Source organism: Candidatus Flexifilum breve (assembly GCF_016713355.1).
Genome location: NZ_JADJPI010000035.1, coordinates 865,072 through 922,742, shown reverse-complemented (window position 1 = coordinate 922,742; position 57,671 = coordinate 865,072). Strand labels below are relative to the sequence as shown.

Below are 57,671 nucleotides of genomic sequence, written 5' to 3'. Positions count from 1 at the left end.
GTCGCCATCGACAGACGCTGCCGACCGAGCAGCACGTTGAACACGTCGAAGACGCGCAGTGCGTCGAGTGTGCGGAAGATGAGCGCAATGCCGATCACCGGGCGGAGAAGCGGAAGGGTGATAGAGGTGAACTGCCGCCAGCGTGCCGCACCATCCACGGAAGCCGCTTCGTAGAGGTCAGCGGGGATGAGCTGCAAGCCCGCGAGCAGCAGCAGCGCCATGAACGGCGTCGTCTTCCACACATCGACCATAACAATGGCGTTCAACTGCAGGCTGCTGTTGGTCAGCCACGACTGCGACTGCGGAATCGCGCCCAGATCCAGCAAGATTTTGTTGATGATACCCGACTGGTTGTCGCGGAACATCAATTCCCATAACCGGGCAGAGATCACGGTCGGAATCGCCCACGGGACGAGCATCACGGCGCGCATCAGGCCGCGGCCCTTGAAGTTGGAATTGACCACCATCGCGATGAACAGACCCAACACAAGTTCCAGTGTGACGGAGATGACCGTGAAATAGAGCGTGTTGCCGATGCCGGTGAGAAACTCACTGTCTGTGCCGCTGAGTGCCAGCGAGCGGTCGCCACCAATGGGGATATTGGCAAATGGGCGGTAACCCGCTTGCAGCAGGTCACGCGCGATCAATTCCCAGCGTACATTACCGTCGCCGTCCAGCGCACACGTGCCGTCATCGGCGCGGCGGCATTCGACCGTGTCGATGCGGAAACTCAGGAGCTGCGTATAGTTTTGCAGCCCGACAAAACTTACTGGATCAGAACTGCCGAAACGCTTGTCGGTCAGACTGGTGATGAACGTTTTTTCCAGCGGACGCGCGGCGACAATGATCAGAATGGCGATGGTCGGAATGAGTAAATTCCACGCCATGCGCGCATTGCGACTGGTGAGCGACTGATTGCGATTGATGAGCATGGAGTTTTGCGACATCCACCAGCTCGCCGCGCCCGTAGGCAGTGCCAACAGGAGCGGGACGAGGGCGGCGCTGAGTCCGCGTCCATAGTCTGCGGGCAGCCCGGTCAGATCATTGGCCGCCGACTGCTGGAAGAACAGGAAGATCGCAAGGATGATCGCGCCGACGGTGATCCAGAAGACGATTGTTCCCGCCCAGCGCACGGCATCGGCGTTCCCGCGCAGCATCTGGATCGCCGTGACGATCAGGAACAAGCTTAGGCCAATCACCAGCAGGGGCAAAATGATGCCGACATTGTTGAGCACGGCCAGTACGAGGCTGATTTCGCCGTTCAGCCCAAGCTGAACTTCAGGTATGAGAGCGATGGACTGGACGTAAAACGCCGTCGTCCCCAGTGCAAGGACCAGCAGAAGAATGGCGATAGCCGTGACGCCGAATCCGTAGCTAGCCGGAAGATCATTAGGTCGTGCAGCTGTCCTAATCACCGCTATTTTTAACCCCCAAACAATTAAAAAAAGGGAGGTAGCCTCCCGGAAACGGTGAGACTACCTCCCTCTAAACTTTATTACTGGCCGAGGATCGTTTGCAGATCGAGTTCCAGCAGTTCCATCGCGGTCGCGCCATCCTGTTCACCCGTGAGGACGCTGTGAACGGCGGTGAAGAACGCGGTCGAGACTTCGTTGTAGCGGGCAGCGGTCACCGTCGAGGGACGGGTCACCGTGTTAGAGAGCACCGGGAACAGGTCGGCGAAGAAGGGATTCGCTTCGAGCAGTTCCGCATCGCTGTACAGCGACATCGCGGTCGGCAGGTACGATTCCAGCGCGCGATATTTCTGGACGGTCGGGCTGGCGAAGTAGATCGCCACGGCGGCGGCCGCTTCCGGATTTTCCGCATAGCGGGAGACACCCAACTGCCAACCACCCTGGGTCGCGGCGCTCAGGCCAGCGGCACCCTGCGGCAGCAGCGCGACGCCAAAGTTGCCGGCGACGGCGCTGTCTTCACCGTTGCTCAGCGCGTAGGCATACGGCCAGTTGCGCATGAACGCGGCGTTGCCCGTCTGCCACGTGGCACGAGCATCTTCTTCTTGATAGCCGGTCACGCCTTCGGGGCTGATCGTGCCAACCCACGTCGCGGCGCGGTCAAGCGCGGCTGCCACGGCAGGATCATTGACCGTGATTTCGCCTTCGGGGCTGATGACGGTGCTGCCAGCTTCCGAGTAAATCCATTCGAGCGCATCGCAAGTCAGACCTTCGTAGGCGTTGCCCTGCCACACGTAACCCCAGAATTCACTGTTGCCCTTGGCGCGTTCGCCATCCTGAATGGTCTGCGCGGCGACGGCGAGTTCTTCCCACGTGGTGGGAACGGCGACGCCGTATTCTTCGAGCAGGTCGGTGCGGTAGTACAGCATCGGCGCGTCGTTGAACCACGGGATACCCGTCAGGCTGCCGTCAACGGTGTTGTTGGCGACGATCGCCGGGAAGTAGTCCGCGAGCGCTTCTTCGCTGATGTAGTCGTACATATTGAGCATGTGCTCGGCGAGGATACCCGGCCAAATGACGTCGAACTGGAAGACGTCGATTTCCGAGCTCTGCGCTTCAAACTGCTGGAGGTAGAAACCGAGAATGTCGGTGGCCGACGAGGGGAGGGGGCGAATTTCGACGGTGATGTTCGGGCACGCCGCCATGAATTCGTCCGCGGAACGCTGCGCGAGGTCGACTTCGATCCCGACCGAACCGGTCGAGACGATGACCGTCGCTTCTTCGTCGGTGATGCAATCAATGGCTGGCGCATCCTGCGCGGCGACCGGCAGCACGCCAGCGACGAGCACCAGCAACAGTAGAACTAAAAATGCTTTCCTCATTTTGGACCTTTCACAATATTTGGGCACTGATTGAACACGCAAAGAGCCGTGTTCAGAATCAGTATGTCATGCAACTGCAACATTTGCAAAAAATTAAGGTAAAAATTCTTCCCTCAGCACCCCGTATAACCCTATTTAAACGATGAATACGAATGCATAGATATTCCCAGAATCCGGCTACCCTTAATGCTGCGCTTGTTGCGAATGACGCAACAATTTTGCGTGGCTGGCCGGTGTTTCCCCTAACACTGATTTGTGCTACCTTAGGCTCGGTTAAGTTTCGTTATTCCATCGCAAAGGACATTGCCATGCCAATTCGCGCGCGTGATTTGCAGATACCATTTCGTGGCCAGCCCGGCGCGCACAACGCCATCACCGATGTGGCGGGTGTATCCGTAGGGCACACGACGCTCATCAGCGGGGATGGGGCGCTGGTCGTTGGGCAGGGACCAGTGCGCACGGGCGTTACCGTAATCCGCCCCCGAGGCCAGCAGGACGAACCCGTGTTCGCCGCTTGGTATAGTCTGAACGGCAACGGGGAAATGACCGGCACGACGTGGATCGAGGAATCCGGGTTCCTCGAAGGCCCAATCGGCCTGACCAATACCCACAGCGTCGGCACCGTGCGCGATGCAATCATCGCGTGGCAGATCGCGCGCGATCCCAGCAAAGGTGATATGGCCTACTGGAGCCTGCCCATCGTCGCGGAGACGTATGACGGTATGCTCAACGACATCAACGGCTTTCATGTCAAGGCGGAGCATGTGGTCAGCGCACTGGAAAGCGCGGCGAGCGGCGCGGTCGCGGAAGGCGCGGTCGGCGGCGGTACCGGGATGATCTGCCACCAGTTCAAAGGTGGGATCGGGACGTCGTCGCGGTTGGTGCATACCGACCACGGCGACTATACGCTCGGCATCCTCGTGCAGGCGAACTATGGGCGGCGCGATCATCTCACGATTGCGGGCGTTCCGGTCGGGCGGCATCTGCCGGATGTGCCACTGCCCAAGCACGCCGGATCGCTGCCACCCGGCTCCGGTTCGATCATCATCGTGCTGGCGACCGACGCGCCGCTGCTGCCGCATCAGCTCAAGCGGCTCACGCGGCGCATCCCCATGGGGTTGGCGCTCCTCGGCGGGATTGCGGGACACACGTCCGGTGATATCTTCGTCGCGTTCTCGACGGCGAACCCGGAAGCGGCGCGTGGGCGCGGGGTGACTCAGCTCGCCATGCTGCCCAACGACGTGATGAATCCGCTGTTCGAAGCGACCATTGAAGCGACCGAGGAAGCGATTGTGAACGCGTTAGTCGCCGCACCGACGATGGTCGGCATCAATGGGTACACTGTCCCGGCGCTGCCCCATGAACAGGTGCGAGATGTCCTGCGACAATATGGACGTTTGGCAGAATGACAGCGGGAGCAGATTGGTATACGCTAAATGACGTATGGTAGATGAGTGGCGGATGAGTGATACTCAGTTGCCGCTGTGCGTACGTGAGTAGAATATCATGACTCGGTTGCTCCTCGTAGAAGACCATGTGCTGGTGAGACAGAGTATTCGTGCTTTCCTGGAAGGCGCGAATTTTGAAGTTGTGGGCGAAGCCAGCAGCGGCGCTGAAGCGGTCCAACTCGCGACCGATTTGCAGCCGGATCTCATCATAATGGATGTGCACCTGCCCGAAATGAGCGGTATTGAAGCGACGCGGCGCATTCGCCGGGCGCTGCCGGATGTCCGGGTCGTCGCTCTCACAGCTTATAACGAGAAAGCCTATCAACGGGCGTTCAGTGAGGCGGGCGCGGACGGATTTGTCCTCAAAACGTCCGAATTTTCCGAGCTGCTCAAGGTGATCCAAACGGTGATCGCGGCGCCGCGCGACGGGGCGATGACCGTGCCGCAGCCCGAATCGGCCTCCCCGCTGACTGAGCGCGAACTTGAAGTGCTGGTGTGCGCGGCGCGTGGCTGGACGAATAAGCAAATCGGCGTGCACCTGAACATATCAGATCGCACCGTCCAAGTGCATTTGCAGGCGATCTATCAAAAACTCGATGTGACCAACCGCACCGAAATGGTGCTGCGCGCGCTGACCCTAGGCATCATCCATCAGAATGACGAGGTAATCGAATGAGCGAAGCCCTGATGCATCTCGGACACATTATTCAGTTCGACGGCCTGCTGCATTGGTGTGTGCTGCTGGCGCTCTTTGGTTTCATCATCAGCATGGCGTGGATCGTCTGGCGCATTGTGCTGCCGCTGCGCCGCTTGGCAAAACAGGCGAACGGGATCATGCAGGGCAACATTCCGGCCTTTGATGAGCCGAGCAGCGGTATGCGCGAAGTTGAACAGCTTCGCCGTTCGCTCCAGTACATGGCCGAGCAGATCAGGCTGGCGCAGGAGCGCGAAGTCGCGTTCCGCAACGCGCTGACGGAGAGTCAGGAACACGAGCGGATGCGGATCGCCCGGGAAATCCACGACGACACGATTCAGTCGCTGGTGTTTGTCGCGCACACTTTGGAACGCGCGGCGCAGCCCGCGCCGGTCAGCGCTGCGGCGCAGCATCTTGAGACGGCGCGTCAACAGGTGATTCGCACCGTCGATAACCTCCGCCAGCTCATCGCCGATTTGCGCCCAACTGTGTTGGATGAATTGGGGTTAGCCGTCGCGATTGAAAACCTCTGCGAAGTGCATCCCGCCATCGATTTCGAAGTAGTCGGCGAGCGCTATGAGCTGGATCATGATCAGGAATTGGCCGTGTTCCGCGCCGCGCAGGAAGCGATCTACAATGCACAGCGCCACGCGCATGCCAAGCAGATCAAGGCGACGCTGACGTATGCCCCTCGTTCGGTCACGTTTGAGGTCTGGGATGATGGTCAGGGCTTCCGCATTCCGCAGCAGTTAGGCGAATTCGCCGCGCGCGGCCATTATGGTCTGCTTGGTATTCGCGAACGGATGCTGCATCTGGGCGGCCAGTTGAGCTTAATCAGCGAGTTGGCGGTCGGTACACAGCTCACGGTGACCATCCCCGCACATCATTGAAGCGGGTTGGCTGAAGGATCAGACTTACGGGCGCATCTAGGTGCGCCCGTGTGATTCCAGCCGCAAGCGAATGTCAAATGACCTTGGGGAGGTTGTCGGCGAGGAGCAGCAGCGCCAACACGACGACAAACAGCGCAAACAGCCGCCGCAGCAGGCCCGCATTCAGACGCTGACCGAGGCGCGCGCCCGTCAGCGTGCCGACGACGCCCGCCGTCACAAACACAACGATCAGCGACAGATCGAGCGAGAGGTCGCTGGCGTGGCCGAGAAACCCGGCGGCACTGTTCATGGCGATCACCACGAGCGACGTGCCGACCGCGTGGTGCATGGGCAGGCCAACCAGCATCACCAGCGCGGGCACGATCAGGAAGCCGCCGCCCACGCCGAGAATGCCGGTCAGCAGGCCGACGCCCGCGCCACCAAGCAGCACTTTCCAGATGGTCGGATCCCGCTGGTCCTGCGTGTCATCCCGCGCGGATTTGCGCGTGATCAGTAAGCCACCAATGAGCAGCATGAGCAAGGCGAAGGCGACCATCAGGAGTTCTGGCGGAAACTGCTTGGAGAAACCCGCTGCGAAATACGCGGCGATCATCCCCGAGCCGCCGAAAATCAGCGCGACATGCCAGTTGAGCGTCCCTTGTGAGCGATGAAACAACGCGCCGAGCATGCTGTTTGCGCCAACGATGGCCAGCGAGGTGGTGACGGCCATCTGCGGCGTTTGCCCGATCAGGTACACGAGGGCGGGCACGGTCAGAATGGAACCGCCGCCGCCGAGCAAACTGAGCGACAGACCGATCACAAAGCCGAGTACCGCCTCTAGTCCAAGCATCGACGCTTACTTCCCGCGCTTGACGGGGAAGCCCGCCATCTGCCAGCCCATCATGCCGCCGCGCAAGTTGATCGTGGTGTAACCCGCGCGCGCCAGCAGGTTCGCTGCGGAGCTGCTGCGCGAGCCGGAAGCGCAGACACAGAGAATCGGTTTGTCTTTGGGGAGTTGATCCATTTGCTGCTGCAGGGAGCCCAGTGGAATCAGCTTGGCGCCGTTGATGTGCCCACCCGTATATTCGCTGGGTTCGCGCACATCGAGGATAAACGGGCGGTCGTCGCCCTCAAGGAGCGCTTTGGCCTGCGCGGCCGTCATCACGGACGGACGATTGGTCTGGCCGTCATCACTCTGCCCGCCGAAGATTGATCTGAAGATATTCATGGATACCTGTGTCTCTGCGTGTAAGTTTGACGCTTACTATAGCAGGGACACAGGCGGGAAGATCTCCCGAATCGCTTATAGATGCGATTAGTGGGCGCTTATATCACGGCGCGCATTCAGGGATGGCGATCGGGCACATCCAGCGGCCATTGACGGGCGCTTCGCCCGCCCACCCGCGCGTCCCTTGCCGTTCCGTTTCGACATACCAGTACCAGATCGGCTGGCCTTCCCACGCGCCGCACACTGGCCCCGCCAGCAGCGTGAGTTGATCGCCATCATAGGCCTGCGTGATCGTGCTCGCGCCATTGTCGCCGATCCATGTCATGATGCGCAGCGCGCCCAGTTCGTTGAAATCGACGGTGATGATGTCGCCGACTTGGAAGATCGTCGGGGTGGCGCCCTCACACACGCTGTCGACCTGCTGCATCAGCGCGGTCTGATCCTGCGTGGACTGCGCGATCACGGGGGTGAGCGTGGGCGTTGGCGTGGGCGATTGCGTCGGACTCGGCGTCATGGTTGGCGTCGACGTCGGCGTGTTGGTGGGCGCGGGCGTCGCGGTGATGTAGCGCATCTGCGTTGGGGTATTAGATGGGGTGAACGGGAATGTGTTGGTTGGCGTGATCGAAGGCGTGAAGGTGAGCGTTGGCGTGGGCGGAACCGCTGTGGGCGTGCTCCTATCCGGCAGCATGGTCGCCACGATCCCGGAGGAACTCGGCGAGGTGTAGATCGTCAGGTCGAAACCGAGTGTGGTATTTCCGGATCGACTACCACCGCTGAAGCTCACATTCGTGATTCTCACCGTGGGGGCGGCCAGTTCGCGGAGCCGCGCGACAAAATTCATCAACTTTGGCAGATCGCCCGTCACGGTGAGACCCATACGCCGTTCACTGTAGGCGACGGCGGCCTGCGTGACTTCGCCCCGACCACGTGTCTGGCCACTGGAGCTGGCCTCGACGAGGCTGGCGATAGCAACTTCGGCTTCATCCGCGTAGGTGTACAGATGGGCGATGATATCGTCGATCTGGCTGTCGGTCCACAAGGTTATGGCCGCCTCGCCCAAGGCCGTCGCCACCATATCAAGCTGCCCGTTCACACTGGCAATTGAGGCGCGCGAATCGACGGCGCGCGAGGTCGCTTCTTCGAACAACTGCTCGCTCGCCTGTGTGACCTGCGCCGACAACGCCTGATTGATGCGTACTTCCGGGGCGAGCTGCGTCGCGCCGTAATAGACGATGCCGCTCAATAGCAGCCCAACCAACAGGGTCGGCACCAGCCCGACGATCCGATTCAGCAGGTCTTCAAGGTTGAAGTTGAGGTTCATGCTTATCCGAGGCCTCGAATGATGCTGATGTTGATGATGAATTCAACTACCTGCCGCTGACTGGTTTCGCCGCCGCTGGTGGCGCGCTCACTGATCGTGCGCAGAGTTAGCGACTGAATGATGACACGGGAAAACTGCGGATTGAGCCGCAGCGCGTCCACGTAGGCCATCACCGTTTCTTCGCTGTTCGCCTGTCCATTGACGACCATGCCGCCGTTCATTTCGGCGATCCCCACGATGGCGAGGGTATTTGGGTCATATTGACCGAGATAGTTCATGGTCTCGGCCCAGTTGAAGTAGCTCGGTTCGAGCGTGTTCAGCAGACTACCAAGGCTGTTGGCATTCGTGCGCACCACATCCAGCGTTGCGCGCAAATTAGTCTCTTCCTGGGCATCTGGCGGTGTTGATTGCAGCGTTTCGGCAAGTTGGGTTGCTTGTTCCTGCAGCGGGCCGTTGAGATCTTTGACCGTGGAGGTGATGATGACTAACCCGGCTAGAATCAGACACAACACCAGGATGAAAACACCAAGCAAGATGCGACCGAGATTGGGCGAACCTGAGCCATCATCCTCATCATCAAGTTCAGCCAGTGCCAGCTCGACATCGTCGCTGACGACCAGTTGACTATCAGACGCCGAAGGTTCACCAAGCAGGGGCGGCGAGTCGGCCTTGTTTTTGGGGCTTTGCTGGGATCCTTTGGGCATTGATCAGAATTCTTTCGCTAACGCAAATTCCATGTAATGGGATTGTATAGCAAAGCGATCATCGCACCAAAACATAAAAATGGGGCATAAGGAATGCGCAGCCCGCGCGCGGAGCGCCGAGTCAGCAGCAGCCAAACAGCTACCAGTGCACCGGAGCCCGCGCCGAGGAGTAACGGCCACAGAACGTGGGGAAAGCCGAACACACAACCAATCAGCGCGGCAAGTTTGACGTCCCCGCCGCCGAGTGAGCCCGGTTTGAGGCGTCGCGTGAGGGCGAAAATGCCAAAGCTCAACACCCCGCCGACCAGCGTGGGACGGAGATCGGCCTGGGTGATCAGGCTGTTACCCACGGCCAGCAGAATGACCGCGATCAGCAGGGGGTAAACGACGATATTCGGGATCAGTTGGTGCTGCAAGTCAGTCACTGCGATGAGCAGGAGCAGCGCGAACGCCGCGCTCAACCCGGCGGCGGTCAGCGGCTGCGGCGTCTGCGCCCAGATGAGGGCAAACGCCAGCGCTGTCCCCACTTCGACGAGCGCTTCCAATCGGCGCGGTGCCCGAAGGATGTAGAGGCGAAAACTGGACAGCGGATGATCCGGGTACCCCGCATAGCGGGGTAGACTGGCCGCCGCCCAATTGATCACAGCCCCAATCAGCAGTCCGACGATGGCGGCAGCCACGCTGACCATTAAGCGTTCGCTCCGGAGACGTCATTCATGCCCAATTGCGCGGCGATCTCTTTGGTCAGGGCCGCGAGTTCGTGAATATCGACTGGCTCGATGACATTGAGCAGACTCGCGCGGTCATCCGAAGCTTCTTCGTCCCCGAACACGTCCGACAGCAGCGACGACATAGCGTCCTCTTCCGGCTTCTGTTCGGTGCTCTGCTCCGGGGTGGCCGGGGCGGCGGCGTCGGGCGCGGGGGTTGGAGTCGCGGGTGCGGGACTGGGCGCTGCGGCTGGTGCCGGGGCTGCGTTGGTCGCCGCGGCTGGTGCAGCGGTGGGTGCCGCAGTTGGCTTTGGCGGGGGCGCTGCTTTCTCGACTTTGGCTGGGTCGAGCGGCGCGGTCACATTCCGCGAAATCACGACGACCGGCTGTTCTTCTTCAGACTCATCCGGGGTGATGACAGCCGCGCGCCGCGCCTGCACAATTTGCATTTGGCGTTCGCGGCGCCGGGCGCTGCGCCGCCGTGACTGGCGGACCTGCGTGAAGACGACGACGGCAAAAGCAACGAAAATCAGGGCGCCAATGGCGGCGAGAATGATGACAAGGATCGGTTGGGCGACAAGTTCTTGAAGCAGAGGCATCATGGTAAAGTTCCCATCTGGAAGCAGTACTTACTGCTTCAACATATTGGCGACCGCCGGCGGCACAAGGACGAGCGCAATGCCGGAGAGCGAAATGAGCAGCCCAGCGTACATCGCGACTTTGACTTTATAGCCGCCGCTGCAAAAGATGATCGCCGCCGCACTCACCAGCGCCAGCGCCAAAATCATGAAAACAGTAATGGAGGCGAGAAACTGCAGGTCAGAGGCCGTGAACTGCGCCATGCCGAGGCTCATGGAGGCCTGATTGGACAGGGCATCGGTGTCAGCGGGCAGCAGGGTAGCAATCAGGGCGGCAAAGTTCTGCACAATCGAGAGCACGAAGACCATCAGCCCGGCCACCACGCCTTGCATCACGGTCGTCAAGCCGGTAAACGTGCCGGACACGAGGCGCCGCTTGGCGCGCAACTGCACCGCTTTCGCCGTGAACAGGGAACACAGATAACCCACGCGTTCCGGCTCACCACCCATTTTGACTGCGCCGTAGAAGATGTCGATGACGTCCGAGATCAGCTTGCTGCCCGTCTCCTGGCCGAACTTTTGCCAGCAAATCTCGGGCTCAACCAGCGCTTGCAGGCGTTTGCTCAGGCGGTTGATGTCGTCTTCGAGCGTCGGGAAGGATGTCAGGTCGATCTTGGTCAGTGCCTGCTTGAGGGTTGTACCGCTCGACGTGGCCATACCGCCCGTAGAACGCAAGAAGGTTGCGAACTCGACATCTTTCTTCTGAATCTTGCCGTCACTGCGCGCGGCGATCAATCCGACGGGGAACAGGGCAATGCCCGCCGCAATCAGGATGTAGCCGAGATCCACACCGATCACATACAGCAGGACGGCCACCACGACAATCGCTGGTACGACCATGCGCAGCAGGTTCCATGCGCGCCGTTGTTCCACGGAGCCTTTCGTCGGGCTGCCGACCATCTGCTCTTTGGGGACAGAGCGCAAGATGATCCACGCGCCGAAACAGGCCATCACCAGCCCGGTCAGAATCAAGCCGCCCATGGTAGTCAGGTCGGTCGAATAGACCATCGACGTGATCACCTGAATGATGACGATGAGCGCGACTGAGATGACGATCGACGAGAAGGCATCCGTCCACTGCTTGAGCGATTCGATGCTGCGTTCATAACCGTTCTGGTAGTCATCCGCCTGCACACCGGCTTCCCGCGCGAGATAGTCCGGAATTGATTCGCCCGAACGCAGCGTGTCCGACAGGCGCAGCAGGAACGTCTTCATGTTTTCCGACTTGGCCTGTGAGCCGATGCGGCGGCAGGCTTCCGGATAATCGTAACGAAACTCGGTCACGAGCGTGTTGATCGCCGCGAAGTAGGTGGCCGCCGGCGATGAAGTGGTCGCCGCGACCAGGAACATACGACTGCGTGTCAGACCCGCCGAGGCCATCGCCGACATAAATGTGAGCTGGTAGTACAGTTCGAACGGCGAGACGCTCTTGAAAACGGGCTGAGCTGCCCCCTTCGTCACCGTCTTGTTGGCCTCGGATGCGGGCGTGTCGGCTGCCGGGCTAGATAAGCTTTTGCTGTCTTGCTTCGGCAAGGACTTGGAAGAATTTGTCAAAGTCCGTCACTCCCTTTTCTTTGTGCAGCTTTTCGAAGATGCGCGCGCGCCGTTTGACTTCGTCGTAGATTTCCTTGCGGCGATGCGGCGGGATACCGCGCTTGATCGCGATCACTTGCTCCAGCAGATAGCTGTTCATATAACCGGGGAACTCGAACACGTCCGTCGCCGGGTTCCAGCGGAAGGCTTCCAGATACGAGAAGCTGTCGGTGCCGGGGTCATAGCCGATGATCTCATTGACGCTGAGCACGCGGCGCGCTGACTTACCATCGGCGAGACGTACGGCGGACTGGATGACCACGAGGTTCAGGTTGTCGATATACGTCTTGGGGATGTTGATGGGATCGCCCGTAAGACGTTGAATCAGCTTTTCGACCGACGCGGCGTGGAAAGTCGACATGACGCCGTGGCCCGTTTGCATGGCTTGGAAGGCGACGACGGCTTCGATAGCACGGATTTCGCCGACGATGATGCGGTCGGGACGTTGACGGAGGGCAGCGCGCAGCAGTTCGAACATGCCGACTTCGCCGCCTTTTTTCTCGCCGCCGCCCATGCGCGTCACTTCTTGCACCCAGTTGGCATGCGGTACGTAGACTTCCGGCGTGTCTTCGATGGTGACGATTTTGGCTTCCGGCTTGATGAAGGTATTGATGGCATTGAGCAGCGTCGTTTTCCCTGACGCCGTCGCCCCGACCACGAACACGTTCATGCCTTCTTCCAGCATCAGCGAGAGGTAGGAGGCAATCGAGTAGTTGAGGCTGCCAAACTCGATCAGTTCGAGCACGCTCGTGGGCGTGCCGCTGAATTTACGAATGGTAAAGTTGCTGCCACGCTTTGAGATTTCACGACCGTACACGATGTTGATACGCGAACCATCGGGCAGCACCGCGTCGACCAGCGGATTACGCACGGTCACGGGGTTCTTGATCCACTCGCCAAGCCACACGGCGAATTCGTCGACGTCGTCGTGATCGACAAACGAGATGGACGATTCGACGCTGCGGAAGATTTTGTGTTCGATGAAGATGTGGCCGACACCGCTGCAGCTAATATCTTCAATGAAGTTGTCGAGCAGCAGGGGCTGCAGGACACCGAGACCGACTTTGTCGCGCAGCACGCGGTAGCGGATAGCTTCGCGTTCCGCAGGGGAGATCAGCACCTTGTCCTGCTTAGCCTTCGGGTTGGTCGGCTTGGACGTCGTGAAGTAGCTGTCGATCAGTTGGTAGAGCAGCTCTTTCTTCGCTTCTTTGTCTTCTGTCCGCCCAATTTCTTCCGCCCACATGACGAGTTTTTCCTCAAGCTGCGGCAAGAGGTGATCGATGGGCACGACGACGGTCGGCTCAATGGAGATGTAGTGATCGCGTCCGCCGAGAGCATCGGGGTAAATGTGGACGAACAGACCTTCCCGAATCGGGTAGATCAAGTTGCGGCGCGGGCTGTTGCCCAGACTGCGCGGCGGCTTGACATAGAATTCCGGGATACCGATTTCATTGATCGGAATGCGCTGGAGATAGCCGGTGAGAAACGTTGAGCCTTCGCAGGCTTCCCGCAGCGCGGGAGTCAGCATCGGCAGCAGCTTATCCAGCGGCAGGATCGGGGCATCGGGACCAATGTTGAAAGGAAGGATGGATTGAGCCATGTTCGTTTAACCACGCGCTTTGCTAATGGGGATGAGACGCATTCCCCAACCCGGTTCAACGTCAAAACCAACAATCGCGCCCGTCACGCTGCCCGCGCCGCGAATTTTGACGACTTCCAGCGTCTTGATCAGGCGCTGGCCGTCTTTTTCGGAGCGGAGAATGACGTGCGCGTCACACATGGAACGAAGCGCGCTGAGCAGATCTTGGTTGACCATACTGTCATGCAGTGTGACCAGCAGGGTCATGCCCGAGGCGCACAGACGCTTGCACGATTCAAAGAACTGGAGGATTTGCACGTCAGACTTCGCGTGCGAAATCGCCGACGTAAACGAGTCGATCACAATCAGATCGGGCTTCGTCAGGTACGTCCGCATGGCGTCCAGCAGTGTGACCGGGGCTGATTCCCCGAGCCGCGCCAATTCCATCGAGTGCACGCGGAGCCGACCAAGCAGCAGATAATCCATCACGTCGAGGTCGATGCTTTCCATCTGCGAGAGCAGGCTCTTCACCGAGTTTTCACTCGTGAACACGGTCGCGCGCAGACCCGATTGCAGCGCGCCCCAGAGAATCTGCTGTGACAGCACCGATTTGCCCGCGCCAGAACTGCCTTCGATCAGCAGCAGGGTGCCGGATGGCAGACCGCCGCCCATCTTGGAATCGAGTTCCGGATTGCCCGAGGACAGAATTTTGCGCTTCAGTTCGCCGGTCTGACCGGGCTTCTTGGCATCTGCTGCTTTGTCACTCATGATTGGCTCTTTCGATGCTCACGGAGACGGTGTCGGTTCAAGGATGGTGATGCCAAAGGGCAGGGCAATCGTATCCTTGCCATCGGTCACTGTGAAATTGAAGCTGTCGAGACCGGCCGCGCCGCTGCTGGTATAGGTGATCAGACCCGCGTCAATGTCGGCTTGTGTGAAGGTCACCGCATAGCTCAGGGTGCCACGCGTCGGTGAGTTGATAATGCTGTAGACCAGATCATCGCCGTCGAGATCCGTCGTGCGCAGCTCGGTGCTGCTGATCGTGACGGTTTGCCCGGTTTCCAGGGTAATGCCGCTGTGGACGACCACCTCGGGCGGGTTGTTGGCGGCGAGCATACTGGTTGTGCCGGATCCATTCGGCGTGGCGACGCGCACGACAATCCCTGTGCCGGCTTCCACCGGGGGCGAAACGCGAATGGTCAGCGTGACTTGTTCACCGGGATCGAGAATGTCGCGGTTGTAGATTTCGCTGGCGGGGGTCACGCTCTCGATATGCAGCTGCAGCGGCCCGGGCGACCATTCATTGTTCACGTTGCCCGTTCCCAACCAGTTGATGTGGTAACCGGCGAGGTCATCGCCATAGTGAACGATTACATCCCACTTGTCGAAGTCGCTGACAGCCTGCATCCCGGTGTTCGCCAGCGTGACGAGGATCGTGGCGCCGAAATCGGTGGTGTGGGCGTCCACGGTGGTGAGCTGCGTGCCGTCCTGCACATCATGGCGGTCGTACATCTCGACCACCGCGGCCTGCATCGTCTGCTGGGCGCTCATCGTGGTCTGCGCGAGGTTGAACCCGGCGAAGACCATAAGAAAGATGACGAAGATGGCAGCAATCAGCGTTTCCATGAGCTACATCCCCAGCGTCGTATCTTCAGTGATGCCATTCGGCAGCGTCAAGCGGATGTTGTAGCGGTCGGCCACGAGCTGACCCGAGAAGCTGATGGTGAGGCGCAGCGTCGCTGTCGGCACCCAGTCATCATCATTCTCAAAGCTGTAGGTCCAGTAGGGGGCGCCCCCACCGCTGCCATAGGGCAGGTGCTGGAAGTAGTTCTCTGTCCACAGGAACACATCCATCCGTTCCAGCGCGGTGATACGCGTATCGCCGACATTCTTCACCCACACGAAGATATCAAACGTGCTGTTGCTGTTGGTATCGACCCAATTGCCGGCCCCGTCGAGTTCACCGGTGGCATGGATGATGTTCACCTGAGTTCTCATCTGATCTTCAGCGCGGCTGGCCATGTCGCCGATCGCGTTGCCGCCATCGACAATGGCGGGGTAAGCGATATTGAACAGCATGACGGCCATGATGATACTGATGACGATGAGCAGGGCGGTGGCGATCGTCTTATCCATGAGGTTTCAGCCTAGACCTCGCTCTCGACCTTCTTGAGACCTTCGATGAGACGACCAATCAGCTGCTGGCGGGTCTTCTTCGGGTTCGCGTCACCGCTGATGGTGCGGGTCGGCGAGCCATCGTTCGCCGATTTGCCATTGGTGCCCCAGACCGACGGATCAAAGACGAACGGGGCGCTGCTATCATTGGTTTCGCCGTTCAGGAAGGAGAGCGGATCAACTTCGGGCGCGGCTTCCTGAATGAAATGCTGCAAGAAGCTGCTCGGCTTGTCGGGTTGGCTCGGTGATTCTTCGTCCCAGGTGGTGCTCTCAAAGGCCGCGATGAACTGAATAAGCGCATCGGCGACATCCGGTGCGAGCTTGCGTTTGCGGGCGTACTGTTCGATCAATGTGCGGGTCGACGGCGCGCCGATTTCCTCAACGCGCTGGCGCGTCCAGTCTTCAAGCTTGGTCAGGGCGGCCCAATCCGACGGCGACAGTTCATCGCTGTCGTTCTTCTTCCCACGACGGCGGGTTGGCGGCGCGGCCTGCGGTTCTTCGACGACGGGAGCAGGACGGGCAGGCGGCGGGGCCATGTAATCGGGTTCGACTAACCGGCCGGTTTGCTTCATGCGCGGTGCGGGTTCGTAGACTTCCGGTTGATACTGCGGTGCTGCGCCGTACGGGCTCTCATCCGGGAATGCCTGAGATTCGAGGTCGCGCATTGATACGACTTTGGCGTGAGCGGGCGCGGGCTGTGAGGTTGGCTGCGGCATGGGCTGTGGTACGGGCTGCTGCGGCATCGGCTGCGGTGTGACGAGGGGCGCAGTCACCATTTTCGGAGCAGGCTCGGGTTCGCGTGGCGTCTCGACCGTGACCGGCAGTGCGATCTGCACCGAGCGGAGGGTCGGGTAAGTATTGCTGAGCAGGCTTTCCTGAATGTCCAGCAGTGTCGCCTGGATCTGGTTCTTGAGGATTTGTACTTCTTCTTCGAGCGCCTGCACACGCTGTTCGAGATTCATGAGCCTTCTTCCTTCAAAACCTGGTTGCTGCGGGTGGTGCCGGAAGCAATCTTGCGCCTAACATGAGACCGGGGTGAAGACTGCGCACGTTTTCACCCCGGTACTGACTAGCACTTACACTTGCTTATGTCCACACCGCGTCAATTAGCGGAGTTCCATCACTGCTTCGAGAACGGCGGGGGTCGTGGCGTTGATGTTGAGGACCGCGCCCGTCGGAGGCTTAACCTGGAGGGTGAATTCAATGTTTTCAGCCGGGGCTGCCCACGTACCGGCGATAACATTGGTCGGCGCGGTACCCAAGGCAACCGTGATCTGGTACTGTTCGTCGGGTTCAAGGAGACCATCGTCATCGCCAACCACGCTTGTCGCCGTCCAACTGAGGTTCGACGCCGCCTGCAGTTCGTCACGATAGTCGATCACGATCACGTTGTTACCGGAGGCTCCATCGGCAATATTGACCGGGTCGCCGCCCGAGGCCAGCGCGAGGGTGAAGACGACGCTAGCAACTGCGTCACCAGCAGCATTAGAGGTGGCGATGATGGCGCCCTTGGTGCTCATCGACGACTGCACGTTCGACAGGCCTGCGTAAATCGATTCTTCACTCTGTTCGGTGGAAGCCGAGCCAGCGCTCAGAATGGTGAAGGCGAAGACGGACGCGACGACGACGAAGGCGATGAGGATGATGGCGGTTTCGAGAGCCGACGCACCACTCTGGTCATTGTGCAGACGATTGACGGACTTGCTGTTGAACATGGTGTGGTTTCCTTTTTTTCTGCTATGCCGAACGTTGATTGAAGGTGTTCAACGTCGTTTTCCTTAACTATGAATTCATTGTATGGTGAGACCTTTGGAAATTCCGTTAAGGAAAAACAAATTCATAATTGTTTCACAAATTCGTTTAATTTGCCCAATTCCGTGAAATAGGTAAACGATACGGGGAGTTTCGCCGTGGCAAAAACTGCGAATTTTGAGTGAAGACCGAAACTAGACTCGCCGACTCTTAATGTTCAGGCCAATTTGTTGATGCGGATTTTCACAAATGCAGCGAAGGAGGATGATTATTGGAGGCCAGAGCCAAGCACAATCTCAATACTGCGCAGAATTCCGGTGAGCTTGCGCGGCGTGGGGTCATCAACTAATGAAGGGGCCGCGGCGAGCGCTTGCCCGGCAGACTGTCCGCTCAAATGCCGAATTTGCGCCAGAATTGGGGCATGATGAGGGAAGCGGAGGTCAAATTGCCCCGCAATGCTATCGGCAGCGTTGAGCAAGCGGTCGATGTGCTGCGGGTTGCCTCCGGATAGGAGCGCATAGGCCAGCCAATAGAGCGCATCCGCAATAGGTTGAGGTTGCTTAATCTTCATTAAGATTGACAAGGCTTCATGAATGGTATTGAGCGCTGGCTCCCGTTCACCGAGCGCCAGCAGCGTTTCACCCTTCGTTATGAGCGCCCGCCCAAGATAAACATCACCTTGAGATTTGCGGAGGTAGCTTAAGCTTTCCTCAATAAAGACTTGTGCCACACGGGGATGCCCCTCGCGCAGCGCGAGGAGCGCCAGTCCGCGCTTAATTAAAGCGATGTGCTGTAGGTCGCCTAACTGCTGCATCAACGCGAGGCTTTCATTGAGCACTGTGCGCGCTTGATCCGTCTCGCCTTGATCAATGAGCGCGACACCTAAATTCATCAGCAGTCCCCCCGTCACCCGCTTATCGCCGAGGTCGCGGGCGAGGCTTAGGGCTTGGGAATGTACGGCGACGGCTTGATCGAGATCCCCGCGGTCAAAGTGCATGGCGCCCATGTTGTAGAGCACATGCAGCATCCCTTGCAGGTCGTTTAGCTCTTTGAAGAGCGTCCACGCCTCCTCGGCATAGCTGATCGCTTCACTATACTGGCCCTGATCCTGCATCAGCAGCGCCAAATTAGTGAGGACGGAGGCTACACCGAGCGTGTAGTTGGCTTCGCGACGCGCGGCTAAGGCTTGTTCGTAGTAGCTGCGCGCACTCTCAAAGTCACCGCGATTCCACGCGATGATCCCGAGATTGCTTAAGGATCCGCCCATGCCTGCCTTGTCGTCGATAGCGCGACGAATGCTCACACCCTCCAGATGCAGTTGTTCCGCGCGGTCGGCGTCGCCTTGAATCCACGCCCGATACCCCGCGCCTTGGGTGGCCGCACCGCGCGCCTTGCTGACTGTGCCTTGCGTTGCCGCCAGCAGCAGATCGAGCCACTGGCGCCCCTCGGCAATATGCCCGCGCATCAGCCAGAACTCCCAGATCTCTGCTCCAAGCTGCAGCGCGAGATCGAGCTGGGCGGGCGCGTTCAGCTCCAGCGCCCAACTGAGCGCCGTGCGCAGATTGTCATGCTCGCTCTCCAAACGGTCCAGCCACTGCGTCTGCATTTTGCCGTGAATGCGTGAATCCGGGTTGGAGGTCAGTGCCGTGTAGTAGGCTAAATGCGCTTGATGTGCTTCCAGCGCCGTGCCGCTCGTCAGCAGGAGTTGATCATAGGCGTACTGGCGCAGCAGTTCGTGCAGGCTGAAGTAACCGTTTTCAGCGCGCCGAATGAGCGATTTTTCGACCAGTGAGGCGAGGATGGGCAGCGCTGCCCCGGCAATCTTCGCGGCGGATTCACGGTCAAATGCGCCTTTGAAGACGGACAGCTTCATGAGCGCCGCGGCTTCGGCGGTGCTCAGCATCTTCCACGAAGTGTCGAAGACCGCTTCGGCACTGCGATGGCGTTCGGAGACGCCGCGCGCCGGGGAGGTAAGAAACTTGAGGTCGATTTGCTCGACGATGTCGCGCGCGGGCAGCACGCGCAGCCACGCCGCCGCAATTTCAATGCACAGCGGCATGCCGTCGACGCGCTGGCAGATGGTGATCACGGCGGCGCATTCCTGTTCCAGTGCGAAACTGGGATCGACGCGGCGGGCGCAGGCGGCGAACAGCTCCACGGCAGCAAACCCGACTCCGTGGTCGTCGCAGTTCGCCGGGTAAGCCATGCCGCCGATGGGCAGACCCCATTCTACCGTCAGATTGAGCCAGAGGCGTGAGGTGACCAGCAGGCGCACCCGCGGCGCGCGCTGCAGGAGCGTCGAAAGTCGGTCCGCGTAGTCGACCAGATGCTCAAAGTTGTCGAGCACGAGCAGCAGTTCGCGGTCGGCGAGGTATGCGGTCAATTCCGCCAGCGGATCGTCAATGCTTTGCAGCGCGAGGCCGAGCGCATTTGCGATCTCTACGGGAAGAAACTCGCCTTTTTGCAGCGGTGCGAGCGGCACGAAGTAGACCCCATCGCGGAAGTCAGGCGCAAGTTCCGCCGCGGCCTGCAGGGCGAGGCGCGTTTTGCCCATGCCGCCCGCGCCGACAATGGTCAGCAGGCGGCACTCGGGCTGGACGAGCCGCTCGTGAATGCGGCGTAGTTCGTCGGGGCGATCAATGAAGGGGGTGGCTTCAATGGGCAAATGAAGCTTAGGCTGATCCGCGGCGACCGGGCCGAGCTCGTCAGCCCGCACGCGCTCGATCAGGCGGATAGTTTCGGGTTCGGGTTCGAGCCCAAGTTCAGCGTGGAGGAGTTGAACACAGGTCTCGTATTGAGCGAGCGCCGCCGCTCGCTGCCCATCGCGCGCGAGCAGCAGAATGAGCTGCCGGTGCATCTCCTCGTTGAGCGGGTCGAGTGTGAGCGCACGTCGTGCCTGTGGGATGCCGGTCGCCAGATCACCGCGTTCCAGCGCATATTGGACGAGGCGCTGATAAGCCAGCAGGATTTGGACGCGCAGGCGTTCGGCTTCGGCGCTGCGCCAGCGTTCGAAGTTTTCGCCGTCGCGCAAGTGAAAGCCCGTGAGGAAGTCGCCCTTATAGAGGGTGAGCGCTTCGCCGAGACTGCGCGCTGTGGGCGCGTTGAGCGTGCTGCCGGTCGCGTTCAGGGTGTCGAGCAGGACGAGCGCATCGACCCACACGTCAACATCCGCGCGCAGCGAGACAGACTGCCGCGTGATGATCAGATAATCGCTGAGCTGCGCTGCCAGATTAGACAGGGCGGTGCGGAGGTTGCCCAGCGCGCGTTCCTGCGGGAGATCGGCCCATAACAGTGACGCCAGCCATTCGCGTTGATGCTCCCGCCGCTCGTGGGCCAAATAGACCAGCAGCGCTTCAACTTTGCGCGAGACGAAGCTGCCAATGGGTTGATCACCGCGAACGATGGACAGACCGCCGAGCGTGTAGAGCTTGAGAGGTGTCATGTCAGGTTGCGTTCTATTGTTTGGCTGTTCAACACATATTAGCTTAGCATAATTCGTGCTGCCCGACAGCCAATCTCAGTGTCGATGCAACAAACAGGGACAAAGTCGCCTTTGCCCCAACAATACTCTGACATGAATTTGACACTTCTGCTAGAGCGTGATTTCGCGGCGCTCTTCAGCGGCTTGACGAGCCTTCAGCAGCAGATCGAGCACGGTTGCGCCCTCGCGCAGCGGGGTGCGGGTGGTGCCCCCGGTCTTGACCGCATTGATGAGGTCGCGCAGTTGTTCCCGGCGCACATCGCGCTCTGAATCGATGGCAATGACGGGGGTATGGGCCTCGTCTGTCTGTGTGAGTGTGGCAATATTCGCGCTCACGAAATCGGCGGTGACTTTGTGCGCGACCACGCGATAATCACCGATCCACTTGCCAGGGACGGCATTGTTGGTTGCGGTGATTACGCCGATGCCGCCATCACGAAAGGTGACGACCGTTGCACTCGTATCGTCACTGCTGTAGCCGGGCACGTCCTGATGGAGCAGGTTCTCCTGCCGGCTGTAGACCGCTGCCGGTTCGCCCATGAAGTAGCGCATCATATCAAAAAGGTGAATCGCCTGCTCGATCACCTGCCCGCCTGACTTCGAGCGGTCGCGCCACCAGTCCGCGTGGAGCGCGTTGGAGAAGTAGCGCCCGGTGAAGAGCGCAACGCGGCCGGTTTTGCCCTCCGCCTGCAGCGCCTTGAACTTTTCGACGGCCTCGCCGAAGCGGAACTGGAAGCCGACCTGTGTTTTGATGCCGGCCTGTTCAACGCACTCCACCATCCGCCACGCCTGTTCCGAGGTGAGCGCGATGGGTTTTTCCATTAGAATGTGGATGCCCTCTTGGGCAGCGCATTCGACCTCATCCGTGTGCGCGTAGGGGGGCACGCAGATCACCACCAGATCGAGGCCGGCTTTTTCCAGCATTGCGCGGTGATCCGTATAGATCGCAGCTTCAGGCGCATATTTCTCTGCGAAGGCTTGTGCTTTGGCAGCCGTGTGGTCGCAGAGCGCCGCGAGTTCGAGTTCCTCACTCAGTCCCGTGATGGCTGCCGCATGCCGGTTGGCGACAGTCCCACAGCCAATGATTCCAATACGCATGTTTCACCCCCAAAATCGAGTCCAGCGAGTAATAGGCGGTTCGGGTGTTCATCCAACCAGTCAAGCGGGTAATCAGCGCAGTTTGAAGCTGCGCGCTGACCGCACCTGACCACGCCTCTAGTATTAGTGATACGTAATTGAGGCACAGTATCGATAATAAGGCTGACGCAAGTGCTCTTACCGCATCATGCTTGCAATTACTGTACACTATTGTAATGCGGAATGGCGGAATCGGCGCTAGTGAGGTCGGCGATTGGGGGATAAAGGTCGGGTACGGAGTGTGCTCCGTACCCGAAGAGGGGTTTAGCAGGCGAGCCCCTGCTGTTCGAGCCACGCAGCGGAGCGCGCGATATCGCTCATATCGTTGACTTCGATGCACAGGCGGGGCTGGTGATTCAGGGCGTTGATGGCGCGGAAAAACGCGCGCCAGTTGAGGTCGCCCTCACCGACCGCCCAGTGACGATCATCGTGACCGTCGAGGTCTTGCACGTGGACATGCGCCAGCAGATCGCCCGCTTCGGTCACCCATTGGTGCGGCGGCGCGCCGCCGTCACGCTCCATGATCGCCGCGTGTCCCGTGTCGATGCTCAGGCGCACATAGTCTGAGTTGAACGAGCGCACGAGGTCGAGCAGCGGCTGCGGGTTCTTATCGCGAATGTTTTCAATCACGAGGATGCACTGCTGCCGTTCAGCAATGGGCAGTACTTTTTCCAACGTCGCGTGCACCGAGTCGATGATGCGCTGGCGGTTTGACTTGGGCGTGAAGTTGACGAGCGCACTTCCAAACGCGACGAACGGGCTGTGGATGACCATATGCGTTGCGCCGACAATTGCGCCGAATTCGAGGCTTTGCAGATAGCGCGTTTCGACCACCTTGCGGATCAGCTTATCTTCCGCGCCGAGGTCGAGCGCATCGAAAGCGGCGTGGATGCCCAGTCGCCCCCGATAACCGTGATCGGTCAGCAATTTGCGCCCCGCTTCGGCCTGTGCGTGCCAGTCGTGGTCGAGATAGTCGATCCACGACGGATCTTGCAGTTCGAGATCGCGCTGGCCGCCGACCAGCCAATCGATGTATTGGGGGAGGTCGGGCAGGTACATCGCCGCGCCGATCACCGGGAGCTTGTGGTTCGTCTGCATCATCTTCCCTCAGCCGCCGACGCGCTGACGGTTAAAGGTTGGCGTCAGTCACGGCTGCCTGATTCTCGACGAAAAACACCGGGTTTTCCAGCGTCAGGTGCACCGGGCATTTCTTGGCGACTAAGTGCAGGCGGTCTTTCTGCTCGTCCGATAAATCGCCTTCAAAGCGGATGACTTCGCGAATTTCGTGCACGAATGCGGCATCACCCGTGTAGTCAGGGTAGTCTTCGCGCTTGATGCGTTCCATATCGAGTTCGACGGCGACGCCGGTCAACGGCCAGCCTTTGCGCTGCGCATAGGCTTTCACGGTGACGGCGATGCAGGCGCCTGCCGTGCCGAGCAGGATTTCCATGGGGGTGGGGGCGGTATCGGTGCCGCCGTCGTTGATGAGTTCGTCAGCGTAAACGGTGTGCTGGCGGACATTGATCGCGGTGCGGTAACCCTGTTCGGTCTGAACTTTCACGGACGTCATGTGTTTTCTCTCAGATTGGATGTCATAGCCGACAGCTTGGTCGGCGAACGCAATATCCTTTCGATAGGGTAGGCTGGCCGAACCTTTCGCACTGTGCAGTGCGGTATGACAAATGACTGGTGTATGCGTGACGTTTGTCACAATACAGGCGCAGGCCAAACCACATCCATACGTCATGGGGACAAACAGGACGAGGGATGTCGATAGCTACGTACACTAGCATGAAGTCGTTCTAGAAGCAGCGGACGCAATGAATTGCGTCCCTACACAAGCACCGCTTTTTCGTAGGGACGCGATTTATCACGTCCGCAACCTCTCAAAACGACCTGCAAACCGCTTTCACGGTTTATCGGCACACCCCGTGAGAAAAACCCAGAAACTGTGTCGTGCGCCTTAGGGGCCGGTGCTGATGGTCGACGCCGCGCTAAAAATTAACTGCTGATCGTCGCCATAGGTGATGATGATCTGATCATCCGCCTGTTCAAAGCCTGTCGCCGCGCTCAGGGCGGCATAGAACAGGGCTTCCTGCTCCATGAGACCCGTTTCCGTGCACGCGCGTTCGGTGGTGACGAGTTCGCCGAAGCTGATGGCCTGATCGTCGACTGTATAGCTGCCGCTGAACTGGTTGCAGCCGCCCGACCCGGCTACGCGTGCTTCATCAGTGAATTCCAGCGTGACCGTGCCGCTGACCGCCGTGCCATCCAGTGACTCGAGCTGCCACGCGGTTTCAGCGAGATTTTCCAAAAGCTCAAAGCGCAGCATGCGCCCGTCGTTGGCGATGATGGTCAGGTGATTGTCGGTGATCGTATAGTTCGCCGCGGCTGCCAGAATGGTGAAGTAGCCGTTTTCTTGCGCGTTCCCGTCAGCATCAACACAGGCGCGGCGCGTGCTCATCAGTGGGGCGAACGCGAGCTGATCGCCGTTCACCGTGAACTCGGTATTGAAGCGGTTGCAGCCGCCGTTGCCGTGCGCAGTGCCATCCTCTGCGAATTCCAAGGTGAGCGGTTCGTCACCGCGCACTTCCGCGCCGTCCAGCCAGATCAACTGCCAGGCCGTACCCGGTAGGGTGGGCAAGGCGGTGAACACGAGCTCACCATCAGCCGAAGTCAGCACAAGTTCGCCGTCACTGAGCTCGTACTCGGTGACAGTCTGCAGCGCGGCGAAGTACGCGACTTCATAGTCGAGCAGATCGCAGGCCATCAAGGTGCTGACGATGTCCGTGAGCTGGAGTGCTGACCCGTCGACGGTATAGGTCGCGCCGTAGCCGTTGCAGCCGCCCATGCCGCTTGCCTGAGCGTCGTCGGCGAAGAGCAGCGTGATCACCACCTGTTCCGGCAGCGGCGTCCCGCCCATGGCGACGAGCTGCCACTGGGTTCCAACGAGATCGTCACTGGGTTGAGCCGACACCGCCGCACCCCCGAGCATCAACAGCCCAATCAGAATGAGTCTGAACACAATTGAACGCATGCTAATCTCCCACTTGCCAACAATATGCAATAGAGACGTCGCAGCTGGGTGATTTGTTCCGAATCTGGTCGAAGTGTAGGGGAAATGAAAACACGGGATGCAGTGGCTGCACCCCGTGTTTTGTCGCCTAACGGAGGATGGTCAGATTAGAAGTCGAAGTCGCCGATGTTCTCTTCGGTGTAAACAAAGGGCAGGCCGAGGAGGATTTCGCTGCCATTGACGACCTGCAGCGTGCCCAGACGGCCAGCTTCGAGGCTGGTGCTTTCCGGGGTCAGTTCGCCATCGACGATGGCGCGCATGGCGTAGACTGCCGCGTAACCAAGGTCAATCGGGTTCCACAGCACGACCGATTCGACGCAGCCATTTTCAACAAACGGCTTCATCTGGTTCGGGGTGCTCAGACCGACGATCGAGACCGCGCTGTCCGCATCCGGAGCGCCAACACCATCCGCCGCATCGTCGGGCGTGCAGAGCGAAGCCTGCTGCACCGCGTCCGCCGCGCCGGGGAACGCCACCGACGACATACCGAACACGCCGTCGAGTTCAGCGCCGTACTTCTGGATGAGGGCCTGCGTCTGCTGGAAGGCCAACTGCTGATCTTCCTGCGATTCAACGGTTTCCAACCAGGTCAGGGTCGGGTAGCAGTGGGCAATGTACGCCTGCATTTCGGCGATCCACCGCGCCTGATTCGGGGCGGTGAAGCTGCTGGTCACGATGGCGAACCGGCCTTCCGCGCCGATTTCCGCGACCATGCTGTCAACCATCGACTTGGCGATACCGTTGAATTCAGCCTGATTCACGAACCATTCGCGCGCATCGGGTTCACTGCCGGCATCATAGCCGACCACGTGAATACCCTGAGCCAGCGCATCGCGCAGCGTGGGGCTGATCGCGACCGGGTCATTCGCCGCAAACAGGATGCCATCGACGCCCTGCGTGATATAGCGTTCGAGGAATTCGATCTGCTGGACGATGTCGCCTTCGGTCGGGCCGTCGGTCGTTACCGTCACGTTGCCCAGTTCTTCGGCGGCCTGCTGCTGACCAAGCGTGGTCGCATTGAAGTAGCCAATCCCGATGAGCTTCGGCACGTCGATCAGGGTGATCGGCTGGCCAGCGAGATCCGGCGCGCCTTCCGTGGCGCCACCGTTGTATTCAGGGGCGGCCATGGGTTCTTCGGTCATGCCTTCCATTTCGACCGGAGTCACGCCTTCGGGGCAATCCAACGGATGCGTCGGGGCGTCATCGGCGCCTACCCAACGTTCTTCCTGCGCGAAAGTCGGCGCGCTGAGCGCGAGCGCCAGAACGACCACCACTACCAGAATAAACAGCTTCTTCATGTCCTGTGTTCTCCTTAATGCACTAAATCACTAACTTGCTGCGATGCGAATTTCAGATAGTCCTGCCTTACCCTTGGTTCTCCGCACCACCCCCTTTCGGGAAGCTCTCGCCTGTGTCCGACTCGGCGCTATTTGTTCGCCGTTAGTCTTACCTGCAGCCACTGGAATAAGTTATTGAGCAGAATCGCCGCGATCAGCACGAGACCGATGAGGATCGAGGTCGCATCGCCGCGCACGCCTGCCAGTAGTAAACCATTCTTCAATACCTGAATGAGAATCAAGCCCAGCAGTGTGCCGCCGATGCCACCAGACCCACCGAAAATGCTGGTGCCACCCAGCACTACCGCGGCAATTGCGTCGAGTTCCATGCCGGAACCCATATCGCTGCGCGTAGTGGTCACGCGGCTGACGAACACGACCGCCGCCAGCGCGGAGGCGAAACCGCTGAAAATATAGATCAGCCACTTGTTGCGGTTGACGGGAATCCCCGCAAAGCGTGATGCGAGTTCATTGTTGCCCATGGCATACAGCGACCGCCCGAAGATGGTGCGTGAGAGCAGCAGCCACGTGAAGATGATGCCGACGAGCAAAATCCAGATTTGCCACGGCGCCCCTAAGAACTCTCCGCGCCCAATTTCGAGGAACCAATCCGGGAAACCCCGTGCCGAGCGGGCTTCGCTGATGCCGAGCGCCAGACCGCGATACAGCGCGAGCGTCGCCAGCGTTGTGATCAGTGGGGGCACGCCAATGCGCACGATGAAAAAGCCGTTGACTGCGCCGCCGATGATGCCGCACACCAGCGCGGCGACGATGGCGATCTCCAGCGGCCAACCCGAGTCTTGCCAGAGGAAGCCGAGCACAATCGCGCTCAGGCCGAAGATGCTGCCCACGCTCAGATCGATGCCGCCCGTGATGATGATGAGTGTCATCGGCAGCGCAATCAGCGCCGTTTCGAAAATCAGCGAGATTTCGCGGCTCAGGTTGCGCGCGGTCAGAAAGCGCTCGTTCGCGCTCGCCAGCACCAGCACCGCAATCACGGTGATGACGAGCAGAATTGTTTCTTGGGCGAGCAACCGCGTAATGATCGCATTGCGGCGCTCATGCTGTTCGGTGGAGTGTTCAATCGCAGCCAAGATGCAGCCTCCTATTTCTTGCCGTATGTCTGGCGGCGACGACGGTAGAGATCGACCAGCACGGTGAACAGGATGAGCACACCCTGCACCGCTTGCTGCCAGTACTGGCTGATGTTCGCGAAAATCATCGCGTTCGGGATCACATGGATGAGGAGCGCACCGAGCGTGCTGCCGATCACCGTGCCCGTGCCACCGAGGATGCTCACTCCGCCGACGACTGCCGCCGTGATGATGAGCAGTTCGAGGCCGGAGGGCACAGTCGACTGGATGGCGCTGAACTGCGTGGCGAACATCATCGCCGCGAAGCCGACCATCAGACCGTTGAGCATGAAGACCTGCATCAACACGCGCTTTTCGCTGATACCGCTGAGGCGCGCCGCCTCTTTGTTGCCACCAACCGCGTAGATCGCGCGGCCTGCGGGTGCATACCGCAGCCATAGCCCGGCGATGATCGTCAGGATGACCATGAAGATCACGGGGACCGGGACGCCGAGCACGTTCTGCTGCGCGAGCATGAATTCGCGGGGGAGGTCGTAAATCCACTCGCCGCCCGTCCAGAGAATGAGGCCGCCGCGCAAAATGCTCGTCATGCCGAGCGACACCACAATCGCGGGTACGCGCAGGTAGGCGACAATGAAACCGATTACGGCCTCGATTAACACGCCGACAAAGAGCGGGATGATATACGCCCAGCCGATCCAGTAGCCGCCCTCTGCCGCGCCGACCGCTAACCGCCCGCCGATGGTCGCCAGTAGGCCGATCAGCGCGCCGACCGAGATGTCGATGTTGCCGCTGATGATGACCATCGCCATACCGATGGCCGCAATCGCGATGTAGCTGCTGTTGTTGAGGATATTGCTGATATTGGTAGCCGACATGAAATTCGGGTTGATCAGGCTGACGACCGCGCCGAGGACAATGATCGAAATCGCCAGCACGCTTTCCTGCGTCACCCAATTTGTCGCCCGCGCCCGCCGGTCTGTGGTTTTAGACACCGCTGCCGTTCCCGACAATGAAGCCATGCTTAAATCCTAATCTAATGACACGACGTCTGCTTTTGCCGCCATCATCGCTCCGGCGATGCGTTCTTGTGTTGCTTGCGCACGCGGATACTCGGCGATGATTTTCCCCTCGCGCATGACCATGACGCGGTCGCTCATGCCGAGGATTTCCGGCAGTTCGCTGCTGATCATCAGGATGGCGATACCTTGCTTGGCTGCGAGTTCGCTCATCAAGCGGTGGATTTCGGCTTTCGCCCCGACATCCACGCCGCGCGTAGGCTCATCGACGATGAGGATCTTTGGTTGACTGGCGAGCCATTTGCTGACGACAACTTTCTGCTGATTGCCGCCGCTCAGCTTGCCGACGATCTGTTCCGGGCTGTACGCGCGAATGTTGAGCATGTCAATCGACTTGCGAGCGAGCTTCTTCTCCGCGCCGAACTTGATAAATCCGCCCGTTGACATCAGCTTGAGGATCGCCATCGACATGTTTTCGCGAATGGTCATGGCGCGTACTAACCCTTGCGTGCCGCGATCTTCTGGTACATAGGCGATGCCCAGATTGATCGCATGCGCGGGGTTGCGGATGCTCACCTTCTTGCCGAACACGCGAATTTCACCACTTTGCGCGGGCAGCATACCGAACAGACACTGCGCGAGTTCGCTGCGTCCGCTGCCGACCAGACCCGCCAACCCGACGATTTCGCCGGCGTGCAGGTCAAAGCTGACGCCGCGGGTGTAGGGCGCGCGTTCGAGGTCGCGCACTTGCAAGACCGGTTCGCCGATCTGGGATTCCAGCTTGGGGAACAGGTTGTCGATGGTGCGACCGACCATGCGTGAAATCAGCGCGGATTCGGTCGTGTCCTTGACGGGCTGCGTGTCGATGTAGTGACCATCGCGCAGCACGGTCACGCGGTCGGCCAGTTCGAAGACTTCCTGCAAACGGTGGCTGATGTAGATAATAGCGACGTTGCGCTGGCACAGCAGGCGCACGATCTCAAACAAGCGGCTGACATCAGTTTCAGTGAGGGCAGCGGTCGGCTCATCCATAATGAGCACGCGCGCGTTGATCGACAGGGCTTTGGCGATTTCGACGCGCTGGCGGTTGCCGACATTGAGCGACCCGACCTTGCGGCGCACATCCAGATCATCAATGTTGAGCGATTCCAGCGTTGCCTGCGCCCGCGTCTGCATCGTATTCCAGTCGACTGCGCCGAAGCGATTGCGCGGCGCATGCCCCATGAAGATGTTTTCGGCGACGGTCAGTTCCGGATAGAGGCTGAGTTCCTGATAGATCGTGGCGATCCCGGCGTTCTGCGCTTCGCGCGGGTTGTTGAAGCTGACGGGTTTACCATCCAGCAGGATGGAACCGGAGTCGGGTTTGTGCACGCCGCTGAGGATCTTGATGAGCGTCGATTTCCCCGCGCCATTTTCTCCGAGCAGAGCATGGACTTCGCCGGGACGTACATCAAACCGCACATCACTTAAGGCTTTTACACCGGGAAAATGCTTGCTAATCCCAGTGAGTTCGAGAATGGGTGTATCGGACATTAACGACGCTCGTTTTCAATGAACTTCATTTTGGTTTCATTTACTTTCGGTGTTCAAAAATAACGCGTCACGCGAGCGGTGTCAAGTTTGGGAATTGATTCACAATACTTTTTCCCTTACACCACCGCTGAATCGTTGGGGATGCTGACCTCCAATTCGCGATAGGGGAGCTTGACCGTGAACGTCGTCCCTTGATCTTGAGCGCTGCAGCAGGTGATTTTCCCTTGGTGCAGATCGACCACCTGCTTGGCGATGGCCAACCCGAGCCCGGTTCCACTCACACCGACGGCGTTGGAAGCGCGATAAAACATCTCGAAGAGATGCGCCTGATCCGCTTCGGGAATGCCGATGCCTTGATCGGTAATGCTGCATGTCAGGTCATCAGGCGTGTGCGTGAGTTCAATCGTGACGGTTGTGCCGTGCGAGGAATACTTGACGGCATTGGCGACCAAGTTAAGGAGCACCTGCCGCATGCGCTGTTTATCGAGCAGGGCGGGTGGAGGATCATCGCTGCGCATGCTGAACTGATGCTGGAAATTGGGCCGGCGCTGGAAGTCGTCAATGATTTCCTGACAGACCGCAGTGAGGCTGGTCGGCTGCAATGTCAGTTCAGTCTTGCCCATTTCGGTACGGGCGGCCTGAAGGAAATTCTCAACGATATCGGTTAGGAACATGACTTGATCGGCGATATCCCGCAGGCGTTGATCGAGCTGTTCGGCAGTCAGACGATCACGGTAATGGTGAATCAGCTCGGTTGCGCTGAGGATCGACGCCAGTGGGGTGCGGAATTCGTGCGCGGCCATGGAGACAAAGCGTGCCCGCAGGTCGACCAGTTCCCGCTCGGCCTTGAGCGCCTGTTCTAGCTTGAGCTCGGCGCGCTTGCGTTCGGTGATATCGCGCGAAATGCCGACGATGCCGATAATATCGCTCTCAACATTCCGCAGTGGCACTTTGGTGACGGAGTGCCATAACGGACGACCATCCTCTCCAACGAACTCCTCGATCCGGTCGATGAGCGGTTGTCCGGTTGTCAGCACCTGATGATCGTCCGCATGGAAGAGTTGGACGGCCTCAGGGGTTGTGAATTCTGAAGCGGTATGTCCGACCAGCTCCTCCGGATGTCGTTGGGTAAATGCCTGGGCGTGCGCCACGTTGTTGAGCAAGTAGCGGTGTTCGGTATCTTTCACAAAGATGTAATCGGGCATGCTGTCGATGAGGGTACGCAGCAGATTGCGCTCTTCGGCCAGCGTGGTGATAGAGGTTGGGTTGCCCAGTTGGGTCTCAAGTTCACGAACGCGCTGTTCCAGCTCTGCGTTCCGACGTCGTTCATGTTCCAGTTCAGCTTCAAGCTGCTGTTGATGTTCCTGCGGTTCGCTTGCGCTTTGCGACATCATGAATACGCCAGTTACATCTGAGTTCAACCTAACTCCATTGTAACGCCATCCTTGAATTTCGCTTAATACAGTCTTGAGGTCTGTGAGATTTCAATAGAAAAGCCGACCGCTGAGTGAGTGCAGCGGTCGGCTCTTAATTTCGACGTTGATTGCGGGATCGCTTAGTTCTGGGCGTGCGGCGTGAATCCAAGCAGCCCGGTGAAGTGATGGGCAATTTTGCCGTCGCGCAGCACGAACACATCGTAGACGCGCGCAATGCCGCCCGCCGTTTCGACAGTCGCTTCGAAGAAGATACTGCTGTCGCCTTCGGTGTACTTGTCGGTCGAAATCAGCTTGATATAGCCGAGATTCGCGATGTAGCCCTTGAAATATTCAACGAGCGCCGGAGCGCCGACGATGTGATTAGTGAAGCTCAGCAGTTCGGCATCCTCGGTGTACTGGTTGGCGATCAGGCCGACGGCATCATTGTTGGCGAGAAACTCGATCTGGCGTTCGTAAAACGCTTTGAACTTGGCAGGTGCTTGGCTCATGGTGTCGTTACTCCTCCGGGCTACGTCAATCTCAGAGTGAATTATAGCCAGATTCGCCGTGCCCGTACATCCAACCAATGGCGGATAGCCTGACTGGACGGACAAACCTGTGCTTGCTCAGTTAGTTAACTTGAATATAATGTCAAATGTAATGAATAGGGCTGGTGGGTGGCGTGTATGACGAAGCACTTGACCTCTGGGATTCGGCGCGTTGGGGATCTGGAACTGGGGCAGGATCTCGATTTTCAGCGGCGCTCGTGGCGCATTGAACGGGTTGGCTGGGGGGTGATGCTGCTGATGGTGGTCGCTGCGCTGCTTGGATTGTTCGGTGGTGACGCCGTGCTGAATCAGGCGGCGCTTGGCACCATCGATTCCGGACTGCGTGTCCAGTACCATCACGTTGACCGTGTCCTTGATCCAACGCATCTGCGTGTCGAGCTCGACGGCAGCGGCCGTTTATGGCTGGCGAATTCGTTTCTGGAACGCGTCCTGATCGACGAGATTATCCCGGAGCCGGAACAGATGATCGCCGGAGAGGAGCGCACCACGTTCGTGTTTGCGCTGGCCGAAGCGGACGCCGCGGGCACTGTGCTGATTTACTACAAGCCGCAGCGCATCGGTCCGCTTTCCGGGCAGATCGGGGTGGAGGGTGGCGACAGCTACGACTTGCAGCAGTTTATCTTTCCTTAGGAGCGCAACATGGAAACGGTACTCCGGGCGGTCGTCGTGTACCTGCTGCTGCTGGTCGTCTTCCGTTTGAGTGGCAAACGATCGTTGGCGCAGATCACCTCGTTCGACTTTGTGCTGCTCCTGATCATCGGGGAGGCAGTGCAGCAGGGGCTGCTTGGCGAAGATTTCTCGCTAACGAGCGCGATGCTCATCGTGATCACGCTGGTAGGCATGGATATCGGTATTTCGCTGCTCAAGCAGCGATCGCCGCGGATTGATCGCATCGTGGACAGCGTTCCGCTGGTGTTGGTCGAAGAGGGTAACCTCTATCACGAGCGTATGCACATGGCGCGCGTCGATCTCGAAGACATCCTCGCGGCCGCGAGGAGACGCAGGGACTCGAACGCCTCGATCAGATCAAGTATGCGATTCTCGAACGCAGTGGCGGCATCAGCGTTATACCACAGCCGCAAGCGCCGAAATAACGCGCACCCCACCCGGTTGCGGATCGGCGTGCAGCCTGCCAATCCGCATTTGGTTGACGAGACGCAGTTATTTGCGGCGTTTTTGCCCGCGCAGCGCAAGCAGTAACACCAGACCGAGCAGTGGCCAGACCCACGCCAGCTCACCCGGGCCGTTGGTTCCGGTGATGGTTTCGCCGCGCTCAAAGCGGATGAGGCGGTAGTCCGCAGTCGCAGCCGCGAGCTCAGCCTCGGGCATAGTGTGCGGATCAATGCCGACCAGCGGGGCGACGAACGCGCTGGCGATCAATACCTGCCGGATTTTGGCGCTGGCGTAATCCGAGTCGGTGACGTCGACTGCCTGTGCCGACCAGCGACCATCGGGCAGCCACAATTCGACCTGTGGCGTCGCCATGATGTTCTGATACCAGTGGGATCCCGCGCCGAACCCGGCCACGCAGTACACGTGTCCATCGACCAGCGCGTAATTCACCGGGGCAAAACGTTTTTGACCCGATTTGCGCCCGACGTTCACGATCACCATGTAGCGCCCCAGCAGCGTCGGCGCGCTGTTGAGCCACTTTCCCAAGCCGAGCCGCCACATGAGCACCATGTAACGGTTCAGATATTTGAAACCCTGCTGTAAAGCAGCCTGCGTTTCGCGATCCATTGCGGTCATCAGCATCCCTTTCGCAGATGTGAATCAGCACCACTATGAGCGAGTGTACGCCGATCTCGGTGGGGGAGCGCCTGATCATTGTCACCTGCGGACGCGCCGAAGCGCGTCCTGTGGGCTAGAACAGCAGCGGGTTGCGCCCGACGCCGTATTTGCGCTGATGCCAGTAGGGGTAGGGGATGGGCGGTGCGCTGACGGCATCGAGCCGCGCTATTTCGTCGGCGGTGAGCCGCCAAGTCGCGGCGTTGAGATTGTCTTGCAGCTGCTCCATGTTGCGCGCGCCGAAGATCACCGAGGTGACGCCCCGCTTGCCGATCACCCAGTTGACCGCGACCTGCGCGACGGAGACGCCCCGGGCCTGCGCGATCTCGTATAGGGCGTCGACGATGTCGTAGGCCTGGTCGTCAGGGATGTTGATCGGCGGCTCGAATCGGTAGGCGTAGCGCCCCTGCTTGTCAAAACCAGAATCACGGCGGTATTTGCCACCTAAGAAGCCCTGTGCCAGCGGCCCCCACACCCGCACGCCGACATTCTGATCGAGGCTGAGCGGGAGCAGTTCGAATTCCAGTTCACGCCCGATCAGCGAGTAGTAGACCTGCTGCGAGACGTACCGGGCGGTGTGATATTCCTTCGCCAGACCAAGCGCCTTCATCAACTGCCAGCCGGAATAGTTCGAACAGCCGATGTAGCGCACTTTGCCGGCTTGGATGAGATGATCGAAGGCAGCAAGCGTCTCTTCGAGCGGCGTCAGCGCGTCGAAGTTGTGCGCCTGATACAGGTCGATGTAGTCGGTGTCCAGACGGCGCAGCGAAGCCTCGCATGAGCGGATAATGTGGTGGCGCGACAAGCCTTTGTCATTGTCGCCGTCACCCATCGGGCTGAAGACTTTGCTCGCCACCAACACGTCATGCCGTTTGCCCGCCAGCGCTTCGCCGAGCACTTCCTCGGCGCGCCCCTGTTGATACACGTTCGCCGTGTCGAACAGGTTGACGCCGGCATCCATACACACGTCAATCATGCGGCGGGCTTCGTCCGGCTCGATGCCGCCCACCCGGACCGCTCGTTCACCCACGCCGCCAAAGGTCAGCGTGCCCAGGGATAACACTGACACTTGCAGACCGGAATAGCCCAATAACCGTTTTTCCATGCCGTTACTCCTCGCACGCAGTGCAAGCGGCGATTATGTCTCAAAAGTCGCCTGAGTGGGCATGGTCGCGGCGAGCGTGTCCTGCAAGGTCGCCGTAATTGGGATATTCAGCGCTTCCAACGCCAGCATGACCGCGCCGACGACGGGTTCGAAGCGGCTGGAATGGATGGTCACGCCCGGCGCGGCGGCGTGAATCTGCGCCGTGACCGCGTCTTTGAGCAGCGTGCTCGCATGCCGGAACAGCCCACCGTTCAAGACCAGATGAAACGGCGTGTGTTCGATGCCGACCTGCCGCGCGGCGGCCAGCGCGTAGTCGACCAAGCGCCGCGCTTGATCGATGATCAGCGCGCGGGCGACGGCATCGCCGTTGGCGGCTTCGGTTAGCACATAGGGCGCGAGTTTGCTCACCTGAATGTCGCTCGGCGCTTGCGACCCACGCATGGTGAACAACCGCAGCAGGTCGGCGCAGGTGGTCACGTTGAAGAAGCGCAGCACGATCGGCGTGAGTGTGGTGGGCGGTTCGATGCCGATATCGGCGTGGCGGACGGCGCGCAGCGCGTTATAGCCCACGTCGCGCCCGCCGAGCGAGTCCTGCCAGTAGCTGGTATGCCAGAACTGACCCTGTGCGTTGCGCGCGCCCATCGCCGCGCCCGTCCCAGCGTTGATCACGACCCCTGTGCCGTCCGGTGACCCGGCTCGCAGCGCGCCGATGGCGTCGTTGTAGACCGTGACGCTCTGACCGAGGCCACGCTTGATGAGTTCGTCGCGGAACTCGTCGTAGTCCTCACGCCAGTCCGCCCCGGCGAGGCTGTACACGCCCGCCGCGAGTTGGTCACGCGTCAGCCCGGCGTGATCGAGCGCCTGCTCAACCGCCCCTTCGATCACGTTGACCGCGCTGACGGCTGTCCCGTGCGGGTAAATGTCGCTGTTGCCGCCGCGCCCCGCGCCGAGGATGCGACCGTCCGCATCTACGACGAACGCAATGGTTTTGGTATTGCCGCCATCCACGCCGACTACATACGTCATCGCGTTCCCTTTCCGTTTAGCTCAGCAGGCGTTCCGGCAGATAATCTTTGTGCGCCGCCGCCATTTCGTCATACATCTTCTCCGCTTTTTCGAGCGAGAGCACGAGCGGGTGACTGACCAGCGCCTGAATTGCGTCGGCGCGCCGACCGCACCACGCGGCTTCGGCGGTCAGGTACTGGTATTCCGCCAGCGCCTTGACCAGCGGGAGCGTCTGCGGTGGCAGGTGACCGTCTGCCAGCCCAACCACCCCGTTGCGGTCGAGATAGCCGCGGATTTCGACCACGCGATCATCGGGTAGATCGGGCAGCACGCCGCGATTCGGGATATTGACCGGGAGAATCTCCTTGCGGTCATTGTAGATCGCATCCATCGCGTCGATGGCGAGTTCCAGCTCATTGATGCCACCGCGCGACCGCGCCGGATCGAGCACGGGATGCTCGGCGGCGGCCTGTTCGCGGTAATGCTGCCAGTAGCCCGGTACCTGTTCGAGGATGTCCTGCGCGCGGGTCGTTGGCTTGTTCAGGTGATAGTCGAGCACTTCGTCTCTGAAGTAGTAGTACTGGAAGTAGTCGGCGGGCAGGCTGTTCATCGTAATCGCCAGCTTGAGCAGGCGCATGTGGAATTCGTCTGTTCCGCCTTCGCGCAAGCGGCGCTCGTAGCCCTCGCGCAGCAGCGGCATCACATCCTGACCTTCGTAGAGATGCTGCACTGTCCAGCAGCCGTGATTCAAGCCGACCATAACCGAATCCAGCTTGCGCGGGTCGAGTCCGGCGGCATCGGCGATGGTGCCGGGGAAGTAGTAGGGGCCTTCGCAGAACGAGATGATCGGGACGTCACTGTGATGCGTGACCGCTTCCGAGATGATATTGATCGGGTTGGTGTAGTTGAATACGCGCGCTTTGGGGCAGACCTGTTCCATATCCTGCAAAATGCCCTGCATCACGTGGATGGAGCGCAGCGCCATGAAGAACCCGCCGGGACCCTGCGTCTCCTGCCCGACGATGCCGTACTTGAGTGGGATGCTTTCGTCGAGGTGGCGCGCTTCGAAGCCGCCGGGGCGGTAGCTGGTGAGCACGGCATCGCAGTCGGTCAAGCCCGCGCGGCGGTTGGTCGTGTAGGAGATGGTGATGTCGACGCCGCGATCCCGGCTCATCTTGTCGGCCATCGTCTTGATGATCTGCATCTTTTCCGGGTCAAAGTCGATGAGCACAATCTCCGACCCCGCGAAGTTTTCGCCTTGATGGATGAACGAGGCAACCGTGCCGGGGCCGCGGGTGCTGCCGCCGCCAACGTACGCAATTTTGAGCCGAGCCATAATCTGAACCTTTCCTACCTGTAGCTGGGCTAGGGAATACCTCGCCCGCGTTAACTCTGCAAGTCGTAAGTGTCGACGTGGTCGCCCCACTGCACGCGTAACGTGAGCGGGACGGTGCTGGTCGCCGTGATCTGTGGCCGTTCGTTGGTATGATCGCGGCGTTCGCAGCGCAGGTCGATCCACCCAGTGCGCCCGAACGGGTAGCGGCGGACGCCGTGCGCATCGGTTAAGCGCACGTCCCACGTCAGCGTGTTATTCGGTGCGTCCGCGCGCAGCCCGAAGACATATTCGAGCAGCCCGGCCACCGGGCCGACGCCGCCCCAACCAACGAAATCATCTTTGGCGGGCGTGCCCGGTCGCGGCGCGGCATCCGGCGCGTAATTCTCCCACACGGTTCCCGTCGCCTTGAAGACCTGCGTCACATTGCTGACGTGATTGAGGCCGATCTCGTGTGCTAGCCCATGCTGCCCAACTTCGGTCAGGCCGCGCAGCACCATGTAGTTGGTCGGGTCCCACACGCCGCCCATCCAGTAGCCGCCCTGCGGGTCGTAGTTGGGGTGATCAGCAGAGAGTGAGGGCACGCGGTGCGGGCGGTTGAACGTCGCCGGGTCATTCAGGTGGGCGGTGAAGCGCCGCACCTGCGCGTCGCTCAGTGTGCGCGCCAGCAGCGCCCAGTACGCGCCAATTGACTTGGTCGTGAGCCGCCGCCGCTCGCGGTCGGCGTCATAGTAGAAGGCGCTGGTTTCATCCCACAGCCAGCAGTTGACATACTCCGTCAACGATTCGATTTCCGCCGCCATGTCGGGGATGTCCGCGCTGCGACCGAGCGCGTTGGCCATCTGACCGAGCAGACGGGCGGCGAAGATCTGCTGCAGGCAGGCATCGGCCCACACCTGATGCGCATGTTCCATCCACAGGTCGGCTTCACTGGTGAAGGGCACGCGCGGCTGATTATCCATGCCGCAGCCCCAGCCTGTCGTCCAGTAGCCCCCGTCGGGCCACGTGCGGTAGCGCCGCAGCCATTGGTGATAGGCGACCAGCGCCGGGAAGACCCGCGCCAACCGCTCTGTATCGCCCGTATCGCGGTAGTATTCCCATTCCGCCCAGCCGAGGATGTTTGGCCCGGTGCTCACAGGGTCAAAGCGGAAGAAGGCATCCGCGCCCGTCTGGTGATTGATTTGCCGGGAGATGAAGCCGTCGGGGTGCTGCTTGGCGTAGAAATTATCGAGGGTGCCCTGAAACGGGAACGCCCGCCGCCCGTAGCGCGTGAACATCATCATGAAGGTGGAATCCCACATGAAGATGCCCGGATACCAGAACGCCGTGTCGATGAACGGGGCGACGAAACCGTTCTCCGGCGTTGGTTGGCCAATATGCTGAAACGCCAACTCCCATACCTTCCAGTAGCAGGCGATGGCGTCGGTGTGACCCGCCCAGAACGGATCGGGCAGCAGCGTCTGCACATCGTCGAGCTGTGGCCGTGATAACAGCACTGGATCCGCGGTGATGAACGGGTTTTCGTTCACCCATACATTCGCGTTGTAGGGATCCAGCGGGCTGAAGCGGGTGTAACGTTCCGAGCGGATGGTCATGAGCGTGGTTGTCCTCGCAGCCCGTCAAGGATGGCGCACTTTCTTGCGCATAGTGATGTCTTCGCCGATGAGGAAGGCTTGCAGCGCGAGCGTCGCCGCGCCGAGGCTGACCGCATCCCAGCCGAGCGCGCTCACCCGGATACTGGTGTTCGCCAGTGGTTGATCCAGCGCCACCTGCCCGACGATGGCCTGAATGCGGGACAGCAAATCTGCGCCGAGCAGCGTCCCCGCCCAACCGCCGAGCACGATCAGCTGCGGGTTGAACAGGTTGATCAAGTTGCCGATGCCCGTGCCGAGCGTCGCGCCGATCTCATCCATCATGCCGACGGCCAATGGATCGCCTTTACGCGCGGCGGCGCCGAGCGCGCGCAGAATCTCGATCTGACTGCCGTGATTGAGGAGGGAGCTGACTGGGGCGCGTTCGCGGATCTGTTCGATGATGGCTGGCGCGCCCGCATACGCTTCGATGCAGCCCCGGCTGCCACAGCGGCATGGACGCCCGTTCATGGCGATGCAGGTGTGCCCCCATTCACCGGCGCTGTTGGAAACGCCGCGGTAGAGCTTGCCATCAGTGATCACCCCCGAACCAATCCCCGTGCCGACCAGCAGCACGACGAGGTTGTTGATGCCTTTGCCCGCGCCGAACCACATCTCGGCCAGCGCCATGGCCTGAGCGCCGTTGTCGAGCAGGATGGGTAAGTGCAGCTGCGTCTGGACGAGATCCAGCAGCGACACATTGCGCCAGCCCCAGTTCGGCGCGAAGATCGATACACCGCCAGCGCGGTCGACCACGCCGGGCACGCCGATGCCCACGCCAAGCACCTTGTCGTCGGGAATGTTTGAACCGTGCTGCAGCGACCGCACGCCATCCACGATCATGCGCACGATGTCCTGCGGCATGATCTCGCTGGAGGTGAGCGCGTACTTGATGTCGCCGATGCTGTTGAGCTTGATGTCGAACAGTTCGACGTAGATGTGCGTTTCGCCCACATCCACGCCGAAGAAGTAGCCGTAATAGGGATCGATTTGCAGGGTAGTACGCGGACGCCCACCCTGCGAGTCTTCGACGCCCGTTTCGATGACGATGTTCTCGCTGATCAATTCGCTGACGATCTTCGTCACCGTGGCCGGGCTGAGACCGGACATCTGGCTTAGATCCAGCCGCGTGGTCGGTTCGTTGAAATAGAGCAAATTCAGCAGGTGCGAGCGATTGCTGCGCTTCAGGTCACGCGATGTTGCGACCGTTCGTGTCATGGGCTGTTCCTGCTGCGGCATGTTTTTCTCTCTACGTTGTATAGACGCGCCCACCAACCAGCAAAATAACCAGATGTCCTGCATCGTAGCTGATGTCCATGATCTGATCTTCAGGCAGATCCAGCGGCACATGATGCCACTGCCGCCCCTGATCATGGCTTTCAAAGATCCCTTGCGTCAGCGAGAGCGCGTACTGCACCGCGGCATCCCCGGTGATGGTGCGCACCTGCACGCCCGGTTGGTCGAACAGGGCGCTCGTCCACGGATCGTCCGGCTTCGGGCCACCGACGAGCAGTGCATTCGGCAGCGCCAGCATCGGCGGATTCGGGAAGGCGGCGGCAATGCCCCACTGCGCTGGGATTTCTGCGCCGGGGAACCAACGCTGACCGCCATCGGTGGAGCGCCACAGCCCGATCACGCGGCGGCGCGGATCGAAAATGCCCGCAAAGATCATCGTATCGGTGGCGGCCAGCGCGACCACGGGCAGCACGCCGAACGGCGATTTGGTCGTCTGCCATGTCGCGCCCGCATCGAGCGTGCGCACCAACTGCGTGCCATCGGCGCGGCTGCCGTAGCCGACGCCATTGGGCTGGAAGGCGAGATGTGACAGGTAGCCTTCCGCCCATAGCCTGAGCCATGAGGCGCCTTGATCGCTGGAGACGTACAGACCATCGATGCCGGACGCATAAATCAGCTCTTTTTGGCGCGTGACCAGCGAGAGGGGGAGCGGCACGCCGCCGAGCGGATGCCAGGCGCCTGCATGGTACTTGAGCAGAGCGCTCAGGCGCCCGGCGACCAACACATCATCGCCGAGCGCGATGACCTGCCGCACATCGTGGATCGGCGCGGGCGGGAGTTCCGTCCAACCGCTGGCACCGCCGCGCATTACGCCCCCATCGACACCCGCATACGGCGTGCCATCCGGTGCGTTGGTCAGCGAGAAGATCGTGCCCTCAAGTAGCTGTGTCCACGTTGCGCCGTCGTCGCTGCCCGTATACAGCGCATTGCTCGTGCCGAGCAGCGTCCCTGCCAGCATGCTGATCTCGGCGCCCTCCGGCAGATTGTTGTCGTGCGCTTCCCACGTGTCGCCCTTGTCGGTGCTGACCATCAGTTCGCCTGTTTCCAGCGCCGCGAGCAGTGCCCCATTGGGGAGCTGCGTCAGCGCGGTGACCGGGGCGCAGTGCTCCGAAAGCCGCCACGCGCGTCCGGCATTGGGGGAACGGTATAGACCATTGGTCGTCCCAGCGATTAGCGCGCCGTCTTTTGTCCACAGCAGCGCCAGCACTTCATAGGATTCCAGCGCGAACGCGGAGACTTCCCACGTTTGGCCTTCGTCGTCGCTGCGCAGCGTGCCCATGTTGATCGACGCGGCGAGCAGCGTTTTGTCTTTCTCGTACTTGGGTGAGGCCACGATCGCCGCAATCGTCGGCGCGCCACCCTTGACCGGGCAGGGCTGCCACGTCACGCCGCCGTCACCCGACCGCGCGATGCCGTCGGTGCCGCCCGCGATCAGCCAGTTGCCGACGCGCAGGAGCGCCGTGATGCTCGACAGCGTCAATCCGGCGAAGCGCGTGTGCCATTCCGAACCATCGTAAAAGGCGATACCGCCCAAGCCGCCCGCCCATACGCCGGTGCTGTCCACCGCCAGCGCAGAGACCGGCGAGGGGACATTCAACGGGGGCAGGGCTTTCAATTGTGTCTGCATAGTTATTTCTCAACAATCACTACATCGGTTGTGAGTGCCATGATCGCCGCACTTCCCGCCGATTGCAATGCCGCAGTTAGAATTGCCGCGCTGTCGAGGATGCCGGTTTCCCACATGGTGACGTATTCCCCGGTGCGCGCATCGAAACCGAGGTCACCGCCGTTCTGCTGCACAGCATGCAGGGCGACCTGCGGCGCGGCATGTCCCGTGTTGGCGACGATCTGCAGGAACGGCGCGGTCAGCGCTCGCGCGACCAGATCGACGCCCGCATCATGTTCGACAGCGCCGCGTTTGGCCGCGCAGACTGCCGGGATCGCGTGCAAAAGAGCGACCCCGCCGCCGGGGACAGCACCGCTTTCCAGCGCTGTTTCGAGCACGCGGACGGCTTTCTTGGCGCGGTCTTTGCGCTCGTCGCGTTCGCTGAAGGTCAGCGCGCCGATTTTGAGCACACCCATACCGCCGGAAAGCCGCGCGATACGCAGGCGCAGGCGTTCCCAGTTTTCATCCGGAGTCTTGATCGTTTTGAGCTGCGCGCGCAGGTCGCCCGCGCGGCGCTGCATCAGGCGTTTGTCGCCCGTGCCGCCGATGATGGTGAGCGAGTCGCGCTTGAGGATGACGCGCTGCGCCCGCCCGAACCACTCCGCGCGGAAGCGTCCCGGCGGGGTGCCGCGCTCGACCGCCGTCAACTGTCCGCCGACCAGCAGACTCACATCTTCGAGGTCAGCACGGAGCGCGTCGCCGGAGGCGAGGAGCAGCGCCGCCGCGCCGGTCAGCCGCCCGCGCACATGATTTAGCGTGAGGGCTTGCAGCGCCTCCCCGGTGATTTCCCGCGCGATGATCAGAATCGGCGTCTTGTCCGGCGCTTCGAACACCAATTGCAGCGCGGGGGCGACCTGATCGAAGCGTTCGAGCTTGTCGTCGGAGACGAAGATCAGCGGGTTTTCCAGCACGAGATCGTCCGCGGCGGGCGGCATGAGTTCGCGCGACGCCGGACGCGCGCTCCAGCGCCCGCCGTCCATATATTCACGATCGAGGATCGGTGCTGCGTACTCGTCGACGACGTACGCGCCGTGCCGACCGAGCACATCAAACAATTCGCCGAGGATGTCGGCGAGTTCGGCATCACCCGTCGCCGTGAGCGCGATCTGCGCGAGGCGTTCCTGCCCTTTGACGGGCTGCGCCGCCGCTGTGATCGAGTCGACGGCCGCGTCGATCGCGGTGTCGATGCCGCTCCGTAGAGTCATTGGGTTGACGCCCGCGACGATCAGTCGGTACGCGCCGTCCAACAGCGCGTTCGCCAGCACGGCGGTGAGCGCCGCACCGTCGAGATAGCGTTCATGCATTGTAGTGGCCGCGCCGCGCAGGATCATCGCGCCGCTGTTCTCCGCCGCGCCGCTGAGTTCGGTCACGCGCCGCGCGATCACGCCGGAGTCGGTCAGTGCTTCGGGCTTACCCGCGCCAATTGCATTCCAAATCACGCCGCGCTGCGGGCCGAGTGTCGCCGCCATGAGCTGCGCCATCTGCGCGAAGCCGCGCGTGATGCCCGCCTGCGGCTGAAACAGGAGCTGTTTCATGCCAGCGCCTGCGTGGTATCCGGGTCAAACAGGCTGACCTGTTCGGGATCAATCGCAATCGAGACCATCGCGCCTTCTTCGATGACTTCGCTGTCGGAGACCTGGGCGGTCAAATTGCCGCCTTCGCCAAAGGCCAAGCCGAGGATCTGTTCGCCGAGCAGCAGTTCGATGAAGTTGACGTAGGCGCGCGGCGCGAGCGGATCTTGCGTGATCTGTATCGCGCTCGGACGAATGCCGCCGATCACGGCCGTTTTGGTGTACTTGGCGAGAATCGGCTCCCATTTGGGGGGCAGCGGGATGACCAGACTGCCCGACCGGAAGGCGATGTGCCCGTCACGGTGGGTGATTTCGCCGTTGAGCAGGTTGGTCGCGGGCGCGCCGATGAAGCCTGCGACGAAGGTGTTCGCCGGGGCGGTGAGCAGTGCTTCTGCCGTGCCGATCTGCTGCACGCGCCCGCCGGAAAGCACGCAGATCCGGTTCGCCATGGCGAAGGCTTCGCTTTGATCGTGCGTGACGTACACGCTCGGTTTGCCTTTGGCGCGGTGCACCGCCATGATGTCGGTGCGGGCTTTGTGGCGCAGCTTCGGGTCAAGGTTGGAGAGCGGTTCGTCGTACAGATACGAATCCGCATCTTTGACCATCGCCCGTGCCAGCGCAACACGCTGCTGTTCGCCGCCGGAAATATCGCCGATGTTGCGTTCGAGCAGGGCGGTCAAGCCGAGCTTTTCGGCGGCGGGCTTGATGCGCCGCTCGATTTCCGCCTTGTTGACGCCGCGCGCTTCCAGCCCGTAGGCGATATTGCCGTACACATCCATATTGGGGTACAGACCGTAATCCTGAAACACCATGCCGAGGTTGCGTTCACGGGGTGGCAGCTGCGTGATGTTCACCCCATTCAGGCTGATCAAGCCGCTGTCCGGTTGTTCCAACCCGCAGATCAGGCGCAGGAGCGTGCTTTTGCCGCAGCCCGATGGGCCGAGCAGCACGAAGAATTCGCCATCGTCGACGGTGAAGCTCACATTGTCGATGATCTGGCGGTTGCCGAGCGTTTTCTTTAAATTGGCGACTTGTAATTGACCCATCATTTTTCCATCAAGCTGCGAAACATTTGCGTTTGAAGTAAAGCGATCACCACCGGGACGATCAGCACCCAGCCGCCGACCGAGATCGTGCCGAGTACCACCGCGATCAGCACCGCGCCCGTGACGAGCAGCGTTTGCGCCGGATAGTGCCACACCAGCCGCGCCGACTCGACCAGCAGCATGACGGGATTGCGCAGGTCGCGCGCGGCGATCAGTACGCCCCAGTAGTTGCTGAACACGAGCACGAACAGCAGCGCCAACTGGCACACGGCGCTGATCACCGTGACGGGCACACCGCTGCCGAGAATCAGTAAGCCGATCAACCCGACGAGCGGCATGAGCGCTTTCGCGCCGTCCAGACCGCGCGTCTTGAGCAGATCCGTCGCCAGAAACACCGTCAGGGGCTCGCCCTGCGCGGCCAGTCGCACCATACCGTACAGTACGACCGTCGCTGGCGCATAGGCGATCAGTGTGTAGCCGATCAGAACGACGCGCACGACGAGCGGTAGTTCCGGCCAGCCGAACGCGGCCAACGCTGGCAGCCACTGGATCGCCCATACGATGTTGAGCACGACGAGGCGCTCCAACTGATCGGCGATGATGGTGAACGGCGACCACAAGGGGCTGCGTTCGCCCGTATCGACTCCGGTATCGTCCAGAAACGGCATCAGGCTTATCCGTATAGTAACGAATGTTCGCTGGCGGCGTCGAACAGGTGAATCTTCTCCATATTGATCCCAAGCGGAATCTCTTTGCCAATGTAGCTGGCGGGCAGACGAATGCGGAAGGTCGCCACGTATTCGCTGTCGCCTTCGAGCGAGCTGAGATAGGCAATGCTGCCCGTCGCGCTCGGTTCGATCTCGTTCAGGATGCCGCGAATTGTATTATCGTCGGTGACGGCAAATGGCGCTTGCTTCGGCACGTGCATATCTTCCGGACGGATGCCGACTTTGACCGCCAGCCCCGCATGTCCGCCGAGTTTGTCGTTGAACTGCGCCGGGATCAGCGCTTTGAAGGCCGCCGTTTCGATGTATAGACTGCCGTCTTCCGCGCTGATGCGCCCGTCAAACAAATTGATGCTCGGCGCGCCGATGAAGAAGGCGACGAACTGATTCACGGGCTTGCTGTACAGATCCTGCCCGGTGCCGATTTGTTCCAGCTTGCCGCCGCGCATCACGGCGATCCGGTCGCCGAGCGCCATCGCTTCCGATTGGTCATGGGTGACGTACACGGTCGGCTTGGGGCGCTGCTGGTGCAGCAGCATGATGTCTTCGCGCGCCTGATGCCGGAGCTGTGCGTCGAGGTTGGAGAGCGGTTCATCAAAGAGGATGATGTCAGCATCGCGCACCATCGCCCGCGCCAGCGCCACGCGCTGCCGTTCGCCGCCGCTGAGCTGGCGCGGCTTGCGCTTGAGCAGCGGGTCGATGCGAAACATCTGCGCCGCTTTGTTCACGCGGCTGTCGATCTCCTGCCGGGAGTAGCCACCGCGCGCCCGCAGGCCGTAGGCGATATTCTCGTACACGGTCAAATGGGGGAAGACGGCGTAATCCTGAAACACCATCGCCACATTGCGATCCCGCGGGCGAATCTCGTTCACGACTTTGTCGCCGAAGCGGATTTCGCCGGAGGTCGCGGCTTCCAGACCCGCCAGCAGGCGCAGCGTCGTTGTTTTGCCGCAGCCGGACGGCCCGACCATCGCCAGAAATTCGCCTTCTTTGACCTCAAAACTCACGTTGTTGACGGCGATCTTTTCGGCGGAAAACTCTTTGCGTAAATCACGCACTTGAATGAGTGCCATGTCGAGCCTCTCTTAAAACAGGTCCGGGATGCCGGGCGTATGCAGCGCGGTCTCGTCGGTCGCATCGAACAGGTGCACCGTGTCCCAGCGCGGCGTGACGTGAATTTGGCTGGCGTTGGGTGCGTCCAGCGGCAGGATGACGGTCACGCTCGTGCCGTTCAACGTACCGTGCGCGAACGCCGCCTGTTCGGTCGGGATGCGTTCCATGAAGCGGACAGGCATGGTCGCGCCGCTCCCCACATCCCAGCCTTCAGCGCGCATGCCCAGGCGCACGCTGGTGCGTCCAGCCACGGTCGCGGCGAGATCGGGCGGCAGTTCCCACGTCGCATCCTCGACGCGGAGCGTATTCCCGCTCACCTGTGCCGGGATGACCGACATGGGCGGCGTGCCGATGAAGGTCGCGACAAACAGATTCGCCGGGGTGTAGTACAGGTCGTCAAACGTGCCGAACTGCTCCAGTTTGCCTTTGCGCATGACGGCGATGCGGTCGCCCATGAAGATGGCTTCCTGCTGGTCGTGGGTGACGTAGACCGTCGTCACCTTGAACTTGCGCAGCATCTTCTTGATTTCCATGCGCGTGCGTTCGCGCAGCTTGGCGTCGAGGTTGGAGATCGGCTCGTCCATCAGGAAGACGTAGGGATCGCGCACGATGCAGCGCCCAATCGCCACGCGCTGCTGTTCACCGCCGGAGAGCGTGTCCGTGCGCTGACCGATGAGCAGGTCAAAGCCGACGCCCATGATGTCCGCGACCTCTTTGGTGCGCTGCTGCATTTCCTCTTCGGTGCGTTGATGCACCTCGAAGTAGTAGGCGAGGTTGCCTTTACCCTTCATCGTCGGGTAGAGCGCGTAATCCTGAAAGACCATGCCCACGCCGCGATGCTGTGGTTCGATGCGCGTCACGTCGTAATCGTTGAACAGCACCTGCCCTTTGTCGGCGAATTCCAGCCCGGCGATCACTTTGAGCAGCGTGCTCTTGCCGCAGCCGGATGGCCCGACGATGCTGATGATCTCGCCGTGCTCAATCGTCATCTGAATGTTCTCGAGCGCGGGACGCCCCTTATCTTCTTTAAGCGCGGTGTCTTCAAGCTGTACACCGTAGTTGCGCGTGACGCTGCGGAGTTCGACTTTAACCATGAGACATCAACTCCTATTTCAGCCCGCGGATCTTCACGCCCTTGAGCAGGTAGTTGCGTGAGACGATGAACATCAGGAAGATGGGGATGGTCTGCAAAATGCCGAGCACGACCAGACCGTTCCACGACAACCCTGCATCCTGCAGCGCGCGGATGCGCTCGTTTTGCGCGAACGCGCCGCCCGAGCTCATCGTCCCGGTCGAACTGAAGGCGTTGACGAGGTTGTAGATGGCGACGGACATCGGCGCTTTGGTCGGGTCTTGAATCACCAGCAGCGGCCACATGAACGAGTCCCACACGCCGCTGAACTGCATGTAGGCGGCGACCGCGAACACCGGGATACTCATGGGCAGCACGATGCGTCGGAAGATGTTGAACTCCGAACCGCCATCCACGCGCGCCGCCTGAATGATCGAGTTGGGGATGGTGTCGAAGAAGCCCTTGAAGAGCAGAAAGTTGAACGCGCTGAACACGCCGGGGATGATGACCGCCCACGCGGTATTCCACGTGCGCAGCACCGGGAAGGGCGTCTCCGTGCCGGGGATGTTCGGCACCTGCGGCAGCGGGAACGGGAAGTTGCGCACGAGCAGGAAGCTCGGGATGAGCGTCACAGCGGCGGGAACCATCAGCGTGCCGATGAAGAACAGGAACGACCAGCGCGCGCCGCGGCCTTTCTGCAGTTTGCTATTGGCATAGGCGGCAAACGCGGTGATGGGCAGCGATAAGGCCAGCGTGCCGAACGCCATCAGGCAGGAGTTGACGAAGTAGACTGAGAGCGGCTGCCGGAGGAGATCGTTTTGCGCGGTGATTTGCAGCACCAGCTCCCACGCTTTGAGGGTCGGTTGTTCCGGCCACAGCGTCGGCGGAATACGCATGATCTCCGGTGCGCTCTTGAGCGACGTGACGATCATGAAATAGAACGGGATCAAGTGCATGAACACGCCGAGGACGAGGATCGCCACGACGATGCCATACGTAATGCGTAAACCGGGCTGATTGCGCCCCACTTTGGGAAACAGAGACATCGTTGGCGCTCCTCTATACGTCCGGGTCTTCTTTGAACAGCAGGCGGTAGACGACGGTGATGGCCATGATCAGGAAGAACAGGAACACGGCAATCGCGGTGGCGTCGGAGTAACGCAGGTTGCCCAGCAGGTCGAACATGTACATGACGACCGTTCGGCTCGCGCCGCCGGGGCCGCCTTCCGTCATCAGCTTCGGCCAGTCGAAGACTTGCAGTGAGCCGATGATGGCGAAGGTCAGCAGCATGACGATGATCGGACGCAGGCGGGGCAGGGAGATCGTCCAGATTTTGCGCCACAGGCTCGCGCCTTCGATTTCCGCCGCTTCGTAGTACGACTGCGGGATGCTCTGCAAGCCCGCCATATAGATCAAGCCGGGGCCAAACATGAGCAGACCGGGGACGATGAGCCAGAATAAGACCTGATCCGCGCTGCCGAGGAAGGGCTGCGGTTCGAGATGCAGAATGTCGGTGGCGATCCACTGGAAGAAGCCGAAGTCGCGGTTGTAGACGTAGCGCCACATAATCGTGCTGGCGACGCCGCTCAACGGGAGGAACCACAGCAGCATCATCCAGCGCATGACGCGCGGTTTCATCTCCATCAGCAGAATCGCGACGATGATCGGGATGATGAATGTCAGGACGATGGACAGCGCCGCATAGGTGATGGTCACGCGGAACGCCTGCGCGGTGAGCGGGTCGTTCCACACGCGCTGGTAGCTCTGCAAGCCCGTGAACGAGATCGGGCCGCGCGGGCGCGCATCCGTCAAGCTGAGGAAGAACGCCACGACCAGCGGATACCAGCCCCAGCTCAACTGAAAGAGGATCGCCGGGATGAGGAACGCCCACTTTTCGATCCGGCTGCGGCGCGTCAGCTTCAGTTCCATGGAAGCAGCAGGCTGCTGCTCCGGTTGATCGAGTGGGGGCGCGGGTGAAAGTGTCTGTTCTGCCATAAAGAAGCCTATCTATAACTTGATATTTACATGATGACTGACCCCACCCCCGTCCCCTCCCCGAATTCAGGGCGGGGCGACAACATTGATCGAAACGCCGCCCCTCTCCCCGCGTGCGTGGGAGAGGGGGTGGGGGGTGAGGGGCAAGGTCTAGCCGAGGCGCGGGACGATCACGCTCTCGTACCATGGGCGATACGTGTTCTCGTAGAAATCCGGGAACTTCGACTGCCAATAGGCGGCGTTCGCGTCATAGTAGGCCTGTGCCGATGCGATGAACTGATCATCGGGGATGGCCGAGCTGAAAGCGTTCGCTTGCGTGTTGCGGATATCCTGCGCGGTTTGCAGGGTCGCCAGCACATCAAGGTCGCCGGGTTCGTCGCGGAACAGCGAGGTCGCGTCGCTCCACGCGCTTTCGGTCGGGCCGAGGTCGAGTTCCGGCGGGAAGAACTGGCCGCGCATTGGGTAGCCGTCGGCGGTGGTTGTCGTGTAGTTGACCAGATCGAGATATTCCTGACCCCACGCATCAACTGGCGTGCCTTCGACGCCTTCGACAGCCTGATTGGCGCGCACGAAGGGATACGGAGAGAACACACGCTGGAGGTTGCCCGACTGCTCAAAGGCGAGGCGGCGCTGGAGGTCGAAGCCCGCGCCGAGGTTCATGTGCGCGTACAGGCTGACGGCGGCACTCTTGGTCGCGTCGTTAGCGTCTGGGTTGACCGAAATCACGCTCACGCCGGGGCGGCCTTCGGGGCTGTAGTGGCCGTTGTTGCCGCGCGGATGGGGGATCGCGCCGACCACTTCGCTCACCGGACGTCCGACGGAAGCGGCCAGCGCACCGGGGCCAATGTCCGCGGTGTCGGTGAAGTACTGCAGCGGGACGGTGACAATTGCCATCGTGCCGTTGAAGAACTGCCCGAGCAGATCCCAGTCGCCATAGTTCGAGCCGAGCGACTTGTCCTGATGGATCATCCGGCGGTAGCGTTCGACGGCGGCGACCATTTCGGGATAGCTGGTGTAGTCAAAGCGCCAATTCCAGCCTTCGGCGGGCGTGGGCAGGTAGTTGAACAGATTCGCCTTGCCGAAGCCTTCCGACGCCAGCATCCATTCGACACCCCACCACTGCGTGCCCATGCCGAGGCGTGAGTCGGTGGTGAGCGCCAGCGCTTTTTCGGCGATTTCGTCCCACGTCGAGTCGAGAGTGAGCGGTTCAACGCCCGCTTCTTCGAAGATGTCGCGGCGGAAGAAGATGCCGTTGCCGGGGGTGACGCCTTCGGGCAGACCAAACTTGGCCTCGCCCACCTTGTATTCGACCGAACCGGCGCGCACGGCGTCGGAGAACTGCGCTTCGAGGTCGAATTCAGCGAACTGATCGGAGAGATCCGCCAGTAAGCCCTGATTAAAGACCACGTGCTTGCCTTCAATCGTCCACACGGCGAGCACGCCGGGGTGGAAGTAGGTCGGCGCGGTGCCACCGGTGATCAGCGTGCGCAGTTGGTCGGTGCTCCAAATCGGCGCTTCGACCGATTCCAGACGCACATTGGGGTTTTGTTCGAGCCAGGCTTGTTCGGCTTGCTGCTGCGCGGTGTATCCGCCATCTGGCGCGGTTTCCGGCGGGGGTGTCCACGGCCAGCCAGCGAGCTGGAGGACGACATCGGCATTTTGGGCGCGGCGGGTGGTTGAAGGCGCGGCGGAGAGCGGAAGCCCACTGGCGAAGGCGGCGACACCGGCGCCGCTGAGGGCGAGTGTCTTGAGGAAATCACGGCGGCTGAGGCCACTCTTGGAAGAGGGAGTCTGGGTCATGAAAAATCCTTTATGAATATGCAACCACTTCAATTTTGCTTGCGTCGGGGCTTCTGCCAGCCAAGACACGAAGTCCGAGACGGTCGTATTTCCCGTAATTCTCCTTTCAAATTGCACTTGTCGACCTTTATTTTACGACATAAAATAAGGTGTGTCAAATCAAAACACCGGCTTGTCCTCAGGTGTTTTTTGGGAGTCCAAACCTTATGCGTTTTCCGGAAAAGTTTGTGTGGGGCGCGGCCGCCGCGTCCTATCAGGTTGAAGGTGGTTTTAACGCCGATGGCCGCGGTCTGTCGGTGTGGGATATGTTCGCGCATCGCCCGGGCAGCGTCCACAACGGCGATACCGGCGACGTCGCGACCGATCACTATCACCGCTACAAAGAAGATGTCGGTCTCATGCGCGACATTGGCCTTCAGGCGTATCGCCTGTCGCTGTCGTGGTCGCGCATCCTGCCCGACGGCGTCGGCTATCTCAATGAGCCGGGCCTGGAATTCTACGACCGGCTAATCGACGAACTGCTGGCGAATAACATTCAGCCGTACGTCACGCTGTATCACTGGGATTTCCCGCTGCAGCTCTACTATCGCGGCGGGTGGCTCAACCGTGATTCGTCGGACTGGTTCGCGGAATATGCGCAGATCGTCGTGCGCGCGCTCGGTGACCGCGTGCGCTTCTGGATGACGATGAACGAGCCGTCGGTTTTCACCGTATTGGGTCATCTGAGCGGTATCCACGCCCCCGGTGATCGGCTCGGCGCGGCGGAAGGCTTCCGCATTGCGCACCATGTGTTGATGGCGCACGGCAAGGCGTCGCAGGTCATTCGCGCGCTGCGTCCCGACGCGCAGATCAGCATGGCGGGTAACGGCACGGTTGGGATTCCGGCGACAAGGAGCGAGGCTGATATCGCCGCCGCGCGCAAGCACATGTTCGACACGACCGAGCCGAGCCTGTGGAATCTCAACTGGTGGAGCGACCCGGCGATGTTCGGGCACTACCCGGCAGAAGGCTTGAAAGCGGTCGAGTCCATGATGCCCGCGGGCTTCGAGAAAGACATGGAAATTATCCATCAGCCCTATAATTACTTCGGCCTGAACTGCTACTGGGGCGATGAAGTGAGCGCGGGCGTGGATGGCAAAGTCGACTCTGTGCCCAAATACAGCGGCCACCCGATCACGGCGTTCCACTGGCCGGTCACGCCGGACGCGCTCTACTGGGGACCGAAGTTCCTGTACGAACGCTACAAACTGCCTGTGCTGATCACCGAAAACGGGCTGTCGAATTCGGACTGGGTGAGCCTCGACGGGAAAGTCCACGACCCGCAGCGCATTGACCACATGGCGCGCTATCTCGGCGCGTTCAGCCGCGCGTATCAGGATGGGGTGGAGGTCGCCGGGTATCTGCACTGGTCGATTATGGACAACTTCGAGTGGGCGGAAGGCATGAAGCACCGTTTCGGCCTGATCCACGTCGATTACCGCGACGGGAAGCGTACGCTCAAGGATTCGGCGCACTGGTACAAAGAGGTGATTCGTTCAAACGGTGAAAGTCTGCCGTAAGGGTACGCTGGTCATTGAATATCTAGGGGCGCACGGCCGTGCGCCCCTACGATTCCATCTGCGAACCTCAACATGATTGTAAATTGGGAAATCATCCTGAGTTGGTAGGTGTAGGGGCAAGGCACGCCTTGCCCCTACTGCTCTAGCCTCACCTCTAGAAGGCGAGGGGAGGGAGAAGCGCTATTCCGCTGCCGCCGGGACGAAGATCACGTCGTCGACGTAGTACGTGCCCGCCCAGTACATCGAGAATTCGATCTTGTCGACCTGCGTGAGATCGAGGTTGCTGTACAGGTCGAGGTTGATACACATCTGTACCCACTCGTCGGTGACCGTCTTGGGATTGTCGCCCGCGCCGACGTGATCCGTCCACGCTTCCTGATCGATCAGGCGAGCATCGAAGATGCGCACGCCGACGCTGTTATCGGCGAGACCGTTGTTGTTGGTGGTCGTGTCCATGAAGTAGAAGCAGATTTTCTCGTAGCCGCTGGCATCAAACGGACGCGGTTCGGGGTACGCGCCGAACGAGTGCCATTCACCTTCGCTACTGGTTGCCATCAGCGAGCTTGCGCCACTGTGGAAAATCTCGGTCGAGAGGCTGGTTTCCGCCTGATAGTGCGCGTAGTAGGTATCTTCCGCCTCGAAGCCCTGCACGAGATCACCTTCGGCTGGCTTGGGCACCCACTTGCCGAACGCCACATCGTCGACGTAGTACGTGCCCGCCCAGTAGACCGAGAACTGAATCTTGTCGACCTGCGTCAGATCGATGTTCTGGTACAGGTCGAGGTTGATGCACATCTGCACCCATTCGTTGGTGACCGTCTTGGGGTTGTCGCCCGCGCCGACGTGATCTGTCCACGCTTCCTGATCGATTAGGTTGGTGTCGAACAGGCGCACGCCGATGCTGTTATCGGCGAGACCGTTGTTGTTGGCGGTCGTGTCGTAGACCGAGAAGCAAATCACATCGTAGCCGCTGGCATCGAACGGACGCGGTTCGGGATTCGTGCCGAAGGCGTGCCATTCGCCCGCCGGGCTGGTCATCATGAGCGAACTGCTGCCGCTGTTGACCACGTCGGTCGCGAGGGCGAGTTCTTCCGCCTGATAGTTCTCGTAGAACGGTTCACCCGCTTCAAAGCCCTGCACTGTAGTGAGCTGAAGCATCATGTCTTCGAGATTGATCGGTTCTTCAGTCGCTTCCGGTGTCGCGGCAGGATCATCCGTCGCCGCCTGCGCGATCAGGTTGTCGAACTGGTATGTGCCCGCCGCGAACATCGCGAATTCGACGTGTTCCAGTGTGGTTAGGTCGATGTCAGTGAACGCGCTCAGGTTCAAGCACATGGTCACCCATTCGCCGGTCGCCGTCTTGGGGTTCACGCCGACACCTTCGTGATCCGTCCATTTTTCCTGATTCGCGCCCGAAGCATCGAACAGCTTCACGCCGACGGTGCTTCTCGCCGCCGTCGAATCGTTGATGTCGAAGCAGAATTCGCCGTAGCTGCTGACATCCACTGGCGCGCCGCTGAAGACCACGCCAATCGTGTGCCATTCGCCTTCGGTACTGACTTCAGAGAGAACACCAGCTTCGATGCTGCCCTCCACCTGATAGACTTCGATGATTTCGGCGTCGCCTTCAAAATCCTGCAGCACGAGCGGTTCGTCCTGCGCCAGCACCAGCGTGCCCATCAGGCTGATCAGCAGAAGCAGAGCAGCCAACCCCCAAAACCGAACATTTTTCGACATACCATAACCTTTCGTATACCAGAGAAAACCACTATAGACCTAGCTGGCGCTCGTCCCTACCCATTTGAACGTGACCAGCGCCCCAGCGGGGAGCAGATACTCAAACTGCTGTCCCTGCCAAGTGACCGTGATGGGAGCATCGATGACCGAATGGGCGATGAGCACCAGACTGCCATCGGGGTTGAGGAACGCGACATTTTCGGCCACGCCCATGCGAAATTCAGTCGAGTCAATGCGGTACGCGCCGGGATCGACAAACCGGCTGACATGACCGAGGACGTAGTATTCTTCGTTGTAGGTGAGTTCGCCGCTCACGCTGTCGACCGTGATCACGCCGCGGCAGTCGCCACAGCCGCTGTTCTGGGGACCAGCGTCCTGATCGAGCACCAGATTCCACAGCATGACGCTGTTGCCCCAGTTGCGGAAGTTGCCGATGACGAGGTTGCGCATGTTCCAGCTGAGGTTGTCACCGAAGTTGGTCGCCCAATCGCCACCCGAACATTCGGTAAACCAGATGCCTTTGTCGGGATGCGCGGCGTGCACTGTCGACTGTACGGAGACGTTCCCGCCGTAGCAGTGGAACGCGATGCCATCGACATAAGCCGCCGCCGCCGGGTCGGCGAGGACGGTCAGCGGATAGTCCGCCAGATCCCAGTTGTGATCGAAGATGATGAGCTGCGTGTCGAGGTCAGCAGCTTCCAGCGCCGGGCCGAGGTGGTCGCGCACGAAGGTCTGCTGCGCTTCCGCGGCCATGCCCATCGTCGGGTAGTTGCCCGTTTGATAGAGCGGTTCATTCTGCGGCGTCAGGGCGTCGATGCCGACGCCGTGCTCGACATACGCCTGAATCCAGCGCACAAGATAGTCCGCGAAGGCTTGATAGTATTCCGGCAGCAGCGCGCCGCCTTTCAATGTGCCGCCTTGTTTCATCCAGCCGGGCGCGCTCCACGGCGATCCCATGAAGCGGAGCTGCGGATTGAGCGCCTGTGCCTGCAAGAGTGCCGGGATGATGTAGGCTTCGTCATAGTTGATCGAGAACTGGTCGAGGTTCGGGTCGGTTTCGCCCGGTGGCAGATCATTGTAGCTGATATTGTGCAGCGAGAAATCCGACGCGCCGATGGGGATGCGCACATAGCTCAAGCCGATGCCTGCGCCTTCACGCGTGAAAAGGTCGCGCATGACTTGTTCGCGCTGGCGGCTGCTCATGATGTGCATGATGTTCCACGCCGACGAATCGGTCATGGCCGCGCCGAAACCTTCCATCTGCTGGTAGCGGGTGTCGCTATCGATGGCGATTACCCGCGTGCCCTCAACTGGGTCAGTTTGGGGGACAAAGGTTACATCGGCTTGTTGTTGGAGGAGTTGACTGCGATCCGGCAGCGTCAGCCACACGCTGACGGGAGTCGATTCAGGAGCGGCATTCTGCATAAGCGACCTGTTGGGGTTGGCAAAACACAGGAGCAGTACGCTGGCAATCAGCGCGAAAAATCGTCGCATAGTGGCACTATTTCGGGCTACTTTCAAGCAATACTTATTTTTAGTCTCGTTTAAACCCACTGTACGCTAAGTAAAGCCCTTCTGTCAAGTAGAAGGGGCGGGAACTGTGCAGTTCAACCGAATTGGGGAGAAAGGGCGGGAATGACGTAGAGGACGATCACAGAGGACGCCCCTACGTGAAATAGACCCCTACAACGAAGCGAGCCACTGGAGGATGGCGTCGCCGTAGTCAGTCGTGGCTTCCAGCGCCAGCCAATGACTATTGTTACTGAAATGCTTGACCTGCGCCTTGCCCCAGCGGTCACCGAAGGTCGGCGCGATGAACGGATCCTTATCACCCCACAGCACGAGCGCGGGCTTGGTTTGCAGCAGCGCGAGCAGTTTCTCATCCCACCCGGCGAAATCCTGCGCGTTCCGTTCGCGGTAGTAGCGCAGAATCGCCTTGCGCACGCGCGGTGACCCGAAACCGGGCGCATAGGACTCGTCGATGTACCACTGTGGCAGCGCGGGCGCGAACTGCTTGAGCGACCGGTCAAGCATGGCTTTGGGTGTGGCGATCAGCAGTTCGCCGAGCAGCGGCACGCGATACAGCTTGGCGAACGAGTGCCAGTCGTATTCGCGGAAAAAGTTGGTGTTCGAGATGACCATGCCGCGCACCAAGTCCGGGTACTTGACCGCGAACGCTGAGCCATAGTGCCCGCCGAAATCGGTCATGACCAGCGTGACGGGTTCGGTAACGTTCAACGCGCCGAGCAGCGCGCGGATGAAATCTGCCTCATTGTCGAGGGTGAGTGGGAAGTTAGCGGGCAGTGTCGAATTGCCAAAGCCGGGGAGGTCAGGCGCGATGAAACGCGCGTTGCTGCGGCTCAGGTGCTCGATCAACGGCAGCCACATGGCGTGGTTGTCCGGCGATCCGTGCAGGAAGAGCAGCGGCGCACCTTGTCCCTGTTCGTACACGGTGATGTTGGCGCCCTTGATCATGAGTTCGTGTTTCGTCGCTGCACCCGTTGGCGCAGATTGTTTGACGGCTGGCTGTTGCATGGGAGTTCCCCTTCTGTTAAAATACGAATGTGAATTCGGATTTGTATTTGCAATTGTAGGATAAAATGGCAGGATGTCAATGGGGGTAACATGCACAGCGACTCACTGCGAGCCCAACCCAAGCAAAAACGTGGTCAACGGCGGGTAGATGCCATCCTCAACGCCGCATCGGAACGCTTCGCGGAAGTGGGCTACGAAAATGCCACCATCATCGAAATCGCCGCGCGCGCCGATACGTCAGTCGGCTCGCTCTATCAGTTTTTCGCCAACAAAGAGGCGATTCTCAAGGCGCTGGTTGAGCGCTACGTAGAACGCGCCAGCGTTGTGTTTGCGGGGATGGAGGTCGAAGCGTTTCCGCAGATGACGCTCGAACAGAGCATCAAGGCGATTCTCGTACCGCTCAAAGCGTTCATCCGCGATAACCGCGACTTTCAGGTGATCTTTTCCAGCCCAACCGGATCAACCTACGTCGACGAGACGATTCGCAGCATGGATGAGGCGTTTCTGGCGCGTACGGGCGCGTCACTTTTGCAG

50 protein-coding genes and 1 pseudogene (2 of these 51 only partly in view) are annotated in these 57,671 nt (G+C 60.3%); 7 read left to right on the top strand and 44 right to left on the bottom strand.

The annotated features are described in order from the left end of the window. Window positions 1-1,415: the 5' portion of a carbohydrate ABC transporter permease gene (locus IPK17_RS26940; RefSeq protein WP_343420787.1), read on the bottom strand. The gene continues 130 nt to the left of window position 1, outside the view; 1,415 of the gene's 1,545 nt are visible here — the first part of the coding sequence; the start codon lies at window positions 1,413-1,415; the stop codon falls past the left edge of the window. An 80-nt stretch (window positions 1,416-1,495) separates the two neighbouring features. Continuing rightward, window positions 1,496-2,791: an ABC transporter substrate-binding protein gene (locus IPK17_RS26935; protein WP_343420786.1), complete on the bottom strand. Its 1,296-nt coding sequence runs from the start codon at window positions 2,789-2,791 to the stop codon at window positions 1,496-1,498. Window positions 2,792-3,099: 308 nt separating this feature from the next. Between IPK17_RS26935 and IPK17_RS26930 the strand changes: the two genes are divergently transcribed. The 3 genes from IPK17_RS26930 (at window position 3,100) to IPK17_RS26920 (ending at window position 5,823) form a co-directional block, all read left to right on the top strand. Continuing rightward, entirely contained in the window at window positions 3,100-4,200 is a 1,101-nt protein-coding gene (locus tag IPK17_RS26930) for a DmpA family aminopeptidase (protein ID WP_343420785.1), read from the top strand. A 97-nt stretch (window positions 4,201-4,297) separates the two neighbouring features. After that, window positions 4,298-4,915 carry a response regulator transcription factor gene (locus tag IPK17_RS26925; protein ID WP_343420784.1) on the top strand — a complete coding sequence of 206 codons (618 nt, stop codon included), beginning with the start codon at window positions 4,298-4,300 and terminating at the stop codon, window positions 4,913-4,915. Next, window positions 4,912-5,823, top strand: a complete 912-nt coding sequence (locus IPK17_RS26920; protein WP_343420783.1) for a sensor histidine kinase — start codon at window positions 4,912-4,914, stop codon at window positions 5,821-5,823. Before IPK17_RS26925 ends, IPK17_RS26920 begins: the two co-directional genes overlap by 4 nt. 73 nt (window positions 5,824-5,896) lie before the next feature. Here the strand turns inward: IPK17_RS26920 and IPK17_RS26915 are convergent, their stop codons facing one another. The 24 genes from IPK17_RS26915 to IPK17_RS26800 form a co-directional block, all read right to left on the bottom strand. After that, window positions 5,897-6,652, bottom strand: a complete 756-nt coding sequence (locus tag IPK17_RS26915) for a sulfite exporter TauE/SafE family protein (RefSeq protein WP_343420782.1) — start codon at window positions 6,650-6,652, stop codon at window positions 5,897-5,899. Window positions 6,653-6,658: 6 nt separating this feature from the next. Further along, window positions 6,659-7,030 (bottom strand): rhodanese-like domain-containing protein, encoded by a 372-nt coding sequence (locus IPK17_RS26910; protein ID WP_343420781.1) that lies wholly within the window; start codon window positions 7,028-7,030, stop codon window positions 6,659-6,661. A gap of 103 nt (window positions 7,031-7,133) precedes the next feature. Beyond that, a complete protein-coding gene (locus IPK17_RS26905; RefSeq protein WP_343420780.1) occupies window positions 7,134-8,351 on the bottom strand; it encodes a hypothetical protein in 1,218 nt (405 codons plus the stop codon). A 2-nt stretch (window positions 8,352-8,353) separates the two neighbouring features. After that, a complete protein-coding gene (locus IPK17_RS26900) occupies window positions 8,354-9,055 on the bottom strand; it encodes a PilN domain-containing protein (RefSeq protein ID WP_343420779.1) in 702 nt (233 codons plus the stop codon). Window positions 9,056-9,072: 17 nt separating this feature from the next. Beyond that, a complete protein-coding gene (locus IPK17_RS26895; RefSeq protein WP_343420778.1) occupies window positions 9,073-9,744 on the bottom strand; it encodes a prepilin peptidase in 672 nt (223 codons plus the stop codon). Further along, window positions 9,744-10,364, bottom strand: coding sequence for a hypothetical protein (locus IPK17_RS26890; protein WP_343420777.1), 621 nt, complete (start codon window positions 10,362-10,364; stop codon window positions 9,744-9,746). The genes IPK17_RS26895 and IPK17_RS26890 overlap by 1 nt, the downstream gene beginning before the upstream one ends. Window positions 10,365-10,391: 27 nt before the next feature. After that, the gene (locus IPK17_RS26885; RefSeq protein WP_343420776.1) at window positions 10,392-11,861 is read right to left on the bottom strand and encodes a type II secretion system F family protein; all 1,470 of its coding nucleotides are present in this window, start codon (window positions 11,859-11,861) and stop codon (window positions 10,392-10,394) included. Window positions 11,862-11,901: 40 nt separating this feature from the next. Then, window positions 11,902-13,593 carry an archaellum flagellar ATPase motor FlaI gene (gene flaI / locus IPK17_RS26880; RefSeq protein WP_343420775.1) on the bottom strand — a complete coding sequence of 564 codons (1,692 nt, stop codon included), beginning with the start codon at window positions 13,591-13,593 and terminating at the stop codon, window positions 11,902-11,904. 6 nt (window positions 13,594-13,599) lie between these two features. Next, window positions 13,600-14,340: a DUF7125 family protein gene (locus tag IPK17_RS26875; protein WP_343420774.1), complete on the bottom strand. Its 741-nt coding sequence runs from the start codon at window positions 14,338-14,340 to the stop codon at window positions 13,600-13,602. Window positions 14,341-14,358: 18 nt separating this feature from the next. Further along, entirely contained in the window at window positions 14,359-15,198 is an 840-nt protein-coding gene (locus tag IPK17_RS26870) for a cadherin-like domain-containing protein (RefSeq protein ID WP_343420773.1), read from the bottom strand. A gap of 3 nt (window positions 15,199-15,201) precedes the next feature. Continuing rightward, window positions 15,202-15,708, bottom strand: a complete 507-nt coding sequence (locus IPK17_RS26865) for a hypothetical protein (protein ID WP_343420772.1) — start codon at window positions 15,706-15,708, stop codon at window positions 15,202-15,204. Window positions 15,709-15,719: 11 nt separating this feature from the next. Continuing rightward, window positions 15,720-16,709, bottom strand: coding sequence for a hypothetical protein (locus IPK17_RS26860; RefSeq protein ID WP_343420771.1), 990 nt, complete (start codon window positions 16,707-16,709; stop codon window positions 15,720-15,722). A gap of 144 nt (window positions 16,710-16,853) precedes the next feature. Beyond that, window positions 16,854-17,462 (bottom strand): flagellin, encoded by a 609-nt coding sequence (locus tag IPK17_RS26855; protein WP_343420770.1) that lies wholly within the window; start codon window positions 17,460-17,462, stop codon window positions 16,854-16,856. 305 nt (window positions 17,463-17,767) lie between these two features. Next, on the bottom strand, window positions 17,768-20,941 hold the full coding sequence (locus IPK17_RS26850; protein ID WP_343420769.1) for an AfsR/SARP family transcriptional regulator: 3,174 nt from the start codon (window positions 20,939-20,941) through the stop codon (window positions 17,768-17,770). A gap of 150 nt (window positions 20,942-21,091) precedes the next feature. Further along, window positions 21,092-22,078: a Gfo/Idh/MocA family protein gene (locus IPK17_RS26845; RefSeq protein ID WP_343420768.1), complete on the bottom strand. Its 987-nt coding sequence runs from the start codon at window positions 22,076-22,078 to the stop codon at window positions 21,092-21,094. Between the two features lie 303 nt (window positions 22,079-22,381). Next, on the bottom strand, window positions 22,382-23,218 hold the full coding sequence (locus IPK17_RS26840; RefSeq protein ID WP_343420767.1) for a sugar phosphate isomerase/epimerase family protein: 837 nt from the start codon (window positions 23,216-23,218) through the stop codon (window positions 22,382-22,384). Window positions 23,219-23,246: 28 nt separating this feature from the next. Continuing rightward, a complete protein-coding gene (locus tag IPK17_RS26835) occupies window positions 23,247-23,687 on the bottom strand; it encodes an OsmC family protein (RefSeq protein ID WP_343420766.1) in 441 nt (146 codons plus the stop codon). Window positions 23,688-24,080: 393 nt separating this feature from the next. After that, window positions 24,081-25,154, bottom strand: coding sequence for an META domain-containing protein (locus tag IPK17_RS26830; protein WP_343420765.1), 1,074 nt, complete (start codon window positions 25,152-25,154; stop codon window positions 24,081-24,083). A gap of 146 nt (window positions 25,155-25,300) precedes the next feature. Next, the gene (locus IPK17_RS26825; RefSeq protein ID WP_343420764.1) at window positions 25,301-26,491 is read right to left on the bottom strand and encodes an autoinducer 2 ABC transporter substrate-binding protein; all 1,191 of its coding nucleotides are present in this window, start codon (window positions 26,489-26,491) and stop codon (window positions 25,301-25,303) included. A 128-nt stretch (window positions 26,492-26,619) separates the two neighbouring features. Continuing rightward, a complete protein-coding gene (locus IPK17_RS26820) occupies window positions 26,620-27,624 on the bottom strand; it encodes an ABC transporter permease (RefSeq protein ID WP_343420763.1) in 1,005 nt (334 codons plus the stop codon). 11 nt (window positions 27,625-27,635) lie between these two features. After that, window positions 27,636-28,619 carry an ABC transporter permease gene (locus IPK17_RS26815; protein WP_343420762.1) on the bottom strand — a complete coding sequence of 328 codons (984 nt, stop codon included), beginning with the start codon at window positions 28,617-28,619 and terminating at the stop codon, window positions 27,636-27,638. Window positions 28,620-28,655: 36 nt separating this feature from the next. Further along, window positions 28,656-30,176 carry a sugar ABC transporter ATP-binding protein gene (locus IPK17_RS26810; RefSeq protein ID WP_343420761.1) on the bottom strand — a complete coding sequence of 507 codons (1,521 nt, stop codon included), beginning with the start codon at window positions 30,174-30,176 and terminating at the stop codon, window positions 28,656-28,658. A 116-nt stretch (window positions 30,177-30,292) separates the two neighbouring features. Beyond that, window positions 30,293-31,570: a PAS domain-containing sensor histidine kinase gene (locus tag IPK17_RS26805; RefSeq protein WP_343420760.1), complete on the bottom strand. Its 1,278-nt coding sequence runs from the start codon at window positions 31,568-31,570 to the stop codon at window positions 30,293-30,295. A gap of 161 nt (window positions 31,571-31,731) precedes the next feature. Beyond that, on the bottom strand, window positions 31,732-32,100 hold the full coding sequence (locus IPK17_RS26800; protein ID WP_343420759.1) for a nuclear transport factor 2 family protein: 369 nt from the start codon (window positions 32,098-32,100) through the stop codon (window positions 31,732-31,734). A 177-nt stretch (window positions 32,101-32,277) separates the two neighbouring features. On the opposite strand from IPK17_RS26800, the gene IPK17_RS26795 reads away from it, so the two are divergent. Further along, a complete protein-coding gene (locus tag IPK17_RS26795; protein ID WP_343420758.1) occupies window positions 32,278-32,790 on the top strand; it encodes a hypothetical protein in 513 nt (170 codons plus the stop codon). 9 nt (window positions 32,791-32,799) lie between these two features. Beyond that, window positions 32,800-33,254, top strand: a pseudogene (locus tag IPK17_RS26790) (DUF421 domain-containing protein). A gap of 67 nt (window positions 33,255-33,321) precedes the next feature. Here the strand turns inward: IPK17_RS26790 and IPK17_RS26785 are convergent. The 15 genes from IPK17_RS26785 to IPK17_RS26715 form a co-directional block, all read right to left on the bottom strand. Continuing rightward, entirely contained in the window at window positions 33,322-33,909 is a 588-nt protein-coding gene (locus IPK17_RS26785) for a nitroreductase family deazaflavin-dependent oxidoreductase (RefSeq protein ID WP_343420757.1), read from the bottom strand. A gap of 115 nt (window positions 33,910-34,024) precedes the next feature. Then, window positions 34,025-35,053 carry an aldo/keto reductase gene (locus IPK17_RS26780; protein WP_343420756.1) on the bottom strand — a complete coding sequence of 343 codons (1,029 nt, stop codon included), beginning with the start codon at window positions 35,051-35,053 and terminating at the stop codon, window positions 34,025-34,027. Window positions 35,054-35,086: 33 nt separating this feature from the next. Then, window positions 35,087-36,079 carry an N-acetylglucosamine kinase gene (locus IPK17_RS26775; RefSeq protein WP_343420755.1) on the bottom strand — a complete coding sequence of 331 codons (993 nt, stop codon included), beginning with the start codon at window positions 36,077-36,079 and terminating at the stop codon, window positions 35,087-35,089. A gap of 16 nt (window positions 36,080-36,095) precedes the next feature. Next, a complete protein-coding gene (locus IPK17_RS26770; protein WP_343420754.1) occupies window positions 36,096-37,394 on the bottom strand; it encodes a family 4 glycosyl hydrolase in 1,299 nt (432 codons plus the stop codon). 50 nt (window positions 37,395-37,444) lie between these two features. Beyond that, on the bottom strand, window positions 37,445-38,986 hold the full coding sequence (locus IPK17_RS26765; RefSeq protein ID WP_343420753.1) for an MGH1-like glycoside hydrolase domain-containing protein: 1,542 nt from the start codon (window positions 38,984-38,986) through the stop codon (window positions 37,445-37,447). Window positions 38,987-39,010: 24 nt separating this feature from the next. After that, on the bottom strand, window positions 39,011-40,240 hold the full coding sequence (locus tag IPK17_RS26760) for an ROK family transcriptional regulator (protein WP_343420752.1): 1,230 nt from the start codon (window positions 40,238-40,240) through the stop codon (window positions 39,011-39,013). Window positions 40,241-40,271: 31 nt separating this feature from the next. After that, window positions 40,272-41,945, bottom strand: a complete 1,674-nt coding sequence (locus IPK17_RS26755) for a WD40/YVTN/BNR-like repeat-containing protein (RefSeq protein WP_343420751.1) — start codon at window positions 41,943-41,945, stop codon at window positions 40,272-40,274. A gap of 2 nt (window positions 41,946-41,947) precedes the next feature. Then, window positions 41,948-43,519, bottom strand: coding sequence for a TCP-1/cpn60 chaperonin family protein (locus IPK17_RS26750; RefSeq protein ID WP_343420750.1), 1,572 nt, complete (start codon window positions 43,517-43,519; stop codon window positions 41,948-41,950). After that, on the bottom strand, window positions 43,516-44,604 hold the full coding sequence (locus IPK17_RS26745; protein WP_343420749.1) for an ABC transporter ATP-binding protein: 1,089 nt from the start codon (window positions 44,602-44,604) through the stop codon (window positions 43,516-43,518). Before IPK17_RS26745 ends, IPK17_RS26750 begins: the two co-directional genes overlap by 4 nt. Next, entirely contained in the window at window positions 44,601-45,269 is a 669-nt protein-coding gene (locus tag IPK17_RS26740) for a hypothetical protein (RefSeq protein WP_343420748.1), read from the bottom strand. The genes IPK17_RS26745 and IPK17_RS26740 overlap by 4 nt, the downstream gene beginning before the upstream one ends. Window positions 45,270-45,274: 5 nt before the next feature. Further along, window positions 45,275-46,399, bottom strand: coding sequence for an ABC transporter ATP-binding protein (locus IPK17_RS26735; protein ID WP_343420747.1), 1,125 nt, complete (start codon window positions 46,397-46,399; stop codon window positions 45,275-45,277). Window positions 46,400-46,411: 12 nt separating this feature from the next. After that, on the bottom strand, window positions 46,412-47,533 hold the full coding sequence (locus tag IPK17_RS26730) for an ABC transporter ATP-binding protein (protein WP_343420746.1): 1,122 nt from the start codon (window positions 47,531-47,533) through the stop codon (window positions 46,412-46,414). A gap of 13 nt (window positions 47,534-47,546) precedes the next feature. Next, the gene (locus IPK17_RS26725) at window positions 47,547-48,557 is read right to left on the bottom strand and encodes a carbohydrate ABC transporter permease (protein ID WP_343420745.1); all 1,011 of its coding nucleotides are present in this window, start codon (window positions 48,555-48,557) and stop codon (window positions 47,547-47,549) included. A gap of 13 nt (window positions 48,558-48,570) precedes the next feature. After that, window positions 48,571-49,506, bottom strand: coding sequence for a carbohydrate ABC transporter permease (locus tag IPK17_RS26720; RefSeq protein ID WP_343420744.1), 936 nt, complete (start codon window positions 49,504-49,506; stop codon window positions 48,571-48,573). Window positions 49,507-49,656: 150 nt separating this feature from the next. Continuing rightward, window positions 49,657-51,306, bottom strand: a complete 1,650-nt coding sequence (locus IPK17_RS26715) for an ABC transporter substrate-binding protein (RefSeq protein ID WP_343420743.1) — start codon at window positions 51,304-51,306, stop codon at window positions 49,657-49,659. 206 nt (window positions 51,307-51,512) lie between these two features. Here IPK17_RS26715 and IPK17_RS26710 point away from each other — a divergent pair, with 206 nt between their 5' ends. Beyond that, window positions 51,513-52,865 carry a GH1 family beta-glucosidase gene (locus IPK17_RS26710; protein WP_343420742.1) on the top strand — a complete coding sequence of 451 codons (1,353 nt, stop codon included), beginning with the start codon at window positions 51,513-51,515 and terminating at the stop codon, window positions 52,863-52,865. Between the two features lie 180 nt (window positions 52,866-53,045). On the opposite strand, the gene IPK17_RS26705 is transcribed toward IPK17_RS26710, so the two are convergent. The 3 genes from IPK17_RS26705 to IPK17_RS26695 form a co-directional block, all read right to left on the bottom strand. After that, window positions 53,046-54,602 carry a hypothetical protein gene (locus IPK17_RS26705; RefSeq protein ID WP_343420741.1) on the bottom strand — a complete coding sequence of 519 codons (1,557 nt, stop codon included), beginning with the start codon at window positions 54,600-54,602 and terminating at the stop codon, window positions 53,046-53,048. A gap of 39 nt (window positions 54,603-54,641) precedes the next feature. Next, window positions 54,642-56,096, bottom strand: coding sequence for a glycoside hydrolase family 30 protein (locus IPK17_RS26700; protein ID WP_343420740.1), 1,455 nt, complete (start codon window positions 56,094-56,096; stop codon window positions 54,642-54,644). A 189-nt stretch (window positions 56,097-56,285) separates the two neighbouring features. Then, window positions 56,286-57,137, bottom strand: coding sequence for an alpha/beta fold hydrolase (locus IPK17_RS26695; protein WP_343420739.1), 852 nt, complete (start codon window positions 57,135-57,137; stop codon window positions 56,286-56,288). Window positions 57,138-57,227: 90 nt separating this feature from the next. On the opposite strand from IPK17_RS26695, the gene IPK17_RS26690 reads away from it, so the two are divergent. After that, window positions 57,228-57,671: the 5' portion of a TetR/AcrR family transcriptional regulator gene (locus tag IPK17_RS26690; RefSeq protein ID WP_343420738.1), read on the top strand. The gene runs 174 nt beyond the window's last position; 444 of the gene's 618 nt are visible here — the first part of the coding sequence; it begins with the start codon at window positions 57,228-57,230; its stop codon lies off the right edge, out of view.

Bases quoted from the DNA above. Each gene is read 5' to 3' on its own strand.
- IPK17_RS26935 (WP_343420786.1), bottom strand. From the start codon at position 2,791: ATGAGGAAAGCATTTTTAGTTCTACTGTTGCTGGTGCTCGTCGCTGGC.
- IPK17_RS26930 (WP_343420785.1), top strand. From the start codon at position 3,100: ATGCCAATTCGCGCGCGTGATTTGCAGATACCATTTCGTGGCCAGCCC.
- IPK17_RS26925 (WP_343420784.1), top strand. From the start codon at position 4,298: ATGACTCGGTTGCTCCTCGTAGAAGACCATGTGCTGGTGAGACAGAGT.
- IPK17_RS26920 (WP_343420783.1), top strand. From the start codon at position 4,912: ATGAGCGAAGCCCTGATGCATCTCGGACACATTATTCAGTTCGACGGC.
- IPK17_RS26915 (WP_343420782.1), bottom strand. From the start codon at position 6,652: ATGCTTGGACTAGAGGCGGTACTCGGCTTTGTGATCGGTCTGTCGCTC.
- IPK17_RS26910 (WP_343420781.1), bottom strand. From the start codon at position 7,030: ATGAATATCTTCAGATCAATCTTCGGCGGGCAGAGTGATGACGGCCAG.
- IPK17_RS26905 (WP_343420780.1), bottom strand. From the start codon at position 8,351: ATGAACCTCAACTTCAACCTTGAAGACCTGCTGAATCGGATCGTCGGG.
- IPK17_RS26900 (WP_343420779.1), bottom strand. From the start codon at position 9,055: ATGCCCAAAGGATCCCAGCAAAGCCCCAAAAACAAGGCCGACTCGCCG.
- IPK17_RS26895 (WP_343420778.1), bottom strand. From the start codon at position 9,744: ATGGTCAGCGTGGCTGCCGCCATCGTCGGACTGCTGATTGGGGCTGTG.
- IPK17_RS26890 (WP_343420777.1), bottom strand. From the start codon at position 10,364: ATGATGCCTCTGCTTCAAGAACTTGTCGCCCAACCGATCCTTGTCATC.
- flaI (WP_343420775.1), bottom strand. From the start codon at position 13,593: ATGGCTCAATCCATCCTTCCTTTCAACATTGGTCCCGATGCCCCGATC.
- IPK17_RS26875 (WP_343420774.1), bottom strand. From the start codon at position 14,340: ATGAGTGACAAAGCAGCAGATGCCAAGAAGCCCGGTCAGACCGGCGAA.
- IPK17_RS26870 (WP_343420773.1), bottom strand. From the start codon at position 15,198: ATGGAAACGCTGATTGCTGCCATCTTCGTCATCTTTCTTATGGTCTTC.
- IPK17_RS26865 (WP_343420772.1), bottom strand. From the start codon at position 15,708: ATGGATAAGACGATCGCCACCGCCCTGCTCATCGTCATCAGTATCATC.
- IPK17_RS26860 (WP_343420771.1), bottom strand. From the start codon at position 16,709: ATGAATCTCGAACAGCGTGTGCAGGCGCTCGAAGAAGAAGTACAAATC.
- IPK17_RS26855 (WP_343420770.1), bottom strand. From the start codon at position 17,462: ATGTTCAACAGCAAGTCCGTCAATCGTCTGCACAATGACCAGAGTGGT.
- IPK17_RS26850 (WP_343420769.1), bottom strand. From the start codon at position 20,941: ATGACACCTCTCAAGCTCTACACGCTCGGCGGTCTGTCCATCGTTCGC.
- IPK17_RS26845 (WP_343420768.1), bottom strand. From the start codon at position 22,078: ATGCGTATTGGAATCATTGGCTGTGGGACTGTCGCCAACCGGCATGCG.
- IPK17_RS26840 (WP_343420767.1), bottom strand. From the start codon at position 23,218: ATGATGCAGACGAACCACAAGCTCCCGGTGATCGGCGCGGCGATGTAC.
- IPK17_RS26835 (WP_343420766.1), bottom strand. From the start codon at position 23,687: ATGACGTCCGTGAAAGTTCAGACCGAACAGGGTTACCGCACCGCGATC.
- IPK17_RS26830 (WP_343420765.1), bottom strand. From the start codon at position 25,154: ATGCGTTCAATTGTGTTCAGACTCATTCTGATTGGGCTGTTGATGCTC.
- IPK17_RS26825 (WP_343420764.1), bottom strand. From the start codon at position 26,491: ATGAAGAAGCTGTTTATTCTGGTAGTGGTGGTCGTTCTGGCGCTCGCG.
- IPK17_RS26810 (WP_343420761.1), bottom strand. From the start codon at position 30,176: ATGTCCGATACACCCATTCTCGAACTCACTGGGATTAGCAAGCATTTT.
- IPK17_RS26805 (WP_343420760.1), bottom strand. From the start codon at position 31,570: ATGATGTCGCAAAGCGCAAGCGAACCGCAGGAACATCAACAGCAGCTT.
- IPK17_RS26800 (WP_343420759.1), bottom strand. From the start codon at position 32,100: ATGAGCCAAGCACCTGCCAAGTTCAAAGCGTTTTACGAACGCCAGATC.
- IPK17_RS26795 (WP_343420758.1), top strand. From the start codon at position 32,278: ATGACGAAGCACTTGACCTCTGGGATTCGGCGCGTTGGGGATCTGGAA.
- IPK17_RS26785 (WP_343420757.1), bottom strand. From the start codon at position 33,909: ATGACCGCAATGGATCGCGAAACGCAGGCTGCTTTACAGCAGGGTTTC.
- IPK17_RS26780 (WP_343420756.1), bottom strand. From the start codon at position 35,053: ATGGAAAAACGGTTATTGGGCTATTCCGGTCTGCAAGTGTCAGTGTTA.
- IPK17_RS26775 (WP_343420755.1), bottom strand. From the start codon at position 36,079: ATGACGTATGTAGTCGGCGTGGATGGCGGCAATACCAAAACCATTGCG.
- IPK17_RS26770 (WP_343420754.1), bottom strand. From the start codon at position 37,394: ATGGCTCGGCTCAAAATTGCGTACGTTGGCGGCGGCAGCACCCGCGGC.
- IPK17_RS26765 (WP_343420753.1), bottom strand. From the start codon at position 38,986: ATGACCATCCGCTCGGAACGTTACACCCGCTTCAGCCCGCTGGATCCC.
- IPK17_RS26760 (WP_343420752.1), bottom strand. From the start codon at position 40,240: ATGACACGAACGGTCGCAACATCGCGTGACCTGAAGCGCAGCAATCGC.
- IPK17_RS26755 (WP_343420751.1), bottom strand. From the start codon at position 41,945: ATGCAGACACAATTGAAAGCCCTGCCCCCGTTGAATGTCCCCTCGCCG.
- IPK17_RS26750 (WP_343420750.1), bottom strand. From the start codon at position 43,519: ATGAAACAGCTCCTGTTTCAGCCGCAGGCGGGCATCACGCGCGGCTTC.
- IPK17_RS26745 (WP_343420749.1), bottom strand. From the start codon at position 44,604: ATGATGGGTCAATTACAAGTCGCCAATTTAAAGAAAACGCTCGGCAAC.
- IPK17_RS26740 (WP_343420748.1), bottom strand. From the start codon at position 45,269: ATGCCGTTTCTGGACGATACCGGAGTCGATACGGGCGAACGCAGCCCC.
- IPK17_RS26735 (WP_343420747.1), bottom strand. From the start codon at position 46,399: ATGGCACTCATTCAAGTGCGTGATTTACGCAAAGAGTTTTCCGCCGAA.
- IPK17_RS26730 (WP_343420746.1), bottom strand. From the start codon at position 47,533: ATGGTTAAAGTCGAACTCCGCAGCGTCACGCGCAACTACGGTGTACAG.
- IPK17_RS26725 (WP_343420745.1), bottom strand. From the start codon at position 48,557: ATGTCTCTGTTTCCCAAAGTGGGGCGCAATCAGCCCGGTTTACGCATT.
- IPK17_RS26720 (WP_343420744.1), bottom strand. From the start codon at position 49,506: ATGGCAGAACAGACACTTTCACCCGCGCCCCCACTCGATCAACCGGAG.
- IPK17_RS26715 (WP_343420743.1), bottom strand. From the start codon at position 51,306: ATGACCCAGACTCCCTCTTCCAAGAGTGGCCTCAGCCGCCGTGATTTC.
- IPK17_RS26710 (WP_343420742.1), top strand. From the start codon at position 51,513: ATGCGTTTTCCGGAAAAGTTTGTGTGGGGCGCGGCCGCCGCGTCCTAT.
- IPK17_RS26705 (WP_343420741.1), bottom strand. From the start codon at position 54,602: ATGTCGAAAAATGTTCGGTTTTGGGGGTTGGCTGCTCTGCTTCTGCTG.
- IPK17_RS26700 (WP_343420740.1), bottom strand. From the start codon at position 56,096: ATGCGACGATTTTTCGCGCTGATTGCCAGCGTACTGCTCCTGTGTTTT.
- IPK17_RS26695 (WP_343420739.1), bottom strand. From the start codon at position 57,137: ATGCAACAGCCAGCCGTCAAACAATCTGCGCCAACGGGTGCAGCGACG.